55 protein-coding genes (1 of these 55 cut by a window edge) are annotated in these 55,671 nt (G+C 67.8%); 24 read left to right on the top strand and 31 right to left on the bottom strand.

Annotated features, from left to right (window positions below; all coding sequences use genetic code 11):
• Positions 1-205, top strand: partial view of a hypothetical protein gene (locus ABD974_RS04230; RefSeq protein WP_345302044.1) — the 3' end only. It extends 1,676 nt beyond the left edge of the window; only the last 205 of its 1,881 coding nucleotides appear in the window; its start codon lies beyond the left edge, outside the window; the stop codon is at positions 203-205.
• Entirely contained in the window at positions 195-3,032 is a 2,838-nt protein-coding gene (locus ABD974_RS04225) for a bpX6 domain-containing protein (protein ID WP_345302043.1), read from the top strand. Before ABD974_RS04230 ends, ABD974_RS04225 begins: the two co-directional genes overlap by 11 nt.
• A gap of 46 nt (positions 3,033-3,078) precedes the next feature.
• On the opposite strand, the gene ABD974_RS04220 is transcribed toward ABD974_RS04225, so the two are convergent.
• The 6 genes from ABD974_RS04220 to mltB all read right to left on the bottom strand — a co-directional run bounded on the left by ABD974_RS04220 (position 3,079) and on the right by mltB (position 7,827).
• The gene (locus tag ABD974_RS04220; RefSeq protein ID WP_345302042.1) at positions 3,079-3,459 is read right to left on the bottom strand and encodes a VOC family protein; all 381 of its coding nucleotides are present in this window, start codon (positions 3,457-3,459) and stop codon (positions 3,079-3,081) included.
• Between the two features lie 4 nt (positions 3,460-3,463).
• Complete coding sequence (locus tag ABD974_RS04215; RefSeq protein ID WP_345302041.1) at positions 3,464-3,847, bottom strand: VOC family protein; 384 nt, start codon at positions 3,845-3,847, stop codon at positions 3,464-3,466.
• Positions 3,848-3,869: 22 nt separating this feature from the next.
• Positions 3,870-4,163, bottom strand: coding sequence for a hypothetical protein (locus tag ABD974_RS04210; protein ID WP_345302040.1), 294 nt, complete (start codon positions 4,161-4,163; stop codon positions 3,870-3,872).
• A 52-nt stretch (positions 4,164-4,215) separates the two neighbouring features.
• Positions 4,216-5,403 carry a D-alanyl-D-alanine carboxypeptidase family protein gene (locus tag ABD974_RS04205; RefSeq protein WP_345302039.1) on the bottom strand — a complete coding sequence of 396 codons (1,188 nt, stop codon included), beginning with the start codon at positions 5,401-5,403 and terminating at the stop codon, positions 4,216-4,218.
• A gap of 190 nt (positions 5,404-5,593) precedes the next feature.
• Positions 5,594-6,715, bottom strand: a complete 1,122-nt coding sequence (locus tag ABD974_RS04200) for a septal ring lytic transglycosylase RlpA family protein (RefSeq protein WP_345302038.1) — start codon at positions 6,713-6,715, stop codon at positions 5,594-5,596.
• The gene (mltB, locus tag ABD974_RS04195; protein ID WP_345302037.1) at positions 6,712-7,827 is read right to left on the bottom strand and encodes a lytic murein transglycosylase B; all 1,116 of its coding nucleotides are present in this window, start codon (positions 7,825-7,827) and stop codon (positions 6,712-6,714) included. The genes ABD974_RS04200 and mltB overlap by 4 nt, the downstream gene beginning before the upstream one ends.
• Positions 7,828-8,018: 191 nt before the next feature.
• On the opposite strand from mltB, the gene ABD974_RS04190 reads away from it, so the two are divergent.
• The 8 genes from ABD974_RS04190 (at position 8,019) to ABD974_RS04155 (ending at position 15,654) form a co-directional block, all read left to right on the top strand.
• On the top strand, positions 8,019-9,230 hold the full coding sequence (locus ABD974_RS04190) for a cation:proton antiporter (protein WP_345302036.1): 1,212 nt from the start codon (positions 8,019-8,021) through the stop codon (positions 9,228-9,230).
• A 25-nt stretch (positions 9,231-9,255) separates the two neighbouring features.
• Positions 9,256-10,308 (top strand): hypothetical protein, encoded by a 1,053-nt coding sequence (locus ABD974_RS04185; RefSeq protein WP_345302035.1) that lies wholly within the window; start codon positions 9,256-9,258, stop codon positions 10,306-10,308.
• Positions 10,309-10,326: 18 nt separating this feature from the next.
• Positions 10,327-11,130 (top strand): lytic transglycosylase domain-containing protein, encoded by an 804-nt coding sequence (locus ABD974_RS04180; RefSeq protein WP_345302034.1) that lies wholly within the window; start codon positions 10,327-10,329, stop codon positions 11,128-11,130.
• 46 nt (positions 11,131-11,176) lie between these two features.
• On the top strand, positions 11,177-11,887 hold the full coding sequence (locus ABD974_RS04175; protein WP_345302033.1) for an HAD family hydrolase: 711 nt from the start codon (positions 11,177-11,179) through the stop codon (positions 11,885-11,887).
• Positions 11,888-11,987: 100 nt separating this feature from the next.
• Positions 11,988-12,596, top strand: a complete 609-nt coding sequence (locus ABD974_RS04170; protein ID WP_345302032.1) for a hypothetical protein — start codon at positions 11,988-11,990, stop codon at positions 12,594-12,596.
• A 2-nt stretch (positions 12,597-12,598) separates the two neighbouring features.
• Complete coding sequence (locus ABD974_RS04165) at positions 12,599-13,003, top strand: GFA family protein (RefSeq protein WP_345302376.1); 405 nt, start codon at positions 12,599-12,601, stop codon at positions 13,001-13,003.
• Positions 13,004-13,190: 187 nt separating this feature from the next.
• Positions 13,191-14,093, top strand: a complete 903-nt coding sequence (locus ABD974_RS04160; RefSeq protein ID WP_345302031.1) for an ABC transporter ATP-binding protein — start codon at positions 13,191-13,193, stop codon at positions 14,091-14,093.
• 1 nt (position 14,094) lies between these two features.
• Positions 14,095-15,654 carry a hypothetical protein gene (locus ABD974_RS04155; protein WP_345302030.1) on the top strand — a complete coding sequence of 520 codons (1,560 nt, stop codon included), beginning with the start codon at positions 14,095-14,097 and terminating at the stop codon, positions 15,652-15,654.
• Between the two features lie 33 nt (positions 15,655-15,687).
• Here the strand turns inward: ABD974_RS04155 and ABD974_RS04150 are convergent, their stop codons facing one another.
• The 5 genes from ABD974_RS04150 to ABD974_RS04130 form a co-directional block, all read right to left on the bottom strand.
• Positions 15,688-16,275: a hypothetical protein gene (locus tag ABD974_RS04150; RefSeq protein ID WP_345302029.1), complete on the bottom strand. Its 588-nt coding sequence runs from the start codon at positions 16,273-16,275 to the stop codon at positions 15,688-15,690.
• Between the two features lie 78 nt (positions 16,276-16,353).
• A complete protein-coding gene (locus tag ABD974_RS04145) occupies positions 16,354-16,974 on the bottom strand; it encodes a hypothetical protein (RefSeq protein ID WP_345302028.1) in 621 nt (206 codons plus the stop codon).
• A gap of 222 nt (positions 16,975-17,196) precedes the next feature.
• Positions 17,197-18,312 (bottom strand): ligand-binding sensor domain-containing protein, encoded by a 1,116-nt coding sequence (locus ABD974_RS04140; RefSeq protein ID WP_345302027.1) that lies wholly within the window; start codon positions 18,310-18,312, stop codon positions 17,197-17,199.
• Between the two features lie 266 nt (positions 18,313-18,578).
• The gene (locus ABD974_RS04135) at positions 18,579-18,977 is read right to left on the bottom strand and encodes a hypothetical protein (protein ID WP_345302026.1); all 399 of its coding nucleotides are present in this window, start codon (positions 18,975-18,977) and stop codon (positions 18,579-18,581) included.
• A gap of 111 nt (positions 18,978-19,088) precedes the next feature.
• A complete protein-coding gene (locus ABD974_RS04130; protein ID WP_345302025.1) occupies positions 19,089-19,706 on the bottom strand; it encodes a hypothetical protein in 618 nt (205 codons plus the stop codon).
• A gap of 274 nt (positions 19,707-19,980) precedes the next feature.
• Between ABD974_RS04130 and ABD974_RS04125 the strand changes: the two genes are divergently transcribed.
• From ABD974_RS04125 to ABD974_RS04115, 3 genes are all read left to right on the top strand, one after another.
• Complete coding sequence (locus tag ABD974_RS04125) at positions 19,981-20,466, top strand: CopL family metal-binding regulatory protein (protein WP_345302024.1); 486 nt, start codon at positions 19,981-19,983, stop codon at positions 20,464-20,466.
• 108 nt (positions 20,467-20,574) lie between these two features.
• Positions 20,575-22,398 (top strand): copper resistance system multicopper oxidase, encoded by a 1,824-nt coding sequence (locus tag ABD974_RS04120; protein ID WP_345302023.1) that lies wholly within the window; start codon positions 20,575-20,577, stop codon positions 22,396-22,398.
• Entirely contained in the window at positions 22,395-23,390 is a 996-nt protein-coding gene (locus ABD974_RS04115; protein ID WP_345302022.1) for a copper resistance protein B, read from the top strand. Before ABD974_RS04120 ends, ABD974_RS04115 begins: the two co-directional genes overlap by 4 nt.
• A 149-nt stretch (positions 23,391-23,539) precedes the next feature.
• Here ABD974_RS04115 and ABD974_RS04110 read toward each other — a convergent pair whose 3' ends face one another.
• The 6 genes from ABD974_RS04110 to ABD974_RS04085 form a co-directional block, all read right to left on the bottom strand.
• On the bottom strand, positions 23,540-25,528 hold the full coding sequence (locus ABD974_RS04110; protein ID WP_345302021.1) for a S8 family peptidase: 1,989 nt from the start codon (positions 25,526-25,528) through the stop codon (positions 23,540-23,542).
• 932 nt (positions 25,529-26,460) lie between these two features.
• Positions 26,461-27,879 carry an oxygen-independent coproporphyrinogen III oxidase gene (gene hemN / locus ABD974_RS04105; protein WP_345302020.1) on the bottom strand — a complete coding sequence of 473 codons (1,419 nt, stop codon included), beginning with the start codon at positions 27,877-27,879 and terminating at the stop codon, positions 26,461-26,463.
• Positions 27,880-27,986: 107 nt separating this feature from the next.
• A complete protein-coding gene (locus tag ABD974_RS04100) occupies positions 27,987-28,811 on the bottom strand; it encodes an endonuclease/exonuclease/phosphatase family protein (RefSeq protein ID WP_345302019.1) in 825 nt (274 codons plus the stop codon).
• 22 nt (positions 28,812-28,833) lie between these two features.
• Positions 28,834-29,676, bottom strand: a complete 843-nt coding sequence (locus tag ABD974_RS04095) for a thiol:disulfide interchange protein DsbA/DsbL (RefSeq protein WP_345302018.1) — start codon at positions 29,674-29,676, stop codon at positions 28,834-28,836.
• Between the two features lie 31 nt (positions 29,677-29,707).
• The gene (locus ABD974_RS04090) at positions 29,708-30,355 is read right to left on the bottom strand and encodes a thiol:disulfide interchange protein DsbA/DsbL (RefSeq protein WP_345302017.1); all 648 of its coding nucleotides are present in this window, start codon (positions 30,353-30,355) and stop codon (positions 29,708-29,710) included.
• A gap of 158 nt (positions 30,356-30,513) precedes the next feature.
• Positions 30,514-31,296, bottom strand: a complete 783-nt coding sequence (locus tag ABD974_RS04085) for a c-type cytochrome (RefSeq protein ID WP_345302016.1) — start codon at positions 31,294-31,296, stop codon at positions 30,514-30,516.
• Positions 31,297-31,426: 130 nt separating this feature from the next.
• Here ABD974_RS04085 and yihA point away from each other — a divergent pair, with 130 nt between their 5' ends.
• Positions 31,427-32,041 (top strand): ribosome biogenesis GTP-binding protein YihA/YsxC, encoded by a 615-nt coding sequence (gene yihA / locus ABD974_RS04080; RefSeq protein ID WP_345302015.1) that lies wholly within the window; start codon positions 31,427-31,429, stop codon positions 32,039-32,041.
• Positions 32,042-32,063: 22 nt separating this feature from the next.
• On the opposite strand, the gene ABD974_RS04075 is transcribed toward yihA, so the two are convergent.
• Positions 32,064-32,435, bottom strand: coding sequence for a putative signal transducing protein (locus tag ABD974_RS04075; RefSeq protein ID WP_345302014.1), 372 nt, complete (start codon positions 32,433-32,435; stop codon positions 32,064-32,066).
• 200 nt (positions 32,436-32,635) lie between these two features.
• On the opposite strand from ABD974_RS04075, the gene ABD974_RS04070 reads away from it, so the two are divergent.
• On the top strand, positions 32,636-33,871 hold the full coding sequence (locus tag ABD974_RS04070) for a hypothetical protein (protein ID WP_345302013.1): 1,236 nt from the start codon (positions 32,636-32,638) through the stop codon (positions 33,869-33,871).
• A gap of 40 nt (positions 33,872-33,911) precedes the next feature.
• Here the strand turns inward: ABD974_RS04070 and ABD974_RS04065 are convergent, their stop codons facing one another.
• From ABD974_RS04065 to ABD974_RS04055, 3 genes are all read right to left on the bottom strand, one after another.
• Positions 33,912-34,826: an ABC transporter permease subunit gene (locus tag ABD974_RS04065; protein WP_345302012.1), complete on the bottom strand. Its 915-nt coding sequence runs from the start codon at positions 34,824-34,826 to the stop codon at positions 33,912-33,914.
• Between the two features lie 4 nt (positions 34,827-34,830).
• A complete protein-coding gene (locus ABD974_RS04060) occupies positions 34,831-35,529 on the bottom strand; it encodes a VIT1/CCC1 transporter family protein (protein WP_345302011.1) in 699 nt (232 codons plus the stop codon).
• A gap of 89 nt (positions 35,530-35,618) precedes the next feature.
• A complete protein-coding gene (locus ABD974_RS04055; RefSeq protein WP_345302010.1) occupies positions 35,619-37,229 on the bottom strand; it encodes a peptide ABC transporter substrate-binding protein in 1,611 nt (536 codons plus the stop codon).
• A 148-nt stretch (positions 37,230-37,377) separates the two neighbouring features.
• Between ABD974_RS04055 and ABD974_RS04050 the strand changes: the two genes are divergently transcribed.
• The 4 genes from ABD974_RS04050 (at position 37,378) to ABD974_RS04035 (ending at position 43,247) form a co-directional block, all read left to right on the top strand.
• Entirely contained in the window at positions 37,378-38,757 is a 1,380-nt protein-coding gene (locus ABD974_RS04050) for a glutamate--cysteine ligase (RefSeq protein ID WP_345302009.1), read from the top strand.
• 342 nt (positions 38,758-39,099) lie between these two features.
• Entirely contained in the window at positions 39,100-41,832 is a 2,733-nt protein-coding gene (ppc, locus tag ABD974_RS04045) for a phosphoenolpyruvate carboxylase (protein WP_345302008.1), read from the top strand.
• A gap of 49 nt (positions 41,833-41,881) precedes the next feature.
• Positions 41,882-42,868, top strand: coding sequence for a CapA family protein (locus ABD974_RS04040; protein WP_345302007.1), 987 nt, complete (start codon positions 41,882-41,884; stop codon positions 42,866-42,868).
• Positions 42,858-43,247: a hypothetical protein gene (locus ABD974_RS04035; RefSeq protein ID WP_345302006.1), complete on the top strand. Its 390-nt coding sequence runs from the start codon at positions 42,858-42,860 to the stop codon at positions 43,245-43,247. The genes ABD974_RS04040 and ABD974_RS04035 overlap by 11 nt, the downstream gene beginning before the upstream one ends.
• A 77-nt stretch (positions 43,248-43,324) precedes the next feature.
• On the opposite strand, the gene ABD974_RS04030 is transcribed toward ABD974_RS04035, so the two are convergent.
• Positions 43,325-43,813, bottom strand: a complete 489-nt coding sequence (locus ABD974_RS04030; RefSeq protein WP_345302005.1) for a GNAT family N-acetyltransferase — start codon at positions 43,811-43,813, stop codon at positions 43,325-43,327.
• A gap of 115 nt (positions 43,814-43,928) precedes the next feature.
• Positions 43,929-44,822, bottom strand: coding sequence for a LysR family transcriptional regulator (locus ABD974_RS04025; RefSeq protein ID WP_345302004.1), 894 nt, complete (start codon positions 44,820-44,822; stop codon positions 43,929-43,931).
• Between the two features lie 104 nt (positions 44,823-44,926).
• Here ABD974_RS04025 and ABD974_RS04020 point away from each other — a divergent pair, with 104 nt between their 5' ends.
• The 4 genes from ABD974_RS04020 (at position 44,927) to fghA (ending at position 47,925) form a co-directional block, all read left to right on the top strand.
• Entirely contained in the window at positions 44,927-45,400 is a 474-nt protein-coding gene (locus tag ABD974_RS04020; RefSeq protein WP_345302003.1) for a hypothetical protein, read from the top strand.
• 116 nt (positions 45,401-45,516) lie between these two features.
• Positions 45,517-45,792, top strand: a complete 276-nt coding sequence (frmR, locus tag ABD974_RS04015) for a formaldehyde-responsive transcriptional repressor FrmR (protein ID WP_345302002.1) — start codon at positions 45,517-45,519, stop codon at positions 45,790-45,792.
• A gap of 28 nt (positions 45,793-45,820) precedes the next feature.
• Positions 45,821-46,930: an S-(hydroxymethyl)glutathione dehydrogenase/class III alcohol dehydrogenase gene (locus tag ABD974_RS04010; RefSeq protein ID WP_345302001.1), complete on the top strand. Its 1,110-nt coding sequence runs from the start codon at positions 45,821-45,823 to the stop codon at positions 46,928-46,930.
• Positions 46,931-47,067: 137 nt separating this feature from the next.
• Entirely contained in the window at positions 47,068-47,925 is an 858-nt protein-coding gene (gene fghA, locus ABD974_RS04005) for an S-formylglutathione hydrolase (protein ID WP_345302000.1), read from the top strand.
• A gap of 164 nt (positions 47,926-48,089) precedes the next feature.
• Here fghA and ABD974_RS04000 read toward each other — a convergent pair whose 3' ends face one another.
• The 7 genes from ABD974_RS04000 to ABD974_RS03970 form a co-directional block, all read right to left on the bottom strand.
• The gene (locus tag ABD974_RS04000) at positions 48,090-48,773 is read right to left on the bottom strand and encodes a Dph6-related ATP pyrophosphatase (protein ID WP_345301999.1); all 684 of its coding nucleotides are present in this window, start codon (positions 48,771-48,773) and stop codon (positions 48,090-48,092) included.
• On the bottom strand, positions 48,770-49,111 hold the full coding sequence (locus ABD974_RS03995) for a hypothetical protein (protein WP_345301998.1): 342 nt from the start codon (positions 49,109-49,111) through the stop codon (positions 48,770-48,772). The genes ABD974_RS04000 and ABD974_RS03995 overlap by 4 nt, the downstream gene beginning before the upstream one ends.
• A gap of 60 nt (positions 49,112-49,171) precedes the next feature.
• On the bottom strand, positions 49,172-50,116 hold the full coding sequence (locus tag ABD974_RS03990) for a DegV family protein (protein WP_345301997.1): 945 nt from the start codon (positions 50,114-50,116) through the stop codon (positions 49,172-49,174).
• A gap of 147 nt (positions 50,117-50,263) precedes the next feature.
• Complete coding sequence (locus ABD974_RS03985) at positions 50,264-50,893, bottom strand: 2-hydroxychromene-2-carboxylate isomerase (RefSeq protein ID WP_345301996.1); 630 nt, start codon at positions 50,891-50,893, stop codon at positions 50,264-50,266.
• Positions 50,894-50,929: 36 nt separating this feature from the next.
• Positions 50,930-51,622, bottom strand: a complete 693-nt coding sequence (locus ABD974_RS03980; RefSeq protein WP_345301995.1) for a hypothetical protein — start codon at positions 51,620-51,622, stop codon at positions 50,930-50,932.
• Between the two features lie 15 nt (positions 51,623-51,637).
• A complete protein-coding gene (locus ABD974_RS03975) occupies positions 51,638-52,951 on the bottom strand; it encodes an amidohydrolase family protein (protein ID WP_345301994.1) in 1,314 nt (437 codons plus the stop codon).
• Positions 52,948-54,402, bottom strand: coding sequence for an amidohydrolase (locus ABD974_RS03970; protein ID WP_345301993.1), 1,455 nt, complete (start codon positions 54,400-54,402; stop codon positions 52,948-52,950). The genes ABD974_RS03975 and ABD974_RS03970 overlap by 4 nt, the downstream gene beginning before the upstream one ends.
• A gap of 125 nt (positions 54,403-54,527) precedes the next feature.
• Between ABD974_RS03970 and ABD974_RS03965 the strand changes: the two genes are divergently transcribed.
• On the top strand, positions 54,528-55,304 hold the full coding sequence (locus ABD974_RS03965; protein ID WP_345301992.1) for an AMP nucleosidase: 777 nt from the start codon (positions 54,528-54,530) through the stop codon (positions 55,302-55,304).
• Positions 55,305-55,473: 169 nt separating this feature from the next.
• Here ABD974_RS03965 and ABD974_RS03960 read toward each other — a convergent pair.
• A partial coding sequence (locus ABD974_RS03960) for a hypothetical protein (RefSeq protein ID WP_345301991.1) occupies positions 55,474-55,671 on the bottom strand: 198 nt, incomplete at its 5' end.

Here is a 55,671-nt window from a genome sequence, read left to right as displayed (position 1 = left end):
GGACCGGCGCCGTCTGATGCTGATCGGTGCGGAGGAGCAGTGGCTGCTGTATCACGCCGACGTGCCGATCGCGACGGTCGGCGTGGGCAGCGATTGCGACGTGGTGGCGGCGGTCACCGAGCATCGGCGGCTGGTGGTGATCACGCCCGGAGGCCAGCGCCCGATGGCGTGGAACGGCGAAGGCGAGGTGCTGGATGCGGACTGACGCCGACGCCATCGACGCGGTCGCGAACGACGACGCGGTGCGCCTGCCGCTGTGGCGCGGCGTGCAACCGGTCGCGGCGCTGTGGTTCGATGCCGCGCGCTTCGACGAGATCGCGCGCGTGGCGCGCATGCTCGGCGCATGGCGCAGCGGCGCGCAGGCGCTGCGGTTCGCCGACGGCGACCTGTTGCGCTTTCCGCAGGCGACGCTCGCCGACTGCGCGACGCTGCCCGGGCTGGCGCTGTGCGCGCTGCGGCATGATTCGGGCAAGCACGATTCGGGCAGGCACGATTCGGGCAGACACGATGCCGGCGCGCAGGGCCCGCTCGGCAGCGCGCCGCTGGCCGCGGACGAATTGCAGCGCGTGCGCGGCTTCGATCTGGTGCTGGTGCGCGGCGCGCGCCCCTGCGGACTGCGCCTCGCCGACGGCGTGCCGCTCGATCTCTCGGTCTGGGTCGAGATCGGCGATTTCACGCTGCACGACACCTTCGACTGCAGCGCGACCCTCGCGCCGCCCGCGCTGCCGGTCCTGCGCGGCAAGGGCGTGCGCGAAGTGCTCGGCGACCGGATTCCGCCGCCCAGCGAAGAACGCGAAGAATTCCTGAAACGGATCCTCGCCGACGCACGCACGCGCCAGCGCACGCCGATCGCGACGGCCGACGGCCGGCGCACGGGCGAGGATCTGTTCGGTCGCGTGCTGCGCTGGCTCGGCAGCGGCGCGCACGGCATGCCCGGCAAAAGCGCGTCGGGGCACGGGGTGGCCGCGGGCGGCGGTGTACAGGCCCGGCGCGCGCCGACGCCGCCGTCGGCGCTGCGCGACGCGCTGACCCGGCTGGCCATCGCCACCCGCGCGTCGCGCCTGATCGGCTGGCGCCAGGGCGCGTATCTGCGGCGGATGATGAAACGCTTCGAGGACGGCGATCTCGGCGAAGCATTGCGCCATGCGCTGCCGATCGACGCCACCGGCGCTTCGCTGGGACAGGCCTTCGGCACGCCCGGGCGTCGCGGCGACCTGCGCCTGGGCACCGACACGGGCCCCAGCGTCAACGTGCATCTCGACGAGATGGTGCGCGCGCATCTGCGCGAGATGTATCGCCGCAGTTTCGAGCGACTGGATCGCGAGGGCCGCATCGACGAAGCGGTGTTCGTGCTCGGCGAACTGCTGAACGCGCGCCAGGAATGCCTGGACTATCTGGAGCGCCACGACCGGCACGCGCAGGCGGCGGAGCTGTCGATGGCCTGGGACATGCCGGCGGCCACGACGGTGCGGCTGTTGCTGCTCGCAGGGGATTGGACCCGCGCGGTGCAGATCGCGCGCCGCGACGGCGTGTTCGCCTCCGCGGTGTCCGCGATGGAACAGCAGCATCCGGAACAGGCGCGGAAACTGCGCCTGCTCTGGGGGGAATCGCTGGCGGATCGCGGCGAGTGGCTGGCGGCGATGGACGCGGTGTGGCCGCTGCCCGAAGCGCGCGCGCTGGCCATCGAATGGCTGCGCATCGCCGAGGAGGCCGGCGAAACGCTGTCGGCGCGCGCGCTGGTGCGTCGCGCCGAACGGCTGCCGGACACCCTGGAACGCCATGGCGACCGCATCCGCGCGCTGGCGCGGCCGGGCGACGATCCCGCCGATACGGAGGCCGCCGCCGAGGCGCGCTCCGCGCTGGCCGAAGCATTGCTGACCGCGCCGCAGCGCACGCCGGCGATCGCCGCGATCGCCAACGCGCTCCTGCCGGCGATCGCGGGCGACCGTGCGGCCGGACGCAACCTGCTCGGCAAATCCCGGCTCAACAAACTGCTGAGCTTCGGCGGCGATCCGTATCTCAAGGCCGATCTGCCGGCGTGGTCGCTGCCGCCCGCGTCGCAGCGCACGTCGCTGTGGGAACGCAGATCGGCACGCGCGTTCGCCGCGCCCTCGGCGGGACTGATGGCCATCCACGATGTCGTGCCGCTGCCGGAACGGCGCTATCTGATCGCGCTCGGCGAAGCCGGCGTGGCGGTGGTGGATGCGCGCGGCCGGGTGCAGCAGCGCTATGCGACGCCCGCCGAGAAACTCGTGATCGCGGACAACGGCCTGGTCGCGCTGGCGGTGGCGAGGCGCGAAACGCTGTCGCGGGTGAGCCGGCTCGATCTGGTGCGGCGGACGGTCGCCGATCTGGGCTCGCTGCGCGCGGATGCGCACGCATCGAACTTCGACGGTGCGGCATGGAGCGTGGTCGCCGACAACCGGATCCTGGTGATCGACACCGCGAAGTCGCTGCGCGAGGTGATCTGGCACGTCGGCGATCTGCCCGGCCCGCTGGTCGCGGCGCGCCACGACGCACAGTACGAGCTTTATCTGATGCGCACGCCGCTGGGTTTCGAGCACTGGACTTACCACCTGCCGGCGCGACGGCTGGCCAGCCGCGAAATCGTGAAGCTCGACCCGCAGCGGCCGTGTCTGTTGCTGCCCTTCGGGGGCGTCTGCCAACCGATGCTCGAATCGCTGAGCGAAACCCACCTGCATGTGTCGTTCGACACCCAAAGCCGGCGACGCGAAATCGAGATCGCCGCGGGCGACGGCCGCAGCTTCGGCCACGTCTCTGCGGAACAGATCGGCATCGGCTGCCATGCCGCGCGACAGGGCCTGGTGGTGGCCGTGTCCACGCCGGACCGGACCCATTTCGCCGTCAGCCGCATGGCCGGCGGCGACACCGTCGCGACGGTGGACTGGCCCGCCGGCGCCACGCCGCAGTTCCGCGAAAGCGACGGCCATCTGGTGTTCTTCGACGACGCGGGCCGGATGCTGGACATCCATGCCGACCGCGAGACAGTGACGGCGTTCAGTCTCTGCTGAACGCCGCGCGGCGGCTCACCGGGCAGGCGACTCGCCGGCGCGCAGCTCACCAGACATTCGGCGTCGCCCCGCGCTCCGGGTGTTTCATCCGCACCACGCAGAAGCGTTGGCCGGTGGGCGCTTCCATGACCACCCAGGTGTGGACGGCGGCGACGCGTTTCGCGCCGAGCGCTTCGAGGCGCCGCACTTCGGCATCGACGTCGTCGGCCTCGATGTCGAGGTGCACGCGCGAGGGGTGCGTCACCTTCTGCACTTCGATGTGCAGGTCGCCGGGCGCGTCGTCGAGCTTGGCGTAGGTCGCGGATTCCTCCGGCGACAGTTCGCCGATGGGCAGGCCCAACGCGCCGCTCCAGAAGCGGGTGGCGGTGTCGAGGTCGTCGGTCTGGCAGTCGATGATGAAGCCGGCGAGGCGGCTGCGGTGCGTCATCGGATCACTCCCGGCGGATGGGCGCGCCACCGAGCGGGCGCCCGAACTGGAGAAGGTAACCATTGTTGTCGTGGATCGCGAATTCGCGCATGCCGTAATCGAAATCCGCGATCGGATAGCAGACGTTCGCGCGATCCTTGACCGACGCCCACCAGGCGTCGACGTTCTCGACCCGCAGATAGAACGAGCCGGTGAATGCGGGGGCGCGCTCTTCGAAGTGCGCGTTCGGCACGGAGACCATGATCTCGACCGCATCCCGCCGCAGCGCCGCCCAGCCGTGTTCGACACCGCCGGCCTCGCAGGCGAAACCGAGCACATCGGCATAGAACGCGAGCGTGCCCGGGAAATCCCAGGTCCGCAGCATCGGCGTGAGCGCGCGCACGATCATGTCGGCCTCCCCGATCGTGCGCTCAGCGCGTCCGCTTGCGCGGCGGCGGTAGGTCCTTGTCTTTCGACGCCTCCAGCCGCGCCTCTTCTTCCAGCCTGCGCTGGCGCGCCTGCTCGCGCTCGAGGTCTTCGATCATGCGCCGATGCAGCGCCTGCACCAGCAGCGTGCGATAGATCGGATGGATGCCGGCGTGGCCCAGCGCGGTCCACAGCACGTCCTTCTCGGCGGTGTACGCGAACACCGAGAGACGCTCGAAATCCTTCAGCTCGGGCTCTTTCTGCGCGCCGACGACGGCGACGAACTCGCTGAAATCCATCCCGCTCTCCTCGCCGGACGATGCCGGCCCGTGGCGTGCGCGTGGTGCGGCGTCAGACCGACTCCCACCACATCAGGAATTCGTGCCACAGACGCTTGAAGAATCCGCCCTCGGCCACGCCCTCGACCGCGACCAGCGGCGCTTCGACCACCACCTTGCCGTCCAGCATCACCCGCACGGTGCCGATCTTCTGGCCGGCCTTGATCGGCGCGATGAGAGTTTTGGGCACGTCCATCTGCGGCTTGAGGTCGGCGTAGCGGCCGCGCGGCGTGCTCACCAGCAGCGGCTGTTCCAGCCCGAGCTTGACCACGTCCGCGGTGCCTTTCCACACCTTGTGGTTGGCGATGACGGTATCGGCCTGATAGAGGCGATGGGTTTCGTAGAAACGGAAGCCCCAGTTCAGCAGCGCCTGCGAATCGTTCATGCGCTCGTCGTCGCTGGCGGCGTGCAGGACCACGCTGATCAGGCGCTGGTCGCCGCGCTTGGCCGAGGCCATCAGGCACCAGCCGGCCGCGGAGTGATGGCCGGTCTTGATGCCGTCGACCGATTCGTCGCGCCACAGCAGGCGGTTGCGGTTGGGCTGGGTGATCGGGCCGACGGTGAATTCGCGGACCTTGTTGTACGCGTACTGCTGCGGGTAATCGCGGATCAGCGCGCGACCGAGCAGCGCGAGGTCGTGGGCGGACGCGTAATGGCCCTCGGCCTGCAGGCCGGTGGCGTTGGCGAAACGGGTGTTCTTCATGCCGAGGCGCTTGGCGTAGTCGTTCATCAGCGTGGCGAACGCGGCCTCGGTGCCGGCGATGTGTTCGGCGAGCGCGATCGCGGCGTCGTTGCCGGACTGGATCGCCATGCCCTTCTCCATCGCCTCCAGCGGCGCGGTCTTGTTGACCTCGAAGCCGCTGTAGCTGCCTTCGGTGCCGGCGCCGCCGGTGCGCCAGGCGTTCTCGCTCATCATGACCTGGTCGCTGGCCTTGATCCGGCCGGCCTGCAGCTCGGCCGCGACCACGTACGAGGTCATCACCTTGGTGATGCTGGCCGGATCCAGGCGCATGTCGATGTTCTCGCCGGCCAGCACCTTGCCGGTGGCCTCGTCCATCACCAGCCAGGCCTTGGCGCTGACGGGCTTGGGTGCGTCGGGAATGGTCAGCGGCGGCGGCGGTGCGGGTTTCGCGGTCGGCGCCTGCGCCAGCGCGAGGCCCACCGTGCACGTGGCCGCGACGGCCGCCCACCACGCACGCATCGTCCCTGCGGAATGTTTCCGTCCAGAGCCGCCTGCGCGTTCGCCCTGTCGCACCGCACCCAACCTGTTCATCGAATCGTCTACTCCGGAGAAAACGGCCGCCGAGGCCGCTGAAATGACACAAGCGCGGTATTTTGAAGCAAACGCCGCAAACGCGCGCGCCTGCGATGCAGGCATCGTCGCGTGCGCTTCAGTCGCGCACGATCTGCGCCGACCCGAATCCCAGATCGGCGGCACGCCCCGAAAGTTCCTGCACCCGCGCGGCCGGCACCGGGCCGATGCGCAGGCGCCAGACCGGCTGGCCGTTCACCGTGGCCTCGTCGATGCGCAGCGACTCGACGCCGCCGGCCGACAAACGGTCACGCGCGCGCTCGGCATTGTCGCGGGCCGAGAACGACGCCAGCTGCAGCAGCACGTCGCTGCCGTCGCCGGTGGGCGAAGGCGTCGCGGTCGCGGGTGCCGTCGCGGGCACGCGGGCCGTCGACGTCGCGGGCGTCGCCGCCGCGCTCGCGAAACGAATGCCGCGTTCGCGCATCCAGCGCTCGAATTCGTCGGCGGAGACCGCGTTGTCCTCGACCGTCGTCACCGGCGGCGCCTGCACCGGCGGCGTGCGCGCGGCGGTCTCGCGTCCGCCACGGCCTTCCTCCGGCGTCAGCGCCCGCACTTCGACCCGCGCGGTGCCCTGCCGGGTGAAGCCGAGCTTGGTCGCGGCGGCGTAGCTCAGATCGATGATGCGCCCGGCGTGGAACGGGCCGCGATCGTTGACCCGCACCACCACCGATTTGCCGTTGGCGAGATTGGTCACCCGCACATAGCTGGGCAGCGGCAACGTCTTGTGCGCCGCGCTGAAGGCGTACATGTCGTACACCTCGTGATTCGACGTCTTGCGGCCGTGGAACTTGCTGCCGTAGAACGAGGCCATGCCCTCTTCGACATAGCCCTCGGCGGAATCGCGGACCTGATAGCGCTTGCCCATCACCGCATAGCTGCGGTTGCCGATGCGCGAACGCGGTTCGGCCTTCACTTCCGGCTCAGGGATGGCGTCGACGTCGGGAATCTCGTCCGGCGCGCTGTCCGGGATGTGCGGCGCGTACAGCCCGCCGGCGACGTAATCGCCGCGTTTGGACGGGTCTTCCTGGGCCGGCGGATACGGCGAGCGCTTCGGCGCATGCGCGACCTCGCGACCGGCGTCGCGATGTTCCGGGGCGCGCTCCGCCGCGGGCGGCGGGTCGGATCGCTTCGGCGCGCTGCCGCAGGCGGCCAGCGCGCACGACAGCACCGCCAGCCCGACGCCGCGCACGAGCGCGCTCACGGCTGCGCCCCGTTCGAGGCCGCGCCCGCGCGGATGGCGCTGGCCAGCTGATGCACCGCCAGCGCATACATCGGCGAGCGGTTGTAGCGGGTGATGACGTAGTAGTTGCGATAGCCCAGCCAGTATTCGCGGCCGGCCGCGCCATCGAGGTTGACCACCGTCGCGCCTTCGGTCGCGGGATCGCGGGGCGTGGGCTCGCCGGCCTGCGGCCGGTAACCGCGCGCGGCCAGCGCTGGCAGCGGCTGCGCCGGTTCGAGATTCTCCGGCACGAATTCGGCGGCGCCCGCGTCCAGCGTCGCGCGCGCGACCACCGGGCCATCGGCCTGCCAGCCGTGCACGACGAAGTAATTGGCGATCGACGCGAACACGTCGGGCTTGTGCGTGAGCAGATCGCGGCGGCCGTCGCGGTCGCCGTCCTTCGCCCACAGGCGATAGCTCGACGGCATGAACTGGCCCATGCCCATCGCGCCGGCGTAACTGCCCTTCAGGGCCAGCAGGTCGAGCTGCGGCTCCTCCTTCGCCAGCGCGAACATCTGCGCAAGCTCCCCGGCGAAGAACGGCGCGCGCTTGGGATGATCGAAGGCCAGCGTGTACAGCGCGTCCAGCACGCGATAGCTGCCGGTGTTGCGGCCGTAGAAGGTTTCCACGCCGATGATCGCGACGATGTACTCGGCCGGCACGCCGGTCTGCGCGGCGACCCGTTCCAGCGGCTCGCGGTTGTCGCGATAGAACGCGATGCCGCCGTCGATGCGCGCGGGCGTCATGAAGATGGTGCGGTAATCGCGCCAGGGTTTCACCGCCTCGGCCGGGCGGGTGATGGCGTCGATGATGCTCTGCTTGTACTCGGCCTGCGCCAGGGTGTCGCGGATGCGCTGCGGGTCGATGTCGTAGGTGGTCGCGGTGTAATCGACGAACGCGGCGATGCGCTGTTCGCGCGGAATCGCCGGATCGGTGACCGCCGGCGGCGCCACCGGGCGCTCCTGCGGCTGCGGGACCTTCGGCAGCAGCGCCAGCGGTGGTGCGGGCGGCGGCGGCGCTTCGGGAGCCGCGACGACGGCCACGGGCTTCGGAGGCGGTGTCTGGGTGGCGCAGGCGACGAGCGACACGCTCATCGCGACCGCAGCCACGCGGGGCAAGGCACGAAGAATCAAGGGCTTACGCCTCTTCTGGCGGGGTCACGGCGAGAGGGTAGCACGCGACAGCGGGACGACCTATCCCGCCGGTTCAGCTGGATCGGCGTGCACGGGACCGCTTGCGGAGGCTCCGCTATGCTTGCCGGCCCTGCCGATCGCACAGGCTGCAGATGCCCCACGCCATCACCACCACCGAGTTGTTCCTGATCGCGATGGTCATCATCTTCGCGGTGCCGTATCTGATCTGGCGCCTCGGCCGCACCGATTACTTCGCCCCGCTGGTGGTGGTGCAGATCATCACCGGCATCCTGCTGGGGCCGGGCGTGCTCGGTGCGATCTTCCCCGAGTACTACCAGTTCATCTTCACCAAGGACGTGATCCAGTCGCTCAACGGCGTGGCCTGGTGGGCGGTGATGCTGTTCGTGTGGATCGCCGGCATCGAACTGGATCTTGGCGAAGCCTGGAAGCATCGCCGCGAAAGCTCGATCACCGCCGGCCTGGCCCTGGGCACGCCGATGCTGTTCGGCTGCGGCGTGGCCGCGGCGATGCTGGCCTTCGACGGCTGGATCGGGCCGAAGGGCCTGACCTGGCAGTTCGTGGTCGGCGTGGGCATGGCCTGCGCGGTGACCGCGCTGCCGATCCTGATCCTGCTGATGGAGAAGCTCGAGATCCTGCGCCAGCCGATCGGCCAGCGCATCCTGCGCTACGCCAGCCTCGACGATGTCGCGATCTGGGGCGTACTCGCGCTGGTGTTGATGGACTGGCAGCGGATCGGCCGCCAGGTCGCGTTCATCGCGGTGTTCTCGCTCGCCTGCGTCGTCTTCCGCAAACTCATGGTGCGCATTCCGGAACGCGACCGCTGGTACGTCGCGCTGTTCTGGCTGGCGGCCTGCGCCTTCGGCGCGGACTGGTCGGGCCTGCACTTCATGGTCGGCGCCTTCCTCGCCGGCGTGGTCATGGACCACCACTGGTTCGACCGCGACAAGATGGACACCCTGCGCCACAACGTGCTGCTGGTGATCATGCCGGTGTTCTTCCTCAGCACCGGCCTGCGCACCGGCTGGGACATGGGCGGCGCGGCGGTGTTCGTCGCGGCCGCCGCGCTGCTGCTCGCCCAGCTCGGCGGCAAGCTGGCCGGTGTGCATCTGGCCGGACGCATCCTGAAATGGCAGCCGGGCGAAGCCTCGGTCATCGGCTGGCTGCTGCAGACCAAGGCGTTGATCATGATCATCTTCGCCAACGTGCTGCTCGACAAGCAGATCATCACCAGCGCCACCTTCACCGCGCTGCTGTTGATGGCGGTGGCCAGCACGATGCTGACGGTGCCGATGGTGGCGCCGAAACTGCAGCGTATGCGCGAGCTGATCTCGCGCGGCGCCTGACCGCAACGCCCACCGGATACCGACGATGACCCCGACACGTTCTGCCGCCCAGTTCTTCGCCGCGTTTCTCGCCACGCTGCTGCCGGTCCTGCTGTCGCTGGTCGCGCCCCCCGCGCGCGCCGCCGAACGCGTGAACATGCCGGTGCCGTGGCGCGCCGGGATGACGCTGGTGTACGACACCGAATCGATCCATCGCGAGAAGAACGTCGAAGGCAGCGGCAGCCGGCGCGTCACCGATCGCACCGAAGTGCGGGTGGAAGAGACGGGACGCGGTGGCCATGTGCTGGCCTGGACCACCCGCGACAGCCGGGTGGAGGCGATCGACGGCGACCGCAGCACCACCGACCTGCTCGCGCCGATGCTGGAGAAACTCGACGGCCTGCCGGTGACCATCGAACTCGACCGCAACGGCCGCTATCGCCGCGTGCGCAATCTCGACGCGGTGGCCGCCGACGTCCGCGCCGCGATCCGTCCGGTGCTCGAAGCCGGCCTCAGGAAGAGCTTCGGCAAGGACGGGCCGAAGGTGTCGAAGTACGACCGCGATGCCGCCCTCGACGCGGCGCGCGCGCAGCTCGACGCGGCCATCCCGCAGATCATCACCCTCGACGGCGTCGAACACGTCTGCAGCAGCCAGATGAAGACCTTCAGCGCCTTCGTCGGCAGGCCGCTGGAAGTGGGCAGGCGTTATCGCGACGACACCCCGATCGAATCGCCGATGGAGGGCCGCCCGCTCCCCGGCAAACGCGAGTACGTGCTGGAGATCGACCGCGAGGATCCCGGTCTCGCGCGCATCCGCTGGACCCATGCGCTCGACACCGACGGCGATGCCGCCGCGCAATGGGCGCTGGTCTCCGAACTCACCGGCGGCACCGCGGCCGACGCAGGCGCGCCGCAGGATCTTTCGCTGCGCGAGGAAGGCGTGCTGGTCTTCCGCCGCGACACCGGCACGATCGAGCTGGTGGAAACCGTGAACACCAGCCGTTACGGCCGCCTCCACGACGAACACGAACGCCATCGCATGCGCCTGCGCGGCAGCACGCGCACCTGGGCGCAGGAAGAAGCCGCGCGCCGGCCCTGAGTCGTTGCGCACGTCGCCATGTCCTTCCGGCTGTTCGCATCGCTCGCGCTCGCGCTGGCCGTCCTGCCGGCCGAAGCGCGCACGGTCTATCGCTGCGTGCGCGACGACACCGTCAGCCTGTCGACCGCGCCGGAACCGGGCTCGAAGTGCGAAGCGAAAGAGATCGACGACACCGCGGTGCAGACCCCGAACCTGTGGGGCGAGATGGGCGTGTTCAGCGGCACGCTGTACGAACGCGAGCAGGACGGCAAGCTCGTGTACGGCACCCGCAATCTGCCCGGTTCGCGGGTGTATCTGCGCTTCACCGTGGAAACGCCCGAAGGCGAGCCCGCGCACGAAGGCCTGGGCAAGGTCGACACCCCGCGCCTCGATCGCCACGCGAAGATCTTCAGGGCCGTGGCGAAACGCACCGGCGTCGACGATGCCTGGCTGCGCGCGATCGCCCACGCCGAAAGCGCGTTCGACGAAAAGGCGGTCTCGCCCAAGGGCGCGCAGGGCGTGATGCAGTTGATGCCCGCGGTCGCGCTGGAATACGGCGTGAAGGATCCTTTTTCGCCGGCCGAATCGATCGATGCCGGCGCGCGTCATTTCCGGATGCTGCTCAAACGCTTCCGCAACGATCCGGTGCTGGCGATCGCCGCGTACAACGCCGGGATGGGCGCGGTGGCGCGCTACGACGGCGTGCCGCCGTACAAGGAAACCCAGGCCTATCTGGAGAAGGTGCAGGCGCTGTACCGCGTCTATCGCGCCGCGTTGTCGCCGCCGCTGCGCCCGGCGGATGCGATCCCGGTCACGGACAAACTGCGCACCACCCTGCCGTGACCGCCGTGCGCATGCCGCATCGCGCGAACCGCGGCATACTGCACACATGACCCGCACACTGAAACTGGTCGGCTTCGACGCCGACGACACCCTCTGGCGCAGCGAAGATTACTACCGCGACGCGCAGGCCGAATTCGAGCGCATCGTCGGCGGCTACGTCGATCTGGACGACGCCCACGACCGGCTGTATGCCGTCGAGAAGCAGAACATCGCCCTCTTCGGATACGGCGCCAAGGGCATGACCCTGTCGATGGTCGAAGCCGCGATCGCGATCACCGAGGAACGGATTTCCGCGCGCGACCTGCATCGCATCGTCGCGATCGGCAAGTCGGTGCTGCAGCATCCGGTGGAACTGCTGCCCGGCATCCGCGAGGCGGTCGAGGAAATCGCGCGCGAACGCCCGGTGGTGCTGATCACCAAGGGCGATCTGTTCCACCAGGAAGCGAAGGTCCGCGACTCCGGGCTGTCGGACCTGTTCCGGCGGATCGAGATCGTCAGCGAGAAGGACGCCGCGACCTACGCCCGGCTGCTCGCGGAATTCGCGCTGGCGCCGGCGGACTTCGCGATGATCGGCAATTCGCTGCGCTCGGACATCGTGCCGGTGCTGGAACTCGGCGGCTGCGGCGTGCACATGCCCTATCACGTGACCTGGGCGCACGAAGCAGAAACCGCACCGCCGACCGCGCTGGAGCGGCTGCGCAGCGTCGCCGGGCCGGCGGAACTGCCGGCGGCGATCCGCTCGCTCGCGGCGGGCTGAACGCCAACACGCGCCGCGGCGCGGTCGCGACACGCGGCTGGACGCTCACACCGCGAGCGACCATGATCTCCGACACACGTGTTCCTGCAGGCTTCCGACCATGCGCAGACTGATCGTTTCCACCCTGCTCGCCTTCGGCTTGGCCGCAGGCACTGCACAGGCCCAGGATTTCACCTTCGGCTGGAACCCGCGCAGCGGCGACGTGTGGATGGACGCGTGGCTCGGCGACATGAACCGCTACGGCAACCGCTACCGCGATCCCTTCGTTGACGAACTGGTGCGCTACCACGCCGCACCGCGCGATCTCGTGGTCGATCTGCTCGCGCGTCGCTGGGCGCCGGGCGACATTTATTTCGCCTGCGCGCTGGCGAAACTCGCCGGCCGTCCGTGCCGCTACATCGTCGAACAGTGGGAACGCGACCACGCCCAGGGCTGGGGTGCGATGGCGAAGCGTCTGGGCATCAAGCCCGGATCGCCGCAGTTCCACCAGCTCAAGCGCGGCATGGTGCCCAGCTACGACCGCTGGGGCCGCCCGATCGAACTCGACGCGCAGCTGCAGCGCGATTTCCCGGGTCGCGGCAGAGGGCCGAAGCACGGAGACGACCGCGGGCACGATGCCCATGGCCCCGGCCATGGCGGCAAGGGCAATGGTTCGGGGCCCGGCAACAGCGGCGGCAAGGGCAAGGGCAAGGACAAGGGCAGACCGTGAACATGGCGGACGGTCCGGAGCTCATCCAGCATCGCGGGGGCTGTCACTGCGGCCGCGTGCGCTTCGAGATCGATGCCCCGGCGACGCTGGACGCCCTCGACTGCAACTGTTCGATGTGTCGGATGACCGGCTTCCTGCATCTGATCGTGCCGGCCTCGCGGTTCCGCCTGACCGCGGGGGCCGACGACCTCACCGAATACCGCTTCAATACCGGCACCGCGCGGCATCTGTTCTGCCGCCACTGCGGCGTGAAGGCGTTCTACGTGCCGCGCAGCCATCCCGACGGCTGGAGCGTCAACGTGCGCTGTCTCGACGACGGCACCGTCGCGCAGGTGAACATCACCGCCTTCGACGACAACGACCGCGAAGCCGCGACCGCGGCCATCGCGCATCTGTCGAAGGACTGATCCGCGGCCGGGAGCGTCCTCTTCGGGTCGCACCTCATTTCGTCTCCTCGAATCGTGCCCTCAGGGGGCACGGCCAGCCCGGCCATGGCTTCCGGCCTATGTGATTAGGTGTTGTAGTTGACTACATTACCTAGGCAGCTGGACGAGAGACCCGTCGCCGACGGGTCGCCGGGGCGGGAGATGGACGATGTCGCAATGCAGGCTTTCCCTGGAATCCGTGGGCTACCGCTATGCCGGCGGCCACGCGGCGGTGGCGGACGTGAGCCTGGCGCTCGGGCCCGGGATCCTCGGCCTGCTGGGCCCGAACGGCGCCGGCAAGTCCACGCTGATGCGGATGCTGGCGACGATGACCCGCCCCAGCAGCGGTCGGATCACCTGGAACGGCACCGATCTGGCCGCCGCGCCGAACGCGCTGCGCGCCACCCTGGGCTATCTGCCGCAGGACTTCGGCGTCTATCCCGCCCTGAGCGCGCGCGAATTCCTCGGCTTCCTCGCCGCGGTGAAGGGCCTGTCCGGGCCGAAGGCGCGCGAGCGCGTCGATCACTGCCTGTCCCAGGTCGGGCTCGGCGACGCCGCCGACCGCCGCCTCGGCGAATACTCCGGCGGCATGCGCCAGCGGGTCGGCATCGCCCAGGCGCTGCTCAACGATCCGACTCTGCTGATCGTGGACGAACCCACCGTCGGCCTCGATCCGGAAGAGCGCATGCGCTTCCGCCATCTGCTCACCGACCTGGCCGGCGAACGGCTGGTGATCCTGTCCACCCACATCGTCTCCGATGTCGAAGCCAGCGCGACCGCGCTGGCGGTGATGAGCGCCGGCGCGCTGCGCTTCCATGGCACGCCGGAGCAGTTGATCGCACAGGCCGACGGCCACGTCTGGGAATGGACGATCGCGCCGGAACACCTCGCCGACGTGCGCAGGCGCTTCACGCTCTGCGGTTCGCTGCGCCGCCCCGAAGGCATCCGTGTGCGCGTGCTCGCGGACGCCTGCCCGCATGCCGATGCGCAGGCGGTGACGCCCGAACTCGAAGACGCCTATGCGTGGCTGACCGGCCCGACCGCCGACGCCGCGCACGCACGGAGCCACTGACATGGACGCCCTGCAGCGCTTCTTCGCGATCCTGATCGCCGACGTGCGCGAACGCACGCGCACGCCACGCTTCTGGGTGGTGCTCGCGCTGATGGCCTGGGCGACGTGGTGGTGTTTCCCGCCGATCGAATCCGGTTACAGCACGCTGTCGCTGGTCGACGGCTCGCGCGGCCGCTATTCCAGCGCCTGGGCCGGCATGGGCCTGGGCCTGATCTACAGCACCTTTCTCAACCTCGTCGGCTTCTATCTGGTGCGCGGTACGCTCACCCGCGACATCGACACCCGCGTCTGGCAATTGCTGGTGACCACGCCGATGACCCGCGGCGGGTATCTGCTCGCGAAGTGGGCCAGCCACATGGCGGTGTTCGCGATGATCGCGGCAGTCGGCATCGTCGTCGCGCTCGCCGCGCAGTGGGTGCGCGCCGAAGACCGCCACATCGATCTGATCGAACTGCTCAAACCGCTGGTGTTGTTGAGCCTGCCGAGCCTCGCGCTGACCGCGATGTTCGCGATCTGGTTCGATCTGGTGCCGTGGCTGCGCCGCACCGCCGGCAACGTGCTGTTCTTCGTGGTATGGACGGTGATGCTGACGGTGTCCGTGGCGCCCTACGACGGCGCGACGAAAGCCGATCCGCAGGGCTGGACCAGCGATCCCAGCGGCATGATGGTCGCCGCGCGCGAGTTCAGCCGCGTGCGCGAAGCGCAGACCGGCAAACCGCTGCCGTTCGGCTTCAACCTCGGCGGCAATGCGGCCGATGCCGGCACCGTGCGCTTCGACTGGACGACGTGGCAACCCGGCGGCAAGGTCGTGGCCAGCCGCGCGCTGTGGCTGGCGCTGGCGATGCTGTTCACGCTGATGGCGGCGCCGCTGCTGGACTGGGCCGCCGCGCGCGGGTTGTCGAAGGCGAAGGCAACGGCTGGTGCCGGGCGCGGCCCGCGCTGGCTGCATGCGCTGTTCGATCGGCTGCTCGATCCGTTCGCGCGCGGGCCGTTGGGCATTCTGGTGATCGCCGAACTCAAGCTCGCGCTGCGCCAGCGCGCGGTGTGGTGGTGGCTGGCCGCGCTGGGCGTGCTCGGCGCGCAGTTCGGCGCGCCCGAAGGCATGCGCATCGGCCTGCTGCTGGCCTGGGTACTGCCGCTCGACGTGCTCTCGCGCGGCGTGCTGCGCGAACGCGATCACGGCACCCATGCGCTGGTGTTCACCGCGCCGGACATCCTGGTCCGCCTGCTCGCCGCGCGCTTCATCGTCGGCGTCGCGATGCTGTTCGCCTTGAGCCTGCCGGCGCTGGCGAGATTGCTCGCGAGCGAACCGCTGTCCGCGCTCGCGGCATTGGCGGCGATCGCCTCCATCGCCAGCTGGGGCCTGTGCCTCGGCGCGCTGTGCCGCAACGCGCGGCCGTTCGAACTGCTGCTGATCGGCACCGTCTACGTCTGCCTGCAGGGCGCCACCGTGTTCGCGGTCGCCACGCATCCGCTGGCGACGCTCACCACCCACGCCATCGGTTTGCTGCCCGCATGGCTGCTGCTGTCGTGGGCGTGGCCGCGGCTGGCGAGGCGGTGAGCGGATGCGGACCGCGAGATCGCCAGTCGACGATCAGGGTGAGAGCGTACGCAGGATTTCGCTTCGCGATGCGCGGAGATTCGCGTAGCCCAATCGTTGCGCCGATTCGACCGGATGCGTCTGCAGGTGCGCGCAGACCGTGTCTTCCGTCGTATCCGTCGCCCGCGCGATCATTTGCATGAAGCCTTCCGTGTTCTTGGATGCACTCTCCTTGAGCATGGCCCAGACGGGTTCATACGAGTTGCCGAGGCGGGCATAGATCTTCTCGACGATCTGCGCATCGCCCGCATTGACGCGATCCAGCGCGTCCAGAAATGGATCGATCTCCATCCCCTTGTTCTTGCAGTAGGGCTTGGCGATTTCCCGCTGCATGCGCAGATGCAGCGAATAGTCGTCGGCCAGATAGTTGGCCAACTGCCCGATGTTGTCGAAGCTGCCGTTCCCGGACGCCGACCTGGCTTTGGCGACCGTGAAGAATGCGTCCGTGATGGGCACGTCCGGCAGCGTCGACCGGGCCTCTTCGTAGATCGAATCGAAAGGATCTGCCGCCTCGGTCGCACCCTGAGCGTGAGAAGCGAACGATGCGAACAGGAAGGGCAGACAGACCAGTATCGATTTCATGATGAGCCTTTTGTCGAAAGATGGGTTTGACGCGGCTGACGATGCGCCGCCACGGGCGTACCGCAGCAACGCCTGCGATCAACGTTGATCGTCGTAAACGGCGGCGATTCTTGCGGTCTCGCCGCCGTAGCGGATCTCGACATCGACCGCATAGCGCACCGTCGCATCCAGCGGGTCCGACGGGTCGACGTGGCGCTCGATCAATCGTCTCGGCACGATGCGGACGACCACGCCATCGCCCTTGTAGGTCCCGGCGTATCGGACATCGCGATGCGGCTTTCCGGGCTGTCGCCGGACATGGTGCGTCCGGCCATTGAAGCTGACGTAGGCGCCTTCGTCCTCGGCGTTGCATCGATCGGTGAAAAACGCAATCGACTTTTCCTTGTGCATCGACGCATTCCGCAGGCAGCGCTCGTACGCATCGCGCGCTTCGTTCACGGCGCAATAGGCCTCATCGTACCGGCGATTCCGCGGGGTCCAATCCGCATGGATGGCGGCCGCGACGCAGTCGCTGCCGGGATCGCTCGTCGGCACGATCCCGTCGGACGCGATCGCAGGCGCGACGGCAAGGAGGAGGAGCGCGCAAATGGCTGTTCGCATGGGTCCGACGCCTGGATTGAGCCAGCCCGGCAATGGGATGGCAGAGGGATGGCAGCGTAGCGCAGGGGGTGATGTCGGCGCCATGGCAGGGATGGGCATGAATGATCCCGCGTACAAGCGAATCCGCATGCCCCCGCAGGAGGGCCTTCAGGCCCGAGCTCTTGGGTGGAGCAGGAATTGCAGGCTACATCAACCGAAGCCCCGCAGTCCGGACAAGCGCGAGGCGCGTACCTTGGAGCACGATCGCCATGCTCTATCAATTCCCGGGTGCGGCCTTTGGCCTTACCCGAGCTACCTGCTAGTCGAGCCCACCCGGGCCTGTCAGTAGATCCTGTCGAACGAATCGCCGTTGAATCGAGACACGCTGCCGTCGCCCATACCGAACCACAGGGCATCCCGCTTGTCGCGATAGATGGTCCACACCATATTGCTGGTCAGTCCGTCCTGAATGGTGAAGTTCGTCAGCGACTCGCCATCGAAGCGCCACGCACCGTTGTCCCGTGTTCCAAACCAGATGTTGCCGGCGGCGTCTTCCGCAATCGAAAATATCCGACCAAGCGAACGACTCTGCCCTTTCTCCCTGATGCTCAGTCCGTGCGCGTTGGTGAAGTTGGAGACGGTCTTGCCATCGTAGCGCAGAACCCCGAGCCCATTGTTTCCGATCCAGAGATCTCCCCGGCTGTCTTCGAAGATGCTGCGCACATGCAGCCGTTCGCTTCCAGCTTCGATGCCCACGGTGTCGTCGCTGATCAGCGTGAACGAATGTCCGTCGTACTTGAATACTCCCGGAAAGGTGGCGATCCAGACCGTTCCGCCCCGGCCTTTCACAATGTCGGTGACCAAGTAGGGGTTTTCCTTGTCGACCGTCTCCGGCAAGGGCAAGGCCAGATACGAAAGCGACCGGCCATCATATCGATACACACCCTGTCCATCGAAGCCTCGACGCATCTCGCTATCGCCGTGAAACCAGAGGTCGCCGACCGCCGAGCGCCATGTCCCCACGTGGTCAGGGTGCGCAAGCCCGTTGTTGCTCCCGACATGAATCTTGAACGTGTCTCCGTCGAAGCTGGTGATTCCGTTTCCTGTGCCGAACCAGATGACCCCGGCCTGATCTTCTTGAATGGTCCTGACCTGATTGTCGCTCAGCCCCTCTTTCACCGTGTAGTAGGTGAGCGCTCCACCATCGCACAGCGCCACGCCTTCCTGATGGCTTCCGAACCAGAATCGCCCTCTGCTGTCCTCGAAAATGGTTCTGATCCCACTGGTAAACGTGAGGCGCGACTTCGTCTCGCATGTCCTCGCTCTCGTTTCTGGCGCACGGCCTGACGACACCTGGCCTCCGTCTCCTGCTGAAGATCCCTGACACGAGCAAGCGCCGAGCAGCACAATCGCCAGCAGGATCGTCCTGCTGGCATGCATTCTTCCGGTTTTCTTCACGATTGCCTCGGTCTGCCTGACGCTTGAGTTAGGCCGCTCTATAGCGGGGCGGCGGACGCGCGTTAGCGTAGCCTAGGCACTTGGCCGACGCCACGATGCGGGACCGTCTCGAACGAATGGTTAGGCCATGATCTGTTGCGCGCGATGGTCGCTTGGTTTGTTACCAGCCCCGTAGCCCGGGTAAGCGCAAGGCGCTTGCCCGGGACAAAGATCGCAGTGATCTCTGAATTCCCGGGCGCGGCCTGCGGCCTTAGTCGGGTTGCTCGCTACTTGCGGAAGAGTTCACGCGATCTGGATGTGGATATTTTTCCAATCTCGCCAGAGGACCAATTTTCATGCCCTATCTCCGTGAACACGGCACAGTAAAGAGGTGCTTCGCTCCAATCCGTGCGACGTTGCCAGACAGCCGGATCGCTCACGATGTCAACAGAATCTTCAAGCGATAGCTCGATAGGACCGGCTGTTCTTAAAATCGCAATCAGAGAATTTCCACCGCGTATTAGTGACGTTAAAACAGAAATAGAGCGGTCTATGGCTTCATTTTTGCTGATTCCGAATTTGAGAAGAATTTCTGGAATTTCTGGCAGAAAGCCTTCCTCCTCGCAAATCAGACCGATCAAGTATTCGATCTCGTGGTCTTCTAGAATCACTATTTTTTCTGACATTGGCGCCTAACGCCTGAATTAAGCCGCCCCGCAGCCCGGCGGCGACTGTTTGTGAGCGTAGCGTAAAGCACACTTATGTTGCCACGATGCAGGTACGTTTTTGAAAAATTGTTAGACCGCGGCAACGCCGTACATCCCTCTTTGTCGAACTTCTGATATGAAACGCCAAAACGAGCGGAAGTTGCCTTCAAATTCATCTGCCAGGGAAACTTTTATAGGTTCCAAATCTGTGAACAAGCCCTCCGGCGATTCAAGGCGCACTTGAAATGGGTCTGAGTGAATAACTGCATGGCCCGTATAGACGTCAATATAGTGGCGCATGTTGACGCGCGGCGTTCTTCTCCCATTAGCCAGGGGCACAGGAATAATGGCAGGCAGGCTAGCAACGTCAAGAAACTGCACGCCTTTAACGATTGAGTTTGGACCCTTTAGATGATGGGTTGAACCTACGGCGGGAAAGACATAGTAAACAAGCCGTTTGGACCTAACCCTGTCACGCAGGGCTTGCATTTGATGATGCGGACCATGAAAGCGATGGGCACTTCCAACGTAGTGATTTGAAGCTTTGAACTGAAGCAAGAGAAGCTTGGCCCCGATCTTTGCGCAAGCGTCAAAACCTGCACGGGCCTCTTGCTTCTGGGTAAGACCGAACCACAGCACATCCTTCTTCCATAACCTTGGAAGGTCTTTGCAAAGGTTTAGTTCGATCGTCTTTTCCGGAATACGCATTACGGCTCCATCCTCGGCCTAATAACGAATAGACCCGAAAAACGGCCATCACCCGAGTCTGATCCGCCCGCCAACACACTGTCAACGCCATCACGATCAATCAAATTGATCGCATCGCAGCGGGTCGCTGGATGCCCGAAGGCACGGCATCTGAAGCGGTCGCTGCCGAAACCGCCGAAGCACAAACGCGGGGTCCCGGCCTTCGCCGGGACGACGGCGATGGGGCGTGTGGCCACCTTAACCAACCGTCGCCGCACGGGGGTACACTTCCCGGATGCGCCCCGCCCGGCTCCTGCTGCATGCCCTGCTCTGCTTCGCCCTGGTGGCGAACGGGGTCGGTGCGGCGATGGCGTCGGTACGCGGGAGCTGCGGGCATGCGGGCAAGGCCGGCGCCGATGTCTCGGCCATGACGCACACCTCGGTCATCGCGCACGCACCGGGCATGACGCACGCCGCGGCCCCGACGCAGGCCAAGGCCGAGGCGCATTGCGCCGAGATGGTGGCGATGGCGGCGGCGGATGACGCGGATACCGTCATGCATCACGACCTGCCGGCCGACGACGCGAACGATGCCGGCGATACGGGCAACGACGAATGCGACGACGCCTGCAGCTGCGCCTGCGCGAGCCATGGTTTCGCCGTGCTGATGCCGCCCGCGCTGTCCCTGCCCACCGGCGTACGCATCGCCGATACGCGCACCCGCAACACATCGCACGCGACGCCGTCGCTGCCGCATCCGATCCGACCTCCCATCGCCTGAACGCGTGTCGCGCCCATCGGGGCGCCGTCGTCGCGCGCATCGCGCGCATTCCGTTCCGTTCGATCCGGCCGTGGCGCGCGTTCGCGCATCGCGGCGGTGGAGCATCGCATGTCTTCCTCTTCTTCCTTTTCGGGCGGCCTCACCCGTCGCCGTTTCGTCCAGGGCCTCGCCGCGGGCGGCGCGCTGGCCGCGTTCGGCTGGCCGCGCGCGGGCGCGGCCGCGCCGCGCGTGCCGGTCTTGACCGGCACCGATTTCGATCTCGTCATCGACGAACTGCCGGTGAACTTCACCGGCCGCATCCGCCCCGGCGTGGCGGTCAACGGTTCGGTGCCGGCGCCGACGCTGCGCTGGCGCGAAGGCACCACGGTCGAGCTGCGCGTGCGCAACGCGCTGCGGCCTGGATCGATCCACGGTCGCCAGACCTCGATCCACTGGCACGGCATCCTGCTGCCGGCGAACATGGACGGCGTGCCCGGCATGAGTTTCGACGGCATCGGCCCGGGCGAAACGTATCGCTATCGTTTCGAGCTGCGTCAGTCCGGCACCTACTGGTATCACAGCCATTCCGGCTTCCAGGAACAGGCCGGCCTCTACGGCGCGCTGATCGTCGATCCCGCCGGTCCGGAACCGTTCGACTGCCAGCGCGATCATGTCGTGCTGCTCAGCGACTGGACCGATCTGGCGCCGGCCGATCTGTACGCGCGGCTGAAGAAGATGCCCGGGCACGACAATTACGCCAAGCGCACGGTCGGCGATTTCCTGCGCGACGCGAAGCGCGACGGCCTCGCGGCGACGCTGGAAGACCGCCGGCTGTGGGGCGAGATGCGGATGACGCCGACCGATCTGTCCGACGTCAACGCGCACACCTACACCTACCTGATCAACGGCACGACCTCGCTGGGCAACTGGACCGGTCTGTTCGCGCACGGCGAAAAGGTGCGGCTGCGTTTCATCAACGGCTCGGCGATGACCCATTTCGACGTGCGCATCCCCGGCCTGAAACTCAGGATCGTCGCGGCCGACGGCCAGCCCGTGCATCCGGTGAGCGTGGACGAATTCCGGATCGCGCCGGCGGAAACCTTCGATGCGATCGTCGAACCCGCGGGGCAGGATGCGTTCACGCTCTTCGCACAGGACATCGGCCGCACCGGGTACGTCAGCGGCACGCTGGCGGTGCGCGAAGGCCTGCGCGCGCCGGTGCCCGAGGTCGATGCGCGCACGATCCTGACGATGGACGACATGGGGCATGGGGGCATGGGGCATGGGGGCATGACGCATGGCGGCGAGCACGCGGGCCACGACATGTCGTCGATGCAAAGCGCACCGATGAAAGGCATGGAAGGCGGCTGCGGCGCCAACATGCATGGTTCGATGCACGGGTCGATGCAGCATTCCATGCAGGACTCGATGCAGGCCCATCCCGCCAGCGAAGCCGGCAATCCGCTGGTCGACATGCAGACCATGGCGCCGGCGCCGAAGCTCGACGATCCCGGCATCGGCCTGCGCGGCAACGGCCGCACGACGCTGACGTATTCGATGCTGCGCAGCCTGTTCGACGATCCGGACGGCCGCGCCCCCGGTCGCACGGTCGAACTGCATCTCACCGGGCACATGGAGCGCTTCGCGTGGTCGTTCGACGGCGAGCCGTTCGCGTCCGCCGAACCGCTGCGGCTCAACTACGGCGAGCGCATGCGCATCGTGCTGGTCAACGACACGATGATGACCCATCCGATCCATCTGCACGGGATGTGGAGCGACCTGGAGGACGAGCACGGCGAGTTCCTGGTGCGCAAACACACCGTCGACATGCCGCCGGGCACGAAACGCGGCTATCGCGTGCGCGCCGATGCGCTCGGGCACTGGGCCTACCACTGCCATCTGCTCTATCACATGGAAGCGGGCATGATGCGCGAAGTGCGGGTGGAGGCATGAACATCATGCGCCATCGCATCGCCACCCTCGCCGCGGCGCTCGCGCTCGCAACGACGACCGCACATGCCCAGCAGCCGCACCGGCACGACACGCCCGCGCCGGAACCCGCACCGAAGACCGCGCCGACCGTCGATCATTCGGCCATGAATCATTCCACGATGGATCATTCCACGATGGATCACTCCGTCATGGAGCATGGCGACATGAAGCACGGCGGCATGGACCACGGCGGCATGGATCATGCCGCGATGGATCATGCGAAGCACGAGACGGATGCCGCGCAGGCGCCGCGCACCCCGATTCCGCCGATCACCGACGCCGACCGCGCGGCCGCACGCGCGCCGGCGCACGGCCACGACCACGGCGATCGCGTCGTCGGCACGCTGCTGTTCGATCGGTTCGAAGCCTGGAACGACCATGGCGGCGGCCAGGCCTGGGAAGCGCAGGGCTGGATCGGCACCGACGCGCACAAGCTGTGGCTGCGCAGCGAAGGCGAACGCGAGGACGGACGCACCGCCGCGGCGGACATCGAACTGCTGTACGGCCGGCCGCTCGCGCGCTGGTGGGACGTCGTCGCCGGCGTGCGTCACGAGACCCGCCCCGGACCCGCGCGCACCGCGGCGGCGCTCGGCGTGATCGGCGTGGCGCCGTACAAGTTCGAGGTCGAGGCCACCGGGTATCTCGACGCCTCGGGCCGTCTGTCCGCACAGGTCGAAGCGGAATACGACGTGCTGCTGACCAATCGGCTGATCCTGCAACCGCTAATCGAGGCCGAATGGCATGCGCGCGACGACCGCGATCGCGGCATCGGCGCCGGCTTGTCCACGATCGAAGCCGGTGTGCGCCTGCGCTACGAGATCACGCGCCGGTTCGCACCCTACGTCGGCATCGTCCACGAACGCAGCTTCGGCGACACCGCCGATCTGCGCCGCGACGAAGGCGAAGCCGCGGAAGACACGCGGGTGGTGGCAGGTCTGCGCTTCTGGTTCTGATCTGAAGGGCACGCTGCGCACGATGAAGGCCGCCGCCGGAATCCTTTCCGGCGGCGGCCGGCCCCAAGGGGGGCACAAACGTCGGCGCTGCGCGCAGGCGCCCCGCAACCGCCTCGCATCGCCCATGTGCGACGGGAGGCGGACCGCACTCAGAGCATCAGTGCCCACGCCCAACCCAGCCATTTCGGCGTGTACTGGCAGCTGTATTTGTGCACGCGCAGCTTATAGCTCCCGGTGCTGGGCGCGACGAAATCCACGATCTCGTAGGTGTTGTCCCAGCTCAGCGAACTGGCCACGATCGCGTTTGTCGGGCCGAGAATGCGCATGTCGAGATCGGCGCCGGGTCGCGAGGAATAATTCGGCGCCGCCGGATTGGCGTCCCAGGCCATCGCCACGCGCACGCGCCGTCCCGCCTGCACGTAAACGCTGCTGACGATCCATTGCACCGGCGACGCGCAGCTGTAGCCGGTGCCGCCCCAGGTGCCGTTGGCATGACCGGCGACCTGATCTGCGAAGCTGGCGTTGATTCCGCCGGCGCCGTCGTGTTCGCTCAGGCGCGCCGCGCCTTCGAGATTGGTGGTGGCGGTGGCCATCAGGATCGACTTGACCGATTCCGGCCAGATGCTCAGCCAACCGTTCCGGCGCATGGTCAATGCGGCGGCGCCGGTGACGATCGGCGCGGCGAAGCTGGTGCCGCTGACGCCCGCGGGTCCGGTCAGCCCGGTGCCGAGCGTGGTGACGATGCCGACGCCCGGGGCGACGACTTCGGGTTTTTCGCGATCGCCGTGCATCGACACCGGATCGCCCGAACTGGAGAACGGCGCCATCGCCCACGGCCAGCCGCGGTCGTTGAACGCGCCCACGGCGATGACGTTGTAGGCCTGCGAGGGATTGAGCACCCGGTTGCCGAGGCCGCCGTTGCCGGCCGCCACCACCACCGTGCGCCATTGGTCCTGCACGATCCTGTCGTAGAAACGCTCGAACGAGCCCGGGCTGCTCGAAATGCTGCCGCCGAAGCTGAGGTTGATCGCGCATGCGCCCCAGCTGACCGCGCGATTGCTGCTGGCCTCCAGCAACGTCTGGATGCCGATGCATGCGCCGCCGGACCACAGCAGCGCGTTGCGCGCGATACCGCGCTGGAACGCATGATGACTGCGGATCACGCCGGCGACCGCGGTGGCATGGCCGTTGGTGCATCCGGGATTCGGCCATTCCAGCGCCACGCCCGCCAGATTGGGATTGCCGGCCTGGATCGTGCCGCCCACTTCCACCAGCGCAGTACGCACGTTCTGGCCGGTGTTGCCGACCATGTGCGCCTGATAGGCGCCGACCGAGTTGCCGGAGATCGAGAGCAGCGATTCGTATTCTTCGTCGACGTACACGCGCGACACGCCAGGGGACAGACTCAGCCCGCGCAGTTCGCCGGCCGGCACGATCGCGGAGACCGCGGGCGACAGCGCATCGGGCACCGGCTCGTAGCCGAGTTCGCTCAGTTTGCCGGTGAGCGCGGCGGTGGACGCTTTGGCGATATCGGCATTCTCGGCGTCCAGTCGCGCGTAGAGGGCTTCCACTTCGCGCACGGTCGCACTGTCGTCGCCGGGCTCCGCGAGCGGTTTGTCGGAAGGCACCTCGACCGATGCGAACAGCGGCCGCCGCAGGCCGAGATCGCGCACGCGATCCAGCCAGAACACCACCGGCACACGTTCGTCGGCCGGGATGCTGTCGACCAGCCGGACCAGGCCGGTGTCGAGACGCGCGTACTTCTGTTCGTAGATCTTCTGTTCCTCGGCCTCGAATGCGGTCGGGTCGACCTCCTGCGCGCCATCGTCGAGCGCGATGGCGTAGATCGCGCCATCCTTCGTCGATTCGATCTTGAAACCGTGATAACCGCGGCCCTGCAGCTCGAAATTGGCGCTGGCCGAGTCGTGCACGCGGAGTTCGTCGATGCTCACGCCCTCGCGCTCCGCCACCCGCTCGATCGCCTTTCTGCCCAGTTCCGGATCCTGCGCTGCGGCAACGCCCGCAGCGGCCGCCATCACCACTGCGCACGCGATCTCGAGTCGATGGCGACGCGGAAACGGGCGGCCGCAATCGTCGTACGCCGGCATCGTCGGTGCTGCCATGATTCCTGTTTGCATGGTGCCTCACTCCTGAGTGATGGTGGGCTCTGGCGCGCGATCGCACCGCGCGGGCTTACCTCCATCGCCATCGCCGTCGCCGGTAACCGCAAGCGCGTCGCGATCGGAACGCGCACAGCCGGCGTGTGCGATGGTCGAGCGCAGACAGGCATCCGTCCGGAGCCGTATCCCGACGGCCGTCACCTCCTTGTGCGTGTTGTGGCGATTCCGTTGCGATGTGCGGGCTGTCGGCGAACGTCCGATAACGATCGGCTGCGAATCCGGAAAAACTGTCAATGGCGAACGATGTGACGTGTCACGATGCGTTTCGATCAACGCGCTTCGATCGATACATTCGTTCGATGCATTCGATCGACGCACCCGGGATCTGTTGTTCGATGTTCCAGCCGGACATGCGGGATGTGCGGAACAAGCGCCTTCAATCCCCTGCCGGCACTGCAAGCATGATTGCGATCTCCTGATCGCGCGAGCTTCGGCGTCATCAACCTACCGACTCATGCGCCATATTTTTGCGCCCACGATCGCACTTCCCGCGCATGAAAAACTTCGCGTCGACGCGAGCATCGCGCATGCTCAATCGTTGCTGCGGGATTGGATCGATCGTCTATATCGCGCGCCGATCCTGTTCGAAAATCCATCGCTGCTTTCATGGCCATCAGGCATCGCGTTTCGTGCGCATGCGCGCACACGACAGCGTTCGCGTCATCGCGAAGATCGGATGTCTTCAATCGTTTCGGCGGTGCTCGATCGAGCATCCATATCGCGCTCGGAGTCTGTTCGAGATCTCCGGCGCACAGGCCGGCAGAGCGACCTTCAGACCGCCATGCCGGTCATCCCGCGACGATTCAACGGCGCGGTTTTCAACAGCCGAATGGCGGGTCAGGCCGCTCTACCGGCGATCCTGCGGGCTCGCCGGGATTCGGAGCAGACGTTCAGATCGCCTTCGAAAATCTCGGCCTGTGCTCCTGCCCGCCGACATCGGTGGCGGGCGCCTGCGGTGCCGGGAGATAGCGATCGAAGCACATCGCGATATTGCGCAGCAGCAGGCGTCCGCGGGCGGTCACGTCGATGCGTTCGTCGCCGATGACCACGAGGCCGTCTTCGGCCAAGGGTTCCAGCCGGGCGAGCGCGTCGGCGAAGTAGACGCCGAACTCGATGCCGTAGCGGCGTTCCAGCGCCGATACCGGAATCTCGCCCTGACACATCAGGCGCTGGATCAGATCGGCGCGCAATTGATCGTCTTCGCTGAGAAACATGCCGCGGAACACCGGCAGGCGGCCTTCGTCCAATGCGATCTGCCAGCTCGGCAGGTCGCGCGGATTCTGGCTGTAGCTGTCGCCGAGATGGCTGATCGCGCTCACCCCGAGTCCGATCAGATCGCTGTCGGCGTGGGTGGTGTAGCCCATGAAATTGCGGTGCAGGCCGCCGCGTTCCTGGGCTTGCGCCAGTTCGTCGTCGGGCAGCGCGAAGTGGTCCATGCCGATGTAGACATAGCCGGCCGCGGTCAGGGTCTCGATCGCGAGCTGCAGCAGGGCCAGCTTGGTCTCCGCATCCGGCAGCAGGCTGGCGTCGAGCTGGCGCTGGGCCTTGAACATGTCCGGCAGGTGCGCGTAGCTGTACACCGCGAGGCGGTCCGGGCGCATCGCGATCACCGTCTCCAGCGTGCGCCGGAAGCCGTCGATGGTCTGGTTCGGCAGGCCGTAGATCAGATCGATGTTGACCGAGCGGAAGCCGTGGGTGCGACAGGCCTCCACCACCGCGCGGGTCTGTTCGACGCCCTGGATGCGGTTCACCGCTTCCTGGACGGCCGGGTCGAAATCCTGCACGCCGAGGCTGGCGCGATTGAACCCCGCCGCGGCCAGTTCGGCCATGTCCTGCGGCAGCACCGTGCGCGGATCGACTTCGATGGAGATGTCGCGATCGGCGGCATCGCTGAACCGGAAATGCCGCTTCAGCACGTCGACCATGCAGCGCAGTTGGGTCGGGCTGAGGAAATTCGGGGTGCCGCCGCCGAAATGCAGCTGGATGACCTCGCGATCGCGATCGAACAGCGGGGCGATGGCCGCGATCTCGCGACACAGGTGGGTCAGGTAGGCGTCGGCACGGGTTTTGTCGCGGGTGATCACACGGTTGCAGCCGCAATAGAAGCAGGGGCTGAGGCAGAACGGCACGTGCACATAGATCGACAGCCGGCGCGGGATCGGGTCGCCGTTGCTGTCGTGGATCGCGCGCCGCAGCGCGTCCTCACCGAAATCCGCGTGGAACTGCGGTGCGGTGGGGTAGGACGTATAGCGCGGGCCGGGCCGGTCGTAGCGGCGCAGCAGGTCGGCGTCGAAAGCGAGAGCGGGCATCATTCGCACAGCCTAGGCGGAGGCCCGCGATGCCGCATTGACTCAAATCAACAACGCCGGGCGCGCCGCGCGAAGCCCTGCCGCATGCTGCACTGCAGCGGAAATGCTCAGACCAGCAGGGATTCCGGCACGTCCAGATCCACCGACAGCGCCAGGTGATCGGACCAGGCCGCGGGCATCGCGCGCATGCCCGCGCACGCCAGACCGTCGGCGACCAGGATGTGGTCGATCGCACGCTGGGGGCGCCAGCTCGGAAAGGTATGCACGGTGCAGGCGGGCGGCTGCAGCCGGGTGCGCTGGAACAGCAGCGCCATCTCGGGCTGTTCCGGCGTGCAGTTGAAGTCGCCCATCAGCACCGAGTTCGGATGGTCCTGCAGACGCTCGCCGATGAAGGCCAACTGCGACCGGCGCGAGCCCGCGCCCAGCGAGAGATGCGCGACCGCCACGGTCAGGCTGTGGGCATCGCGACCGAAGCGCGCGATCAGCACGCCGCGGCCCGAAAGGCGACCCGGCAACGGGTGATCCTCGACCTCCACCGGCTCCATCCGCGACAGCAGCGCATTGGCGCTGGCCGCGACCACGCCGACCCTGCGATTCGAAGCGGCCACGCCCACGTTGCGGTTGGGCTGGTGGCTCCAGTAGTCGAAACCCGCGCGCTCGGCGAGGTAATGGGTCTGGTTGGTGAAGCCGGAGCGCCAGCTGCCGGGATCGCTTTCCTGCAGGCCGACGATGTCGTGCTGCGCGACGAGATCGGCGATGGTGTCGAGCGAGCCGCGCTTGTCGCCGAGCGGGAGCACGTGCGACCAGCTGCGGGTGGCATAGTCGGCATAGCGGCGGGTGCTGGCACCCGCCTGGATGTTGGCGCTCAGCAGCCGCAGCCGTCGGGTCGCCGTTGCGACGGCGGCCAGGGCGGCCGCAGCCGGCGCATCCATTCCTCGCTCCGACACCGGGCGATCAGGGCGTCGCGGGCGCGACGCTGCGCATGCGCTCGTGGGCGATGATCGCGTCGGCGATGCGCAGGCGGTCTTCCCAGGTCCGGCCCGTCACCCGGTACTTGCCGTTGATGATCAGCGTCGGCGTGCTGTTGGCCTGCTGCTGGATGATGTACTGGCGGGCCTTGTTGAACTTGCCGGTGACGGCGAAGCTCTTCATGTTGCCGGCGAACTGCTTGGCGTCGACGCCGAACTGGGCGTAGAACGCCGCGATGTCGGCGTCGCTGTCGTCGCCGCGCTCGCCCTTCAGCCGGTTCTCCAGATGGATCGCGTCGTAGGTGCGCTCGTGCGCCTTCTCGAGGATGCCCATCGTCTGCGCGGCGTAGAAGCTGCGCACGAACTGGTCCCAGTTGCCGCCGAAGGCCGCCGGCACGTAGGTGAAGCGCACGTCGGGCGCCAGCGTCTTCTTCCAGCTCACCACCAGCGGCTGGAACGAGGCGCAGGCCGGGCAGACGTAATTGAAGACTTCCACCACCTCGATCTTGCCGGCCAGCGGTTCGAACGGCTGGCCGCCCTTGATCATCTCGTAATCCACGCCGAGCTTGAGGCCCGGGATCGCGCCGTCGGCGGCGGCGGGCGCGGGATCGACCGGCGCGGCAGGCGCAGCGGCGGCATCGGCCGGGGCGGCGGCGGCGTTCGGGTCGGCCGACGCCTTCGCGGCCGCTTCGGCGGCGGCCAGCGTCGCCGCGTCGTCCGCGGGCGCTTCGGTCGCGGCGGCCGGTGCGGCGGTCTCTTCTTCCTTCTTGCCGGTGCATGCGGCCAGCACGAACGCGGCCAGCAGCACGGGGATCAGGTGTCGCTTCATCGATCTTTCTCCAGTGGGGATTCCGGGGGCGTCAGGGCGTTTTCTTCGCCGCGGCGCGTTCCATGGCGATCAGACCATCGACCACGCGCCAGCGGTCTTCCAGCCGGCGCGCGCGCACGATGTATTTGCCGTTCACGATCAGCGTCGGGGTGCTGCCCACGCGATTGGCGACGGCGAACGCGCGGGCGCGGGCCATGCGCGCGTCGACGTCCTTCGATCGCATCGAGGCCACCATCTTCGCGCGGTTCAGACCGCGCTGACCGAACCAGGTTCCCAGTTCGTCGATGCTGGCGTTGCTGCGCGGCAGCGCGCCCTGCTCGTGGATCGCATCGAACAGCGGCTGGTGGATCTTCGGCACCGCCTTGGCCAGATCGGCCGCGAAATAGGCGCGGGCGTAGGCGTCTTCGGGATCGAAGGCCGCCGGCAGGTAGACGAAATTCACGTCGGCGGGCTTGGTCTTCTTCCAGGCGTCGACCATCGGCTGGAAATCCGCGCAGTGCGGGCAGGTGTAGGCGAACACCTCGACCACCTCGATCTTGCCGTCCGGGGCCTGCTGCCAGCGCTGCCCGCCCTCCAGCACTTCGTAATCCAGGCCCACCCGCGGCGGGCCGGCCGGCGCCTGGGCGCAGGCGGTGAGCGGAAGGGCCAACAGCAACAACCAGGCGAGCAAACGCGTCATGGGAGGCATCCTGCGGGACATGGAAACGGAACGGGGAGAAAAGAGGGGGACGGCAGACGAAAAACGCCGGCTCAGAGCATGTCCGTGCCGGCGTTCGTGTTCAAGCATCCGTTTTCAGGCGCGTCGCCGCATGCGCGGAGAACGGGCCCGTGGCCGGATCAACCCTTGCCGCCGCCGGTTTCGGGGCGCGCATGCAGGCCCTGCATGTAGCTCGACAGCGACTGGATTTCCTCGTCGGTGAGCGACTTCGCCACCGAGGACATCACATGGAACAGGGTCGGATCCTTCTCGGTGGTGGTACCGGCGCGGTATTCCTGCAGGCGGCGGGCGGTGTACCAGGACTGCTGGCCGCCGACGTGCGGATAGGCCGGGCCCGGGTTGCCGGTGCCGGCGGCGCCATGGCAGGCCATGCAGGCCGGAATGCCGCGGGTGGTGTCGCCGCTGCGGTAGAGCTTCTGGCCCACTTCGTAGAACTTCAGGCCCTGGTTCGGGCCGCTGGCGATGACGGTGTCGTCGGCGATGCCGGCGCCCGACTTGTGGGTCGCGAAGTAGGCGCCGATGTCGCGCATGTCCTGGGCGCTGAGCGCGGCGGCGAACGGCTGCATGATCGGGTTCGCGCGCTCGCCGGTCTTGAACAGGGTCAGCTGGCGGGCGATGTAGCGCTCGCTCTGGCCGGCGAGGCGCGGGTACAGCGTCGGGTCGGTGGCATTGCCGTCCAGGCCGTGACAGGCGGCGCAGGCGCCGGCCTTGGTCGCGCCGGCCTGCGGGTCGCCGCCCTTGGCGGTGGCCAGCGCGGCGGCAGCGGCAGCGGCGTCGAGCGGGGCGCTCTCGACCGGGGCGGCTTCGGGCACGGGCGTGACCGTGGTCTGGGCGATGGCGGCGGCCGCCGCGACCGCGAGAACGGCGAGACCGGCAAAACCGAAGGCACGGGCGTGACGCATGCTCAACACTCCAAAAGGACGGGGCACGGGAACGGCGACAGGCCGCCCGCAGGCCGAAACCGGGAAATTATGGTCGGCGGCCGGGGCAGGGTCAAACGGCAGCGGGGTCCGGCCGTGCGATCCTATGCCCATGGCTACCCCTCCGAACCCGTTCGCCCGCGCCGACTATCTGCTGGCCGCCCACAACCCGCGCCAGCTGCCGCCCGACGGCGGCGCCGAAGTGGCCTTCGCCGGCCGCTCCAACGCCGGCAAGTCCAGCGCCCTCAACGCCCTCTGCCAGCAGAATGCGCTGGCGCGGGTGTCGAAAACCCCCGGGCGCACCCAGCAGCTGGTCTTTTTCAACCTGCCGCCGCACGACGGCCGCTACCTCGTCGACCTGCCCGGCTACGGCTACGCCAAGGTGCCCAAGGATCTGCAGGCGCACTGGCAGGGATTCCTCGACAGCTATTTCGGCAGCCGCATCGCCCTGAAGGGACTGGTGGTGGTGATGGATATCCGTCACCCGCTGAAGGATTACGACCGCCAGATCATCGCCTACGCCGCCGAACGCGGACTGCCGGTCCACGCCATCCTGACCAAGGCCGACAAGCTCGGCCGCGGCGCCGGCCTGAACGTGCTGCAGGCGGTCCGCCGGGACCTGCAGGGCCAGTACGGCGACACCGTCAGCGTGCAGACGTTCTCGGCCGAATCGAAGGTCGGCGTGGACGAACTGCGCAAGCTGGTGGCGGAGTGGCTGGGGCTCTGACCGCCGCACACGGGTCGCCGGTTCAACCTTCGGCCAGGCGCTGCAACAGCATCATCGCGACCGATCCGCCGACCACGATCGCGACGAACAGCAGGAAATACCGGATCGCGGACCGCTTGGCGGTCGGCGCGGTCGCGGCCGCTGTCGCATCTTCGCCGTCCTCATCGTCGTCGAAGACCACCGGCTCGCCGCTTTCCCACTCCGCGACCACCGCGCGGGCGTCGTCGTAACGGTCGTCGGACACGCGCACGAGGATCTCGGTGTTCGCCGGCAGTTCGCCGACCGCGCCCTGCAGGTATTCGCCCTGGATGAAGGCCGGAATGCCTTCGGCCTCCAGCATCTGGCGGACGAGATGGGCATCGGCGATGTTGGCGGCGCGGTAGGCGATGATCATGCGGGCCTCGCGTTGTGGTGGGCAGCGGACAGCGTATCGGAGCGGGCGCGCGATCGCGACGGCCGATGCGCATGGCGGATGGGCATGATCCGACGCGCATGATCCGATCCCGTCGCGGATTCCGCTGTCATGAAGGTCGACGACGCGCCGCGCGTCGACGGATGCGTTCCGACCTTCTCCCTGCCCGAGCCCCCCGACTCATGACCCTGCCTCTCCCGCACCGCCCCTTCGGCAGACTCGCCGCCTGCGCGCTGCTCGTCCTTGCGCCGTGGATGGCGTCCGCGACGCCGTACACGCCGGCGCCGCCGTTCTCCGCGATCTACGAAACCTACAGCCCCTCGATCACCGACAACCTCTACACGATGGACTACGCCGAGGCGCTCAGTTCGACGAACGGCGCGGGATACACGAACCTGCGCACGGCGTTTTATCTCGAACGCACGCCGCAGGCGCACACGAAGCCGATGTATCGCTACGTGAAGGGCGCACCGCAGACCGAACACCTCTTCATCACCGACTTCCCGCAGGATCTGGCCGACGCGCAGGCACTCGGCTACATCTACGAAGGCATCACCGGTTATCTGTACAGGTCGCCGGTACCGGGTTCGCTGCCGCTGTACCGCCTGTCGCGCGGCAGTCTCAACGCCGACCGGGTGCACAAGTTCGTCACCAGCGACAGCGAGAAGAACACGCTGATCGCCCAGGGCTGGACCTTCGATCACATCGAGGGTTACGTCCCGAGGACGACGCTGTACTGGCCGCCGAACGCCAGCAGCGGGACGCCGGGTTTCCCGCTGCTGCCCAACGGCCACATCCTCACCCGCCGCTGCCAGCAGACGCCGCTGCAGAACAACACCTGCACCGGCACGACCTTCCGCAACGGTTACTTCGGCTACAAGACCGTGCTGTCGACGTTCAAGCCGGCCGGCGCGACGACACAGGTCATGGAATTCGATCTGTGGTCGCCGGACTATTTCGACCAGCCGCAGTCGGACCACATCGCGATCGGCCTGCACGGGCGCTGGGACATCGACTTCGGCAACATCGACAACGTCTCGAATCTCGCGCGCAATCACCACGCGCTCGGCATCGCGATCGGCGCCTTCGAGAAATGCGGCATGACCGTCCGCCTCGAAGCCTTCTGGCCGACCGGCAACAACGTCTCCCGCTGCGGCGGACAGGCGCAGCTCGAGAACAACCGGCTCTACCATTTCAGGATCGCGGTCACCGACAAGGGCGAAATCGAGTACGCAGTCACCCCGGGTTACATGGACATCGTCACCCCGATCATCCACGGGTTCTACAACGGCAACAGCTACTTCAACGGCGGCTACACCTTCCCGACGCAGGAGACCGGCTATTTCATCGCCACGGCCACCGCTTCGGAAGAGGACTACACCGTCTACCTGAGCAATCTCAGCGTCACCTGGGAGTAGGCGGCCTGGCCGCCCGGCGCGATGCGCGACATCGCGCCGGTCAGGCGTCGCGCAGCCGCGGATCCATCCATGCGCGCAATGCGTCGACCAGCGCGTTGATCGCGACGATCAGCGCGCCGACCACCAGCACCACGCCGAGCACCAGCGTGTAGTCGCGATTCAACGCGCCCTGCACGAAATAGCGGCCCATGCCGGGAATGCCGAACACCTGCTCGACCACCGCGGAGCCGGTGACGATGTTGATCAGGGCCGGCGACAGCCAGGCGATCACCGGCAGCAGCCCCGGCCTGAGCGCATGCGCGAACAGCAGGCGCGCCTCCGACAGGCCGCGGGCGCGGGCGGCGACCAGATATTCGGCGCCGAGCGTTTCCAGCATCGACGCGCGGGTGAGGCGCGCGCAGTAGGCGAGGTTCGGCAACGCCAGCGCGATCACCGGCAGCACGATGTTGTCCCACTCGCCCCAACCACCCGCGGGCAACCATTGCAGGGTCACCGCGAACAGCAGCACCAGCAGCGGCGCGACCACGAACTTCGGCACCGCCAGTCCCAGGCCCGCGAACAGCATCAGCGCGCGATCGACCCATGCGCCCGCGCGCAGCGCCGCCCACACGCCCAGCGGCACGCCGAGCAGCAGCGCCAGCAGCAGCGCGAGGCCGCCGTTGAGCAGCGACACCGGCAGCGCCTGGGCGACGAGTTGATTGACGGTGTAGTCGGGATACTGGAAAGAAGGCCCGAGATCGCCGCGCGCGACATCGCCCAGCCATGCGCCGTACTGCGCGACCAGCGGCCGATCGAGGCGATAGCGCGCTTCGAGCGCGGCCTGCACTTCCGGTGGCGCCGCCTTTTCGGTGTCGAACGGCCCGCCGGGCGCGGCGCGCAACAGGACGAAACACAGCGTGGCCAACAGCCACAGCGTCAACAGGGCTTCGAGCAGGCGCCCGGCGAACCGCTTCATCCGATCATGCGAGCTGGACGTGGAACAGACGGCCGATCAGCGCCGCGGCGGCCATCGCCATCGCGCCCCAGAAGCCGACGCGCAGCGCGCCGCGCAGCGGCGACGCACCGCCGGCCCAGCCGGCGAGCGCACCGGAACCGAACAGCGCGAGCAGGGTCGCCACGAAGGTGACCGGTTCGATCCGGCCGGCCGGGGCCAACGCCACGGCGGCGATCGGCAACAGCGCCCCGACGGTGAACGCCGCCGCGGAGGCCAGCGCCGCCTGCAGTGGCCGCGCGCTGAGCGCATCGGTGATGCCCAGTTCGTCGCGCTTGTGCGCCGCCAGCGCGTCGTGCGTGGTGAGCTGCTGAGCGACCTGCGCCGCGAGATCGGGCGTCAGCCCGCGCTGGACATAGATGTGGGTGAGTTCCAGCAACTCGTGCTCGGGCTCTTCGGCCAGCTCGCGCATTTCCTTGGCGATGTCGGCGTTCTCGGTGTCCGCCTGCGATTGCACCGAAACGTATTCGCCCGCAGCCATCGACATCGCGCCGGCGACGATGCCGGCGACGCCGCTGGCGAGCACCGCGCCGGTGGTCGCGCCGGTCGCGGCCACGCCGACGGCCAGGCCGGCGATGGAGATGATGCCGTCGTTGGCGCCGAGCACCGCAGCGCGCAGCCAGCCGACACGATCGGTACGATGGGTTTCGAGGTGCCAGCGGCGCATCGGTCACTCCAGTGAAGGCGGCACGCGGAGGGACCGCGTCGCGATGCGGACAGTGTACTGCGCGTCGCGGCGAGGGCCGGAGTCGCGTCTCATTCGCGCAGCGCCAGCCATCGCGACGGATGCCGGTCCAGCGGATTCGCTTCGAACCCGCGCACCTGCGGCGCGACCAGATGCTTCGACGTGTAGAAGTACAGCGGAATCAGCGCATGCCCGTGCAGCAGCCGGGTCTCGGCGGCGCGCAGCCAGGCGTTGCGCGCGGGTTCGCTGCGGGCGGCATCGGCCTTCGCGAACAGCGCGCGGTAGCGCGCGTCGTCGTAACCGGGCCAGTTCAGCGCACCGTCGTCGGCGAACGCGGCCAGGAAGTTGCGCGGATCGGCGACATCGCCGATCCAGCCGCCGCGGAAGACCTGGGTGATCGCGCGCTGGCGACGGTTCTGCACGAACACTTTCCATTCCTCGTTGCGCAACCGGACGCGCACGCCGAGGGTGTCGCGCCACATCGCCGCCACCGCCAGGGTCAAGCGCCGGTGCGGCGTGGACGTGTTGTAACGCAGTTCGAGCGTGAGCGGATTCGTTTCCGAGTATCCGGCGGCGCGATACAGCGCCCGTGCCCGCGCCTCGCGCCGCGCCTGGTCCCAACCGGCCCAGTGCAACTGCGCCGGCGCGTAGCCCGGCAGGCCGGGCGGCACGATGCCGTAGGCCGGCGTTTCGCCGAAACCGGTGACGTAACGCGTGAGCCTGTCGCGATCCACCGCCAGCGACAGGGCTTCGCGCAGTTGCGGATTGTCCTTCAGCGGCGGCCGCACGACATTCATGCCGAGCCAGAACGCGCCGATGTAGGGCGAGATCCGGATCTGCGCGCCGAAGCGTTCGCGCAATGCGGGCAACGGCTGCGGCGGCAGGGTTTCGGTGATGTGCAGATCGCGGGCGGCATAGCGCTGCAGCTCGGCGGCGGCGTCCTCGGTGACGTGGAACCGCACCCGCGCGATGCGCACCTCCGCGGCGGCGTGGAATCGCGGATTCTTCTCGACCGTCAGATTCGCCTGCGGCGTCCACGCGGCCAACCGGTACGCGCCGTTGCTCACCAGCCGGCCCGGCCGGGTGTGCTGGTTGCCGTGGCGCTCGACCGCGGGCAGATACACCGGAAACGCGATCGGCAGGGTCAGCAGCGCGGGCAGACCGACCGCGCGGGTGGTGCGGATGCGCACGGTACGCGCGTCGGGCGCATCGATGCCGAGGCGCATCGCCGGCATCTCCCCGGCCTGCACCGCCGCGGCGTTGAGCACGGCATCGAACTGTTCGGCGAACGGCGCTGCGGTCTGCGGTGCGAACGCGCGGCGGAAGCTCGCGACGATCTGCGGCGCGTCGAGCGGCTCGCCGTTGCTCCAGCGCAACCCGGCGCGCAGATGGAAGGTCCAGAGCCGGCCGTCGGCGGACACCGTCCAGCGCTCGGCCATGCCCGGGATCAGACGCCCGGCGGCGTCTTCGGCGACCAGGCCTTCGTAGAGATCGCGCAGCACGTTGCCGCAGGCGACTTCCTGGCACTTGTGCGCGTCCAGCGTCGACGGCTCCGGGCCGTTGCCGCGTTCCAGCTGCGTCGTCGACCGTGCTGGACCCTGCGCAGCCCGGCTCTGCGCCACCGAGACCGGCGCCGCCCCGATGGAACACAGACAGAGCAGCGCGGCAACAATCCGGATCATCGACGACGGCTATAGTGCGGATCTTGCGATGGTAGGGCAGCAACCCCATCTCGCCTACCCGCCATCGCCGCGCAACGTTCCGCCCATCCGGGGTCTCCCTTCCGGACCGGACCTTGCCCGGCTCCAGCCCCATCCTCACGGAACGACCATGTCCAGCCCCAGCCACGTCGCCGACACGCCCATCACCGATCGCGACCAGCTGGCGGCGGTCCTCGCCTCCGGCGAGAAGCCGAAAGCCGATTGGCGCATCGGTACCGAGCACGAAAAGTTCGGTTTCCGACTCGACGATCTGATGCCGCCCACGTTCGACGGCGAGCGCGGCATCGAGGCGCTGCTCATCGGCCTGACCCGCTTCGGCTGGGAGCCGGTGAACGAGCACGGCCGCACCATCGCGCTGCTCAAGGACAACGCCTCGGTCACGCTGGAACCTGCCGGCCAGCTGGAACTCTCCGGCGCGCCGCTGGAGAACATCCACCAGACCTGCAGCGAAGTCGGCAGCCATCTGAAGGAAGTGAAGGCCGTCGCCGACGAACTCGGGCTCGGCTTCCTCGGCATGGGTTTCCAGCCGAAATGGCGCCGCGACCAGATGCCGTGGATGCCGAAGGGTCGCTACAAGATCATGCGCGCCTACATGCCGAAGGTCGGCGGCCTCGGCCTGGACATGATGACCCGCACCTGCACGGTGCAGGTCAATCTCGATTACGCCAGCGAAGCGGACATGGTGAAGAAGTTCCGCGTCTCGCTGGCGCTGCAGCCGATCGCGACCGCGCTGTTCGCGGATTCGCCGTTCACCGAAGGCCGGCCCAACGGCTATCTCTCCTATCGTTCGCACATCTGGACCGACACCGACGCCGACCGCACCGGCATGCTCGACTTCGTGTTCGAGGACGGTTTCGGCTACGAGCGCTACGTCGACTATCTGCTCGACGTGCCGATGTATTTTTCCTACCGCGACGGCGAGTACGTGGACGCCAGCGGCCAGAGCTTCCGCGATTTCATGGCCGGCAAGCTGCCCGCCCTGCCCGGCAAGCTGCCGACCCTGCGCGACTGGTCCGACCACATGACCACCGCCTTCCCCGAAGTGCGGCTGAAGAAATATCTGGAGATGCGCGGCGCCGACGGCGGCCCCTGGAATCGCCTGTGCGCGCTGCCGGCGTTCTGGGTCGGCCTGCTGTACGACGACGCGGCGCTCGACGCCGCCTGGGATCTGGTCAAGGACTTCAGCATGGCCGAACGCAACGCGCTGCGCGACCAGGTGCCGAAGCTGGGACTGCGGGTGCCGGCGCGCATCGGCGCGGACCGCAACGGCAGCCTGCGCGATCTCGCCCGCGAAGCGCTGAAGATCTCCGCCGCCGGCCTGCAGCGCCGCGCCGTGCGCAACAGCAAGGGCGCCGACGAGAGCCGCTTCCTCGACCCGGTGATCGAAGTCGTCGAAAGCGGCCAGACCGCCGCCGAACGCAAGCTCGACCTGTTCCACGGCGAATGGCAGGGCGACATCGACCGCGTGTTCCGCGAATTCGCGTATTGAAACGCGCCGGAGCGCACGCTCCGGTAGAGCGGCCTTCAGGCCGCTGAGCATAGATGAGGTAGAGCGGCCTGAAGGCCGCTGCTTTGGCGCGAGAATGGCGCAGCGGCCTGAAGGCCGCTCTGCCAACATCCCGAGGATTTGCCTCCCCCGGCCGCAGGCGCGGCATGGATATCGTCGCGCTCGGAGTGCTGCCTGGGCCGGCCTGAAGGCCGCTCTACCGTGGATGGCCTGCATCGCGGGCCAGCCGCGGGCCGCCGGCACGCCCATGCACACGAATACATCGTCACGCGGCCCTGAATTCGGATAGCCTCGGAGGTTCGCACCCCCACTGCGAGTCCATCGATGCGCGTCCGCGACACCCTCGAATTCGCCGAGACCGATACCCTGCTGCGCGACGACGTGCGCCGGCTGGGGACGATGGTCGGCGACATGCTGGCCGAGCAGGTCTCGGCCGAGCGCCTGGCACAGGTGGAATCCGTCCGCCGCGCCGCGATCGCGCGCCGCGAGCAGGGCGAGACCATCGACGACCTCGCCGCCCGCCTCGCCCAGGTGCCGCTGGAGGACGCCGACGCCCTCGTCCGCGCCTTCGCCGCCTATTTCGGCGTGGTGAACCTCGCCGAACGCATCCACCGCATCCGCCGCCGCCGCGATTACCAGCGCAGCACCGACGCCCCGCAGCCCGGCGGGCTCACCGCGACCCTGCGCGCGCTGCGCGACGACGGCGTCGGCTTCGACGAATTGCGCGCGCTGCTGCCGCGGCTGCGGATCGAACCGGTGTTCACCGCGCACCCGACCGAAGCCGTGCGCCGCGCGCTGCTGCTGAAGGAGCGCACGATCACCGAGCGCCTGATCGCGGACATCGACCGCCAGCGCACGCCGGCCGAACGCGGCGCCGACACCGCGCGCATCCGCCAGGCGCTGACCGCGAGCTGGCAGACCGCCGACGCCCCGCAGCAGCAGCCGACCGTGACCGACGAGGTCGAACACATCGGTTACTACCTCAACCACGTGTTGTTCCGCGCGCTGCCCGTCTATTACGAAGCGTTCGCGGACGCGATCGAGGCCGTGTACGGCGACGACCCGGAGTATCGCCGCATCGATCTGCCGCCGGTGCTGCGCTTCGGCACCTGGGTCGGCGGCGACATGGACGGCAATCCGAACGTCGGCGCCGACACCATCCGCGCCGCGCTCACCGCGCAGCGCGCGAGCGTGCTCGCGAATTACCGCACTGACCTGCAGGCGCTGGGCGAGATCCTGACCCAGAGCCGCAGCCGGATCGGCGTGGACGACGATATCGAGGCGCGGATCGCGCGCTACACCGCGATGCTGCCGCAGGTCGCCGCGCGGCTCAGTCCGCGGCTGGTGGACATGCCCTACCGGCAACTGCTGAACCTGATGCGCGCGCGGTTGTCCGCGGCCGAGTCCGACGACGGCGGCACCGGCTACGCCGACGCCGACGCCTTCATCGACGACCTGCAGGCGATCGACCGCAGCCTGCAGCGGCACCGCGGCGAGCATGCCGGCCGCTTCGCGCTGCAACGCGTGCTGTGGCGCGTGCGCAGCTTCGGCTTCCATCTGGCCACGCTCGATCTGCGCCAGGATTCCGGCACCCATGATGTCGCGGTGTCGGCATTGCTGGGCGACGACGACTGGTCGACGCGCACACCCGATGCGCGCATTCCGCAGTTGCACGCGATGATCGACGGCCGCGCGCGGATCGATCGCGACGCGGCCGGCGCACGGGCCACGCTCGACGTGCTGCGCACCGTGCGCGAGGCTCGCCTCCGCTTCGGCGCGCATGCGTTCGGCCCCTACATCATCAGCATGAGCCGCAGCGCCGCCGACGCGCTCGCGGTGCTGGCGCTGGCGCGCGTCGCCGGCTGCACCGAGCAAGACGAAGCCGATGCCGAGACGGTACCGCTCGATATCGCACCGCTGTTCGAAACCATCGACGACCTGCGAGCCGCGCCGGAGATCATGCGCGCGCTGTTCGACGATCCCGTCTATCGCGCGCATCTGCGCGCCCGCGGCGATCGCCAGATCGTGATGCTGGGCTATTCCGACAGCGCCAAGGACGGCGGCATCCTCGCCTCGCGCTGGTCGCTGCAGCGCACCCAGGCCGAACTGCTGGAGCTGTCGCAGCAGGCCGGCGTGCGCATCGTGTTCTTCCATGGCCGCGGCGGCTCGGTCAGCCGCGGCGGCGGCAAGACCGAGCGCGCGATCATCGCCGCGCCGCGCGGCACGGTCGACGGCACTCTGCGCGTCACCGAGCAGGGCGAAGTCATCCATCGCAAGTACGGCATCCGCGCGCTGGCGCTGCGCAATCTCGAACAGGCCACCGCCGCGGTGCTGCGCGCCAGCCTGCGCCCGCGGCCACCCGAGCCGCGTGAAGCGCGCTGGCGCGCGCTCGCGACCGAACTGGCCCAGGTCTCGCGCGCGCACTACCGCGCGCTGGTGCACGATCGCCCGGATTTTCCCGCGTATTTCCGCGCGGCGACGCCGATCGACGTGATCGAACGCCTGCGCCTGGGCTCGCGCCCGTCGAAGCGCCGCGAAGGCGGCATCGAAGCGCTGCGCGCGATCCCGTGGGTGTTCGCGTGGTCGCAGAACCGCTCCGGCCTCACCGGCTGGTACGGCGTCGGCACCGCGCTCGCGCACGGCATCGCCACGCACGGCCTCGACGAGATGGCGGCGATGGCGCGCGACTGGCCGTTCTTCGCCGCGATGCTCGACGACATCGAAATGCTGATGGCGAAATCCGACCTCGCGATCTTCGAGCGCTACTCGCACCTCGCCGGTCCGCTGCACGACGCCTTCCACGCCGGCATCGCCGAGGAATTCGAGCGCACCACCGACACCATCCTCGCCCTGCGCGGCCGCACCCGCCTGCTGCAGGACGATTACCGCCTGCGGCTGTCGATCCGCCTGCGCAATCCCTACGTCGATCCCATCAGTCTGTTGCAGGTGGAACTGCTGCAGCGCTGGCGCGAGGCCGGTCGCGACGACGATGCCCTGTTCCAGGCCCTGGTGACGACGGTCAACGGCATCGCCGCAGGCATTCAGAACACGGGCTGAGCATCGCCGCGGATTTACACCCGCGCCGATGCCGTGACAGACTCGACCGATGCGCCCCACCGCCACGTCCTTGCTGCTGCCGCTCGTCCTGTCCGCACTGCCGCTCTCCGTCGCCCAGGCCGCGCGGGACAGCGTCGAGATCGCCTTCGTCGGCGACATCATGGTGGCCGAGACGCCAGGCGAACTGATCGCCCGCGGCGCGGATCCGTTCGCACCGCTCGCCGCCTGGCTGCGCAGGGCCGATGTCCGCATCGGCAATCTCGAATGCGTGGTCGCCACCGGCGGCACCGCGCTGGACAAGCCCTTCACCTTCCGCGCCGACCCACGCACGCTGCCGGTGCTGGCGCGGCATTTCGACGCGTTCTCGCTCGCCAACAACCATTCCGGCGATTTCGGCAAGGCCGCCTTCGCCGAACAACTCGGCCTGATGCGCCGGGCCGGTCTGCCCTATTTCGGCGGCGGCGCCGATCTGGAGGAAGCGCACGCACCGTGGATCGTCGAACGCAACGGTCTGCGCATCGCGCTGCTGGGCTATGTCGAATTCAAGCCGCGCTCGTTCGAAGCCGACGCCGGCAGGCCCGGCGTCGCCTGGGGCGGCGAGGACGAACAGGTGATCGAGGACATCATCGCCGCGCGCACGCGCCACCATGCCGACCTCGTGATCCCCTTCATGCACTGGGGCTGGGAGAACGAGGGCTACCCGAGCGAACGTCAGAAGAATTTCGCGCGCGCGATGCTCGACGCCGGTGCGGACATGGTGGTCGGCGCGCATCCGCACGTCACCCAGGGCGCCGAGATCCACGACGGCAAGCCGATCGTCTACAGCCTCGGCAATTTCCTCTTCAACGGCTTCGACACCGAGGCCACGCTCACCGGCTGGACGCTGGAAGCGACGCTGGACAAACGCGGCGTGGCCGCGTGGCGCACGCGCGTCGTACGGCTCGACGAAAACGGCGTTCCGCATCCCGACCCCGAGGCCGCCAGCCCCTGCGGCCGGCGCGGCGACACGCAGCCGAGGCAGTGCCGTGGCGGATAGACGCCTCGCGCTGCTCGCATCGCTGCTGATGGCCGCGCCGTGCGCGCAGGCCGACAGCGTGCGCTGCCACATCGTCTACGGCGGCGAACCCTTCACCGTCGACGCCACGCCGACCGACGCGCCCTACCGGGTGCCGGCGCAGAAGATCGGACGCTACTTCGAATTCAAGGCGGTCTACGTGACCGCGCCCGCGCGCGCCGCCGCGATCAATCTCTACGTTTACGCGATCGCGTCCGGCGAACCGGTGCCGATCCATCAGGCCAAACATCGCCCGCCGTTCCTCGCCTCCGGCGGCCCTCACGGCTTCACCGGTCTCCACTTCGTCTACGAACCGAGCAAGGGCAGCGAATTGCAGTACTGGTGCGAACGGTTGCCCTGAACTCCGTTTCGGACCTTCGGCCAACACCGCGGTAGCGCGGCCTTCAGGCCGCTGCGCACGCGCACACCGTGACGGCGCTACATCGCCGGACCGTCGTCGAGCCTCTTTTCGTAGCGCCAGGCCTCCAGCGGAAACACGCCGTCCGGCGTGGTCAGCCGGCTGATCATGCTGCCGACGCGACGCCACCCGTGCTTCTCGTAGAACGTCGCGGCGCGCGCATTGCCGATCGCGCAGACCAGCCACGCGGTTTCGACGCCCGAGGCGCACATCCGCGCTTCCGCATCCGCCAGCAGCGACGCGGCGACACCCGTCCCGCGCGCGACGTCGGAAACGTACAGCTGGTACAACTCGTCGCGATGCGCGATGCAGAAACCGAGCGGCGCACCCGCCGGACCGACGACGCGCACGTCCGCGATCGCACCCGCCAGCCGGTGCCGGAAACTCTCCGGCGTCCGGTCACGGACCAGCGCCGCAGGCAGGATCGCGGCATGCGCGTCCTGCCAGCCGTCGCGCCACAGCGCGGCCAGTACATCGAGTTCCGCGGGTTCCATCTGTCTCACGTCCATCGCGATCTCCCGGAAAGCGCAATCGCCGATCGGCACGGAGATATCCGCCCGACTGGAAACACCATGACCGCAGCCACCGCCGCAACGCGACTGGACGGACTTGGCTGCCGGAACGCTATGACGCTTCCTTCCAGGCGTTTGCAGAAGCGAGCAGATTCTTCTTCAGTGCCGACGCCGCACCCGACACGCCTTCCTTCCGGGAAAAAATCAGATACTGCAGCGCGGGCAATTCCGGCATCGGTCGAGCGACGACGCCGGCCGGGATGCGACAGCAGGCATTGACCACGGCCAACCCCATGCCAAGGCGGACGAGGTGCAACATGACCTCCCAGCCGGAAGCTTCCACGGCGACCTCACAATGCACCTGCGCGGACTGCAGCATTTGCGAAAGCATCGTCCGATGCGGTCGCCCCACGGGCGGCAAGATCAGTCCACTGCCGGCGATATCCTTCAGGCGGATGCTTCGACGCGACGCGAACGCGTGCTTTTTCGGAAACGCCAATACCTGGCCCACGCGCGTGAACGGCTCGACGGCCAAATCGCGCGGAACCGTCTCCAGACATGCGATTCCAAGATGCGCACGTCCCGATCGAACCGCTTCCACCGCGGCGGCGCCATCCGCCGTCACCAGTTGCAGGACATGACTGCGATCCGACAGGTGCGCCTTGAGCCCTTGGCCGAGAAGATAGAGGAACGCTCCTTCACCGGCCGCGAGGGTCACCGGCTGCACCACATTTTTCCCGAGCAACTCATCCTGGAGCATGGCCATCGATGCGGCGATTTCCCGCGCGTGCCGCTGCACGCGCCGGCCCTCCGGCGTGATCTCGATCGTGCGGCCGCGGCGTACGTACAGGGGACGCCCGACCGCACGCCCGAGCTTGGCGATCTTCGTGTGAAGCGCCGGCTGCGAGAGATGCAAGCGGATCGCAGCGCGGCTGAAGTTGCCGTCCTCGGCGAATTCGGCGAAGGCCGTGAGCGCATCCAGCGAGACGTCGCGCAGAAGATTCATTATCCAATAATTCTATAGCCCATCCAAAGAATCAAGTTCCCGTGAATAGTCGGATCGAGTGGAATGCGCGCCATCACTCACGAGACAACATCACGGAGAACACCATGAAACTGGGTATCGATGTCGGGCGCGTCCTGATCAGTCCCGGCGACAACGCAAGACCGGACACCTCCTTCATCGGCGGCTCGCTGGAAAACGCCATGAACACCCCGCCCTACGACGATATGTTCGACATCGTGCCCGCGCTGGTCGAACGATTCGAGGGTCGGGTATGGATTGTTTCCAAATGCGGTGCGCGCATCCAGGAAAGGACGTTGCAGTGGTTCGAGCATCACCGGTTCTTCGAAAGAACCGGTATCCATCGCGACCAGGTGCGGTTCTGCCTCAAACGACCGCACAAGGCGGTCCACTGCCGCGAACTCGGCATCACGCACTTCATCGACGATCGTACCGACGTGCTCGAACCGATGATCGGCATCGTTCCGTACCTCTACCTGTTCGGCCCACAGCGCGGTCATGCCCCCGCCGCGATGCGACGGGTCACGACATGGAAGGATGTGGCCGAGGCCATCCTCTAGGCGGTCACGCATGTGAGCGCCGGGATCGCTGTCGCCCCCTTCCGTGTCGATGGAAGCGGTCGCGGCCACGACGACAGCTGGACTTCCCACGCCGTCGATCTATACTCCCCCCCACTATGCCGCACTCCCCCGCCGAGAAGAAAAAGGCTCTCACCCGTCTGCGCCGGATCCGCGGGCAGACAGACGCGCTGGAACGGGCGTTGGAGGCCGGCAGCGACTGCGGCGCGGTGCTGCAGCAGCTGGCCGCGATCCGCGGCGCGGTGAACGGGCTGATGGCGGAGGTGCTGGAAAGCCATCTGCGCGAAGAATTCGGCGAGGCTGTCGCCCGCGATCCCGCCAGGGAGCGCAGCGTCCAGCAGGCGATCGCGCTCGTCCGCTCCTATCTCAAATGAACCATCCGTCCTGTCAGGGAGAGTTGTCATGAAATCACGCGCCGCCGTCGCCTTCGGCCCCGGTCAACCGCTGAAGATCGTCGAGATCGATGTCGCCCCGCCGCGCAAGGGCGAGGTGCTGGTGAAGATCAGCCACACCGGCGTCTGCCACACCGATGCATTCACGCTCAGCGGCGAAGACCCGGAGGGCCTGTTCCCCTGCGTGCTCGGCCACGAAGGCGCGGGCGTGGTGGTGGAGGTCGGCGAAGGGGTGACCAGCGTGAAGCCCGGCGATCACGTGATTCCGCTGTACACCGCCGAATGCGGCGAGTGCCTGTTCTGCAAGAGCGGCAAGACCAATCTCTGCGTGTCGGTGCGCGCGACCCAGGGCAAGGGCGTGATGCCCGACGGCACGTCGCGGTTTTCCTACGAAGGCCAGCCGATTTATCACTACATGGGCTGCAGCACCTTCAGCGAATACACGGTCGTGGCCGAAGTCTCGCTGGCGAAGATCAATCCCGAGGCCAACCACGAACACGTCTGTCTGCTCGGCTGCGGCGTGACCACCGGCATCGGGGCTGTGCACAACACCGCGAAGGTGCAGGCCGGCGATTCGGTCGCGGTGTTCGGCCTCGGCGGCATCGGTCTTGCGGTGATCCAGGGCGCGCGCCAGGCGAAGGCCGGCCGCATCATCGCCATCGACACCAATCCGTCGAAATTCGAACTGGCGACGCAGATGGGCGCCACCGACTGCGTCAATCCGAAGGATCACGACAAGCCCATCCAGCAGGTGATCGTGGAGATGACCGGCTGGGGCGTGGACCACAGCTTCGAATGCATCGGCAACGTCAACGTGATGCGCGCGGCGCTGGAATGCGCGCATCGCGGCTGGGGCCAGTCGGTGATCATCGGCGTGGCCGGCGCCGGCCAGGAGATCAGCACCCGCCCGTTCCAGCTGGTGACTGGCCGGACCTGGAAGGGAACCGCGTTCGGGGGTGTGAAGGGGCGCACGCAACTGCCGGGCATGGTCGAGGACGCGATGCGGGGCGAGATCGAACTCGCGCCGTTCGTGACCCACACCCTGCCGCTGGACGGGATCAACGAGGCCTTCGATCTCATGCACGAAGGCAAGTCGATCCGCACCGTCATTCATTATTGATCGATCGCCTTCTCCCGCCTGCGGGAGAAGGTGCCCGAAGGGCGGATGAGGGCGCGAAACCACACGCGCCGCGATCCGCATCCGACACGATTCGCCGCCTCTGCCGGCGAAAACGGTCGCACAACAGGGGAATTGGCTTGAATCCGAAACATACCGATCGGGAGCGCATCGAACATCGCGCATGTTTCGGCGGCTGGCAGGACGTCTACCGCCATCAATCGGAAGCGCTGGATTGCGCGATGCACGTGGCCGTCTACCTGCCGCCCCAGGCCGAGCAGCGACGCTGCCCGGTGCTCTACTGGCTGTCGGGCCTGACCTGCACCGAACAGAATTTCATCACCAAGGCCGGGGCCCAGCGCTACGCCGCGGACCACGGCGTGATCGTGGTCGCACCGGATACGAGTCCGCGCGGCGATGCCGTGCCCGACGCGGACGGTTACGACCTCGGCAAGGGCGCGGGTTTCTATCTCGACGCCACGCAGGCACCGTGGTCCTCGCATTACCGGATGCAGGACTACGTCGCACGCGAGCTGCCGGACTGGATCGACGCGCATATTCCGAACAGCGGCGCGCGCGCGATCAGCGGGCATTCGATGGGCGGGCACGGCGCGCTGGTGACGGCGCTGCGCAATCCGGGCCGCTATCGCAGCGTCTCGGCGTTCTCGCCCATTGTGTCCCCGACCCAGGTGCCGTGGGGACAGAAGGCCTTCGCCGCGTATCTCGGCGAGGATCGCGAGGCATGGAAGGCGTGGGATGCGTGCGAGCTGATCGCGGATGCGCAGGAACGGCTGCCGCTGCTGGTGGACCAGGGCGAGGACGACGAATTCCTCGACACGCAGCTGCAGCCGGAACGGCTGGCCGCCGCCTGCGATGCCGCCGGGCATCCGCTCGATCTGCGCATGCGCAAGGGCTACGACCACAGCTACTACTTCATCGCCAGTTTCATCGGCGAGCACTTCATCTTCCACATGCGCCAGCTCAGCCGGACGCGTTGAGCGGCCGGCCCCCACCCCGACCCTCCCCCGCGATGCGGTGGAGGGAGAACGGAGACGCCGCGCCGACCCGGTAGAGCGGCTTCAGCCCGCTTCCACCCATCCGCATGCAGGATAGCGGGCTGAAGCCCGCTCTACCGACCCCACGATCGACGATCGACGATCCGTCAACGCAACAGGAAATCGGTGTAGGCGAATCGCCCGTCGCGCAGCACGGTCTCGCCGGTCGCGATCGACAGCGGTGCGGCAAACATCGGCCCGGCGTGCACCAGCGTATGGAATTCGCCGTTCTCGCCGCACGGGTCGCAGCCGGCCGGCAGATCGCGCAACAGCGCATCGTCGAAATCGCGGCCGCTGAACGCGCCATCGAGCTGGGTGGTGTCGACGCAGGACAGTCGCGCGCGCAGGCCGCCGTCGAGCATCGCGCGCGCGAGCCGCGCGGTGTATCCCGGCGTCGCGTCGAAGATCGGGAAATGCGGCGTCCAGTCCAGGTCCGCGCACAGCGTTTCGCGATACGCGCGGATGTCCTGCAGGAACAGATCGCCGAACGCGATGTCGCGCAACCCGGGCCAGCGCGCGCGTGCGCGCGCCAGCGCATCGGCGAACGTCTCGCGATAGATCGCGTTGCTGGCGCGCTGCGGCATCCACGCTTCGATCACCGGCAAACCGCAGGCGACGGACTGCGCCTGCAGGATCGCGTGGCGGATGCCCTGCATCGCGATGCGGTCGTAGCCCTCGGTGAGCGTGGTGACCAGGCCGACCACTTCGACATCGGGGCGCTGCCGCAGCACATGCAGCGCCCAGGCCGCGTCCTTGCCGCCGCTCCACGACAGCAGCAGCGGTCGGATCATGCCGCGGTGACGTCGCGCAGTTGCCAACCTCCGCCGGCGAGCAGGCGCAGGCGATGCTTGAGCACCGCGCCCGCGATCGAGGTCGTCGCGATCAGGTCGATCTGCAGGTCGTGCTGTTCGCCGCGCACGGTGGCAGCGGGATCGGTGACGCCGAGCCCGGGATCGACGCCATCGGGATCCGCCTGGCTCGCGCGCCAGCGCTGGAACAGCGCGTCGTCGCGCAGCGCCACCTGCAGTTCTTCGGCCAGGCCTTCGGCACCGCGGGAACGGAAGGCGAATTCGCCGGCCGCGGCGAGCGCGCCGGCATCGGGAATGCTCAGGTAATAACGGACGGTCATGCTGGTCCACTCGCGGGCGGGTGGATCAGCATAGCGCGGCGCGATCTCAACCGATCGCGATCATTCCTTGAATTCGTGCGGGTCCGACGCGAAGCCCATCACCAGCGAGCCCTTGCCGACGTTGACCATGCCGGTGAGGCTCATCACGCTCTCGAACACTTCGACGCGCGCATCGCGGCAGGCGTCGATCAGCGAGGCGTAGCCCGGCAGCAGGCGCATCTCTTCCAGTTCGCCGCCGTAACTCAGGCACAGCGTCGGCGTCATCAGCCCGGCGCGCACGCGCTCCACGCCGAACGCGAACAGCTTGCGCACCGCCGCGTCCCAGCCGCGGATCTTCGCCACCGGCTTGGTCTCGCCACGGTTGCAGTAGAGCACCGGCTTGATGTCGAGCGCGGAGCCGAGGGTGGCGCTGAGCAGGCTGACGCTCTTGTCGCCCTTGGCCTTGGTGCGAGAACGCAGGTACATCAGATCGCGCGGCACCATGTAGGTGTGGGTGTTGATCGCGAGGTTCTCCAACCGCGCGCGGATCTTGGCGACGCCTTCACCGGCCTGGATCATGCGCACCGCTTCCACCGCGGTGACGCCCTGGCCGGCGAACAGCGACTGGGTGTCGATCACGCGCAGCGCGAACGGCGATGTGTGCCCCGCGGCGGTGCGCATCGGCCGGTAGTCGTTGAGGATCACGAAGCTCGCCTGGGTGGCGTTGTCGTGGATCGGACTGCGGCTGCGGGTGACGGTGAGGCAGAACACGTGGTCGTATTCGATCACCAGTTTCTGCAGGAACACGTCGCGGATCTGCTCGACCGTGAACGGCATGGTCTCCGCCTCGGCGCCGCGCTCGGCGATGTGCGAGTGGAGGAATTCGAGCGTGGCTTGTTCATTGCGGCGATCGGCGAGCACCGCGTCCCCGATCTTGACCGTGATCGGGAGGATTTCGATGTGATTCCGTTCGATGAAGCTCCCTCGCAGATCGCATGCCGAATCGACAACCAGACCTATGCGCATGGTGGCGGCTTCCGAAGGGGGCGCGGAAAAACCAACTTCGATCGGAACGTGTCGTGCGATCTCCGTCCTGGTTCGTCGCATCCCTCGCGCGAACCGCACGCCCTGCTCCGTACTGCATGCCCATCGACGACGCGCGGCCGCCCCTGTTCAGCTGCGCTGTACGCCGACCGGCAATTGCACGACCCGCCGCATCTCGGTCTCTTCCAATAGAGCCGGATCGCGCAGGGCCGCTACCGCGAACGCATGCGCATCATTCCCCCAAAACAGGGAATTGCCAAGTGCGAGCGTCGGAACGCCGAACACGCCCGCGGTGAGCGCGATTTCGGTGCAGTTGCGCAGCATCGCCTTGACCTCGCTGGAATCGGTTACACCGGACGGCAAACCCAGCGATTCGCGCACGGATTCCAGCGATTCCGCGGTATCCGCGGCATTGCCCCGCGCCCAGATCCAATCGAAGATCGCATCGATCGATGCCGGCGACGCGCCTGCTGCGATGCACAATCGCAGTGCGGGAAGCGGATTGAACGGATGCCTCGGCGGGAAGCGCAGCGGCACGCCGGCCTCGCGCGCCTGCCACAGCACGTGGCGATAGGTGAATTCGCGCTTGCTCGGGATTTCGGCCGGACCTTTCTGGCCGCGGGCGTCGAGCACCGCGGCGAACAGGATCGGCACCGGCACGATGGCATGCTCGGCCATCAGCGCGCGCACCTTCGGCCAGTGCAGATAGGCGAACGGCGAAATGAAATCGAAATACCAGCGATTCGTGTTGTCGGCCATGGTGTTGTCCGGAGACGCGGATGAAGACGCGGCGGCTCAACAGCCGACGGAATGGTATTCGGCGACCATGCGCACCAGTTCGCCTTCGGCGGCGGCGCCGGACAGGAACAGCGTGGGCCGGCTGACGTTGTAGTGGTCGGTGGTGTCGAAGATCAGATCGAGGCGACCGTCGCGATCGAGGTCGCCGGCGAAGATCAGATGCGGCGAAGCCTCGCTGCCCAGCATCAGCCCGCTGTCGGTCGCCGTGGCATCGCGCTGGCCGGACATCGCGACCAGCGTCTGCCGGCGTTCGCCATCGATGAAATCGATCGAACACCGGTAGGCGTTCGCGGTCGCAGGCTCGGCTTCGCAGCGGGTGCCGATCCGGTAGTCGCGGTCGCCGAAACGCAGCGTGTAGGCCGGCAACCCGCCGTCGGCGACGGCTTCCGCGCGCGCGGCCTGCGTCACCGGTCCTTCGTGCAGGCCGGAACCGCGCAGATAGGTCACGAGATCGTCGCCGCTGCCGGCACTGCTCACGGCCTGACCGGTCGCCTGGCCCTCACCGTCCAGCAGCTCGTCCACCACCGTCTTCACCTGCAGCCGGGTGCGGGTGAGACGCGCGCCATCGGCGTCGGCGGTCAACGCGAACCAGCGCTCGCCGTGACGGGCGACGGGTTCGCCACCGTGGAACTGCCCGGGCGGCTGCAGCGCATGCGCGCCGCCCAGGGCCAAACTCAGCAACAGCCACATCGCGAACGCTCCGGCTCAGTCGTTCCCGGCAGGATACGCCCGCGGCAGATCGCCCGCCGCACGCAGGTAACGGTCGCGCAGTTCGGTCTGGCGGCTGCGCATCGGGATCGCGCGGCCGTCGAACCACACCTGCGTGGCCACCGTGCTCACTTCCAGCGGATCGCCGGTCCACAGCACCAGGTCGGCGCGCTTGCCGACCGCGATCGTGCCCAGACGGTCGGCCACGCCGAAGGTCTCGGCCGGCACCCGGGTCAGGCCGGCCAGGCCGTCTTCCCAGGGCAGACCGTTGGCGACCGCGTTGCCGGCGGCCTGACGCAGCTTGCGCGCGTAATGCGCGGCATCGTCGAACTGGCTGAAGCTCACCGGCACGCCGGCGGCGCGCAGCCGCGCGGCGTTCTCGAGGGTGCTGCCGATGCGGTCGAAGTCGGCGGGCAGGTTCGCCAGCGCATCGACGAACACCGGCACCTTCGCCGCGGCCAGCTGCGGCGCCATCATCCAGGCCTCGCTGCCGCCGAGGATCGCGATGCGCACGCCGTGACGCTGCGACCAGCGCAACAGCTGGCGGATGTCAGCGGCGCGATGCACCGCCACCACCACGCGCCCGCCGCCGTCGAGATAGCGCGCGAAGCTCTGCCGGCCGGCCGGCGTGAGCAGGGCGATGCTCGCATCGACCGGAATCCGGCCGCGGGCTTCGTCGACCAGCTGATCGAGGATCATCCACTGCGCCGCGCGCGAATTGCCGGTAAGACCGGCGCCGTCGCTGCCCAGCTGGATGAACAGTGCGCGCGGGCCGATCGGGTCCGGGCTGCCGTCGAGGCGGACGATGCCGCCCTGGCCGCCGATGATCGAACCGCCGCGCACGCTGTCGGCGCCGAGCATGCTGAAACCGATGCCTTCGACCCGCGCCACCGGCACCAGGATCGAGGCCGGGTTGTAGGCCAGGGTCACGTCGAACTCCGGCCGCACCACCATGTCCTTGGCGTCGCCGAGCGCGAGCGCCTGGTCGCGGGTGTCGTCGCCGAGCGAGATTTCCTGCAGGCCGATCGAGTTGATGCCGCCGAACAGCGCCGGCGTCAGCGGCCGGCCCTGCGCGTCGATGGTTTCGACGCCCGCGGCGGACAGCTGCTTGCCGATCGCGGCGATGGTGCCGTCGCGCACCAGCACGTCGGTCCCGCGCAGCGTGCCCTGCGCGCCCGCGGTGTGCACGGTGGCGTTGCGGATGAGGACATTCTGTGCGGACGCGGCGCCGCTGGCGCCGAACGACAGGCCCGCGGCCAGCGCGAGCGCGCAGGCGAGATTCGGGAAAGGACGCTTCGCAAGGCGGCTCATCGCACATCTCCTTCGACGCGCTGCCCGAGCATGAAATCGGAGACCGGCTGCCGCGATCGATCGCTGCGGTCGTAGACGCGCGCGCCGTCGATGTAGACCTGCTCGGCCTTGGCGTAGACGCTGAAGGGATTGCCGTTCCACAGCACCACGTCGGCCATCTTGCCCGGCTCCAGGGTGCCGGTCTTGTCGAGGATGCCCATCGATTTCGCGGGATTCGCGGTGATCCAGCGCACGGCGCGCTCCGGCGGCACCTCGATGCCGATGCGCGTGCCCTGCGCCATCACCTTCGCCGCTTCCTGGTTCAGCCGCTGGATGCCTTCGGACGAATCCGAATGCACGATCGCGCAGCCGTTCTTCGCGCGGTCCACCAGCAGGATGTTTTCCTGGATGCCGTCGAACGATTCCATCTTGAAGCCCCACCAGTCGGCCCACAGCGCGCCGCACACGCCTTCCTCGCCCAGCCGGTCTGCGAGCTTGTAGGCTTCGACGCCGTGGTGGAACGCGGCGATTTTGAATTTGAACTCCTTCGCCAAGTCCAACATGATCGCCATCTCGTCGGCGCGATAGCAGTGGATGTGGACGAGGATGTCGCCGTTGATCGCGCCAGCCAGCGTGTCCATCTTCAGATCGCGCTTGCCGCCGCTGTCGTTGTTGCTGTCCTGCGACGACGCGCTCTGCCACCAGCGCCGCGGCGCCGCGGTCTTGGGCCTGTTCTTCTTCAGATATTCGCTGGCGTCGATGAAGGCCGCGCGATACCCGGCGACGTTGCCCATGCGCGTGGACGGGCCGCCGCGCTGGCCGTAGGTGCGTTTCGGGTTCTCGCCGCAGGCCATCTTCAGGCCCCAGGGCGCACCCGGGAACTTCATCGCCTGATAGGTCGTGGCCGCCACGTTCTTCACGGTCACGCCGCGGCCGCCGACCAGATTCGCCGAACCCGGCAGGATCTGCATCGAAGTCACGCCGCCGGCCAATGCCGTCGCGAAGCCGGGGTCCTGCGGCCACAGCGAATGTTCGGCCCAGACATTGGGCGTGGTCGGCGACGTCGCCTCGTTGCCGTCCGAATGCGCGCTCATGCCCGGGCTGGGATACACGCCGAGGTGCGAATGCACGTCGATCAGGCCCGGCGTCACCCATTTGCCGCGACCGTCCACGCGCAGCGCGTCGGCGGGCGCGTCGAGGTCGACGCCCACCGCGACGATCTTCCCGTCGCGCATCAGCACGTCGGCGCCGTCGAGCCGGGTGCCCGTCCCGGTGAGCACGGTGGCGCCCCGGATCAGCACCGGCGGCGAGGCGATCGGGCGATAGGTGCTCGGGTACGGGTCCTGGGCGAAGCGCGAGACGGTCGGTTTCGCGGCGGACGCGTCGGCGGACTTGTCGGCCGCATGGGCCGGCGCGAGCGCCAGCGCCGGCAGCACGGTCGCGGCCAGCGCGGCGAGAAAGGTTCGTTGCATGTCGGAGTGCCCCTGCGGAGGTGGTGCCTCGGAGAACCGCCACCCTAGCCCGGCCTCCGGGCCATGCCAACCATGACCAAGGTCATGGTGCGTGACAAAATGCACCGGATCACCCGGAGACGCACATGAAAGACAAACAAGCGATCGTCGAGAACTGGCTGCCCCGCTACACCGGCGTGCCGCTCGACCGGTTCGGCCAGCACATCCTGTTGACCAACTTTGGCGGCTATCTCGATCTGTTCGCGGGCATGACCGGCGCCGAAGTCGTCGGCCGCGACCGCCCGATGCCCAGTGCGACCATCGACGGCATCACCATGATCAACTTCGGCATGGGCAGCCCCAACGCGGCCACCCTGATGGACCTGCTGTCCGCGATCATGCCGCAGGCGGTGCTGTTCCTCGGCAAGTGCGGCGGCCTCAAGCGCAAGAACCAGCTCGGCGACCTGATCCTGCCGATCGCCGCGATCCGCGGCGACGGCACCAGCAACGACTACCTGCCGCCGGAAGTGCCCGCACTGCCCGCGTTCGCCCTGCAGCGCGCGGTCTCGACGATGATCCGCGACCTCGACCACGACTACTGGACCGGCACGGTCTACACCACCAACCGCCGCGTCTGGGAACACGACGACGAATTCAAGGAACGTCTGCGCACCATGCGCTGCATGGCCATCGACATGGAAACCGCCACCGTCTTCGCCGCGGGCTTCGCCAACCGCATCCCCTGCGGCGCGCTGCTGCTGGTCAGCGACCAGCCGATGATCCCCGAAGGCGTGAAGACCGAAGCCAGCGACGCCAAGGTCAGCGCCGAATTCGTCGAACGCCACATCACCATCGGCATCGAAGCGCTGAAGCTGATCCGCCGGCACGGCAAATCGGTGCGGCATCTGCGGTTCGACGAGTGATCGAAAATCGATGTAGGGCGGGCCCAGGCCCGCCATCTCGATCATGCAGATACGGGAACAACGATCGAAATCGCTTCGATCACTGTCCGAAGCCATCGGAAACATCGCAATGGCGGGCCAAGGCCTGAGGTATCCCCACTTTTTCGCTCAGTAGATCATCGGGTTACGATCATTCTGATACGACTGTCATCCCGAGCCGCAGGCGAGGGACCTGTTTGTGATCGATTCGAATCCAACTCGCTACGCAGGCTAACGGAACGATCTGCCGCATGGTCTTGGTTTCGCTCGCTGCCGCGAGCGAGTCACTTTTCTTTGCTTGTGCAAAGAAAAGATAACCAAAAGAAAGCACACCCCGTCGGTCGCGCCC

The sequence above is a fragment of the Lysobacter hankyongensis genome (genome assembly GCF_039543145.1).
Taxonomy (GTDB): Bacteria; Pseudomonadota; Gammaproteobacteria; order Xanthomonadales; family Xanthomonadaceae; genus Lysobacter_I; species Lysobacter_I hankyongensis.
This window is presented reverse-complemented; position numbering and strand designations above follow the sequence as displayed.

What these genes read in the sequence shown, in the direction of transcription:
- ABD974_RS04115 (WP_345302022.1), top strand. Translation starts at nt 22,395, where the DNA reads ATGAACATCATGCGCCATCGCATCGCCACCCTCGCCGCGGCGCTCGCG.
- ABD974_RS03990 (WP_345301997.1), bottom strand. Translation starts at nt 50,116, where the DNA reads ATGCGCATAGGTCTGGTTGTCGATTCGGCATGCGATCTGCGAGGGAGC.
- ABD974_RS04025 (WP_345302004.1), bottom strand. Translation starts at nt 44,822, where the DNA reads ATGAATCTTCTGCGCGACGTCTCGCTGGATGCGCTCACGGCCTTCGCC.
- mltB (WP_345302037.1), bottom strand. Translation starts at nt 7,827, where the DNA reads ATGAGCGTGTCGCTCGTCGCCTGCGCCACCCAGACACCGCCTCCGAAG.
- ABD974_RS04150 (WP_345302029.1), bottom strand. Translation starts at nt 16,275, where the DNA reads ATGAAATCGATACTGGTCTGTCTGCCCTTCCTGTTCGCATCGTTCGCT.
- ABD974_RS04170 (WP_345302032.1), top strand. Translation starts at nt 11,988, where the DNA reads ATGCGCAGACTGATCGTTTCCACCCTGCTCGCCTTCGGCTTGGCCGCA.
- ABD974_RS03975 (WP_345301994.1), bottom strand. Translation starts at nt 52,951, where the DNA reads ATGAGCCGCCTTGCGAAGCGTCCTTTCCCGAATCTCGCCTGCGCGCTC.
- ABD974_RS04215 (WP_345302041.1), bottom strand. Translation starts at nt 3,847, where the DNA reads ATGATCGTGCGCGCGCTCACGCCGATGCTGCGGACCTGGGATTTCCCG.
- ABD974_RS04135 (WP_345302026.1), bottom strand. Translation starts at nt 18,977, where the DNA reads ATGTCAGAAAAAATAGTGATTCTAGAAGACCACGAGATCGAATACTTG.
- ABD974_RS04145 (WP_345302028.1), bottom strand. Translation starts at nt 16,974, where the DNA reads ATGCCCATCCCTGCCATGGCGCCGACATCACCCCCTGCGCTACGCTGC.
- ABD974_RS04190 (WP_345302036.1), top strand. Translation starts at nt 8,019, where the DNA reads ATGCCCCACGCCATCACCACCACCGAGTTGTTCCTGATCGCGATGGTC.
- ABD974_RS03985 (WP_345301996.1), bottom strand. Translation starts at nt 50,893, where the DNA reads ATGGCCGACAACACGAATCGCTGGTATTTCGATTTCATTTCGCCGTTC.
- hemN (WP_345302020.1), bottom strand. Translation starts at nt 27,879, where the DNA reads ATGCCCGCTCTCGCTTTCGACGCCGACCTGCTGCGCCGCTACGACCGG.
- ABD974_RS04225 (WP_345302043.1), top strand. Translation starts at nt 195, where the DNA reads ATGCGGACTGACGCCGACGCCATCGACGCGGTCGCGAACGACGACGCG.
- frmR (WP_345302002.1), top strand. Translation starts at nt 45,517, where the DNA reads ATGCCGCACTCCCCCGCCGAGAAGAAAAAGGCTCTCACCCGTCTGCGC.
- ABD974_RS04180 (WP_345302034.1), top strand. Translation starts at nt 10,327, where the DNA reads ATGTCCTTCCGGCTGTTCGCATCGCTCGCGCTCGCGCTGGCCGTCCTG.
- ABD974_RS04055 (WP_345302010.1), bottom strand. Translation starts at nt 37,229, where the DNA reads ATGATCCGGATTGTTGCCGCGCTGCTCTGTCTGTGTTCCATCGGGGCG.
- ABD974_RS04210 (WP_345302040.1), bottom strand. Translation starts at nt 4,163, where the DNA reads ATGGATTTCAGCGAGTTCGTCGCCGTCGTCGGCGCGCAGAAAGAGCCC.
- ABD974_RS04130 (WP_345302025.1), bottom strand. Translation starts at nt 19,706, where the DNA reads ATGCGTATTCCGGAAAAGACGATCGAACTAAACCTTTGCAAAGACCTT.
- ABD974_RS03995 (WP_345301998.1), bottom strand. Translation starts at nt 49,111, where the DNA reads ATGACCGTCCGTTATTACCTGAGCATTCCCGATGCCGGCGCGCTCGCC.
- ABD974_RS04205 (WP_345302039.1), bottom strand. Translation starts at nt 5,403, where the DNA reads ATGCGTGCGTGGTGGGCGGCCGTCGCGGCCACGTGCACGGTGGGCCTC.
- ABD974_RS04095 (WP_345302018.1), bottom strand. Translation starts at nt 29,676, where the DNA reads ATGAAGCGACACCTGATCCCCGTGCTGCTGGCCGCGTTCGTGCTGGCC.
- ABD974_RS04125 (WP_345302024.1), top strand. Translation starts at nt 19,981, where the DNA reads ATGCGCCCCGCCCGGCTCCTGCTGCATGCCCTGCTCTGCTTCGCCCTG.
- ABD974_RS04050 (WP_345302009.1), top strand. Translation starts at nt 37,378, where the DNA reads ATGTCCAGCCCCAGCCACGTCGCCGACACGCCCATCACCGATCGCGAC.
- ABD974_RS03970 (WP_345301993.1), bottom strand. Translation starts at nt 54,402, where the DNA reads ATGCAACGAACCTTTCTCGCCGCGCTGGCCGCGACCGTGCTGCCGGCG.
- ABD974_RS03980 (WP_345301995.1), bottom strand. Translation starts at nt 51,622, where the DNA reads ATGTGGCTGTTGCTGAGTTTGGCCCTGGGCGGCGCGCATGCGCTGCAG.
- ABD974_RS04160 (WP_345302031.1), top strand. Translation starts at nt 13,191, where the DNA reads ATGTCGCAATGCAGGCTTTCCCTGGAATCCGTGGGCTACCGCTATGCC.
- ABD974_RS04155 (WP_345302030.1), top strand. Translation starts at nt 14,095, where the DNA reads ATGGACGCCCTGCAGCGCTTCTTCGCGATCCTGATCGCCGACGTGCGC.
- ABD974_RS04220 (WP_345302042.1), bottom strand. Translation starts at nt 3,459, where the DNA reads ATGACGCACCGCAGCCGCCTCGCCGGCTTCATCATCGACTGCCAGACC.
- ABD974_RS04060 (WP_345302011.1), bottom strand. Translation starts at nt 35,529, where the DNA reads ATGCGCCGCTGGCACCTCGAAACCCATCGTACCGATCGTGTCGGCTGG.
- ABD974_RS04120 (WP_345302023.1), top strand. Translation starts at nt 20,575, where the DNA reads ATGTCTTCCTCTTCTTCCTTTTCGGGCGGCCTCACCCGTCGCCGTTTC.
- ABD974_RS04020 (WP_345302003.1), top strand. Translation starts at nt 44,927, where the DNA reads ATGAAACTGGGTATCGATGTCGGGCGCGTCCTGATCAGTCCCGGCGAC.
- ABD974_RS04000 (WP_345301999.1), bottom strand. Translation starts at nt 48,773, where the DNA reads ATGATCCGACCGCTGCTGCTGTCGTGGAGCGGCGGCAAGGACGCGGCC.
- ABD974_RS04010 (WP_345302001.1), top strand. Translation starts at nt 45,821, where the DNA reads ATGAAATCACGCGCCGCCGTCGCCTTCGGCCCCGGTCAACCGCTGAAG.
- ABD974_RS03965 (WP_345301992.1), top strand. Translation starts at nt 54,528, where the DNA reads ATGAAAGACAAACAAGCGATCGTCGAGAACTGGCTGCCCCGCTACACC.
- ABD974_RS04185 (WP_345302035.1), top strand. Translation starts at nt 9,256, where the DNA reads ATGACCCCGACACGTTCTGCCGCCCAGTTCTTCGCCGCGTTTCTCGCC.
- ABD974_RS04090 (WP_345302017.1), bottom strand. Translation starts at nt 30,355, where the DNA reads ATGACGCGTTTGCTCGCCTGGTTGTTGCTGTTGGCCCTTCCGCTCACC.
- yihA (WP_345302015.1), top strand. Translation starts at nt 31,427, where the DNA reads ATGGCTACCCCTCCGAACCCGTTCGCCCGCGCCGACTATCTGCTGGCC.
- ABD974_RS04100 (WP_345302019.1), bottom strand. Translation starts at nt 28,811, where the DNA reads ATGGATGCGCCGGCTGCGGCCGCCCTGGCCGCCGTCGCAACGGCGACC.
- ABD974_RS04165 (WP_345302376.1), top strand. Translation starts at nt 12,599, where the DNA reads ATGGCGGACGGTCCGGAGCTCATCCAGCATCGCGGGGGCTGTCACTGC.
- ABD974_RS04175 (WP_345302033.1), top strand. Translation starts at nt 11,177, where the DNA reads ATGACCCGCACACTGAAACTGGTCGGCTTCGACGCCGACGACACCCTC.
- ABD974_RS04085 (WP_345302016.1), bottom strand. Translation starts at nt 31,296, where the DNA reads ATGCGTCACGCCCGTGCCTTCGGTTTTGCCGGTCTCGCCGTTCTCGCG.
- ABD974_RS04065 (WP_345302012.1), bottom strand. Translation starts at nt 34,826, where the DNA reads ATGAAGCGGTTCGCCGGGCGCCTGCTCGAAGCCCTGTTGACGCTGTGG.
- ppc (WP_345302008.1), top strand. Translation starts at nt 39,100, where the DNA reads ATGCGCGTCCGCGACACCCTCGAATTCGCCGAGACCGATACCCTGCTG.
- ABD974_RS04030 (WP_345302005.1), bottom strand. Translation starts at nt 43,813, where the DNA reads ATGGACGTGAGACAGATGGAACCCGCGGAACTCGATGTACTGGCCGCG.
- ABD974_RS04075 (WP_345302014.1), bottom strand. Translation starts at nt 32,435, where the DNA reads ATGATCATCGCCTACCGCGCCGCCAACATCGCCGATGCCCATCTCGTC.
- ABD974_RS04110 (WP_345302021.1), bottom strand. Translation starts at nt 25,528, where the DNA reads ATGCAAACAGGAATCATGGCAGCACCGACGATGCCGGCGTACGACGAT.
- ABD974_RS04040 (WP_345302007.1), top strand. Translation starts at nt 41,882, where the DNA reads ATGCGCCCCACCGCCACGTCCTTGCTGCTGCCGCTCGTCCTGTCCGCA.
- ABD974_RS04070 (WP_345302013.1), top strand. Translation starts at nt 32,636, where the DNA reads ATGACCCTGCCTCTCCCGCACCGCCCCTTCGGCAGACTCGCCGCCTGC.